The 53,158-nt window shown below is 70.6% G+C and carries 61 protein-coding genes (2 of these 61 only partly in view); 36 read left to right on the top strand and 25 right to left on the bottom strand.

The window, feature by feature from the left end; genetic code table 11:
* From KHU32_RS08905 to KHU32_RS08945, 9 genes are all read left to right on the top strand, one after another.
* Positions 1-2,593 carry the 3' portion of an AAA family ATPase gene (locus KHU32_RS08905; RefSeq protein ID WP_249680909.1) on the top strand. Its footprint begins 1,424 nt before the window's first position, so only the last 2,593 of its 4,017 coding nucleotides appear in the window; the start codon falls outside the window, past its left edge; its stop codon occupies positions 2,591-2,593.
* Positions 2,594-2,785: 192 nt separating this feature from the next.
* Positions 2,786-3,082 (top strand): AtpZ/AtpI family protein, encoded by a 297-nt coding sequence (locus KHU32_RS08910; RefSeq protein ID WP_213669759.1) that lies wholly within the window; start codon positions 2,786-2,788, stop codon positions 3,080-3,082.
* 17 nt (positions 3,083-3,099) lie between these two features.
* Positions 3,100-3,855, top strand: a complete 756-nt coding sequence (locus tag KHU32_RS08915) for a F0F1 ATP synthase subunit A (protein ID WP_314072411.1) — start codon at positions 3,100-3,102, stop codon at positions 3,853-3,855.
* A gap of 48 nt (positions 3,856-3,903) precedes the next feature.
* Positions 3,904-4,128: an ATP synthase subunit C family protein gene (locus KHU32_RS08920; protein WP_131546781.1), complete on the top strand. Its 225-nt coding sequence runs from the start codon at positions 3,904-3,906 to the stop codon at positions 4,126-4,128.
* 63 nt (positions 4,129-4,191) lie between these two features.
* Positions 4,192-4,689 (top strand): F0F1 ATP synthase subunit B family protein, encoded by a 498-nt coding sequence (locus KHU32_RS08925; protein ID WP_213669761.1) that lies wholly within the window; start codon positions 4,192-4,194, stop codon positions 4,687-4,689.
* Entirely contained in the window at positions 4,689-5,198 is a 510-nt protein-coding gene (locus KHU32_RS08930; protein WP_213669762.1) for a F0F1 ATP synthase subunit B family protein, read from the top strand. The genes KHU32_RS08925 and KHU32_RS08930 overlap by 1 nt, the downstream gene beginning before the upstream one ends.
* 154 nt (positions 5,199-5,352) lie before the next feature.
* Positions 5,353-6,927 (top strand): ABC transporter substrate-binding protein, encoded by a 1,575-nt coding sequence (locus KHU32_RS08935; RefSeq protein ID WP_213669763.1) that lies wholly within the window; start codon positions 5,353-5,355, stop codon positions 6,925-6,927.
* 223 nt (positions 6,928-7,150) lie between these two features.
* On the top strand, positions 7,151-7,618 hold the full coding sequence (locus KHU32_RS08940) for a DUF2269 family protein (RefSeq protein ID WP_249680911.1): 468 nt from the start codon (positions 7,151-7,153) through the stop codon (positions 7,616-7,618).
* Entirely contained in the window at positions 7,615-8,946 is a 1,332-nt protein-coding gene (locus KHU32_RS08945; RefSeq protein ID WP_213669765.1) for an SDR family oxidoreductase, read from the top strand. Before KHU32_RS08940 ends, KHU32_RS08945 begins: the two co-directional genes overlap by 4 nt.
* A 7-nt stretch (positions 8,947-8,953) precedes the next feature.
* Here the strand turns inward: KHU32_RS08945 and KHU32_RS08950 are convergent, their stop codons facing one another.
* Complete coding sequence (locus tag KHU32_RS08950; protein WP_213669766.1) at positions 8,954-10,297, bottom strand: glutamate--cysteine ligase; 1,344 nt, start codon at positions 10,295-10,297, stop codon at positions 8,954-8,956.
* A 25-nt stretch (positions 10,298-10,322) separates the two neighbouring features.
* Positions 10,323-11,042 carry an RsmE family RNA methyltransferase gene (locus tag KHU32_RS08955; RefSeq protein ID WP_213669767.1) on the bottom strand — a complete coding sequence of 240 codons (720 nt, stop codon included), beginning with the start codon at positions 11,040-11,042 and terminating at the stop codon, positions 10,323-10,325.
* On the opposite strand from KHU32_RS08955, the gene ubiA reads away from it, so the two are divergent.
* The 7 genes from ubiA to ribF all read left to right on the top strand — a co-directional run bounded on the left by ubiA (position 11,041) and on the right by ribF (position 15,359).
* Positions 11,041-11,988 carry a 4-hydroxybenzoate octaprenyltransferase gene (gene ubiA / locus KHU32_RS08960; RefSeq protein ID WP_213669768.1) on the top strand — a complete coding sequence of 316 codons (948 nt, stop codon included), beginning with the start codon at positions 11,041-11,043 and terminating at the stop codon, positions 11,986-11,988. The two genes, KHU32_RS08955 and ubiA, sit on opposite strands and share 2 nt — an antisense overlap.
* Entirely contained in the window at positions 11,985-12,632 is a 648-nt protein-coding gene (locus KHU32_RS08965) for a class I SAM-dependent methyltransferase (protein ID WP_213669769.1), read from the top strand. The genes ubiA and KHU32_RS08965 overlap by 4 nt, the downstream gene beginning before the upstream one ends.
* Positions 12,633-12,662: 30 nt before the next feature.
* Complete coding sequence (locus KHU32_RS08970; protein ID WP_213669770.1) at positions 12,663-12,854, top strand: hypothetical protein; 192 nt, start codon at positions 12,663-12,665, stop codon at positions 12,852-12,854.
* The gene (locus KHU32_RS08975) at positions 12,851-13,261 is read left to right on the top strand and encodes a type IV secretion protein Rhs (RefSeq protein ID WP_347265530.1); all 411 of its coding nucleotides are present in this window, start codon (positions 12,851-12,853) and stop codon (positions 13,259-13,261) included. The genes KHU32_RS08970 and KHU32_RS08975 overlap by 4 nt, the downstream gene beginning before the upstream one ends.
* Before the next feature lie 103 nt (positions 13,262-13,364).
* Positions 13,365-13,787: a MaoC family dehydratase gene (locus KHU32_RS08980; protein WP_213669771.1), complete on the top strand. Its 423-nt coding sequence runs from the start codon at positions 13,365-13,367 to the stop codon at positions 13,785-13,787.
* Positions 13,788-13,821: 34 nt separating this feature from the next.
* Positions 13,822-14,403, top strand: a complete 582-nt coding sequence (locus tag KHU32_RS08985) for an LOG family protein (protein WP_213670850.1) — start codon at positions 13,822-13,824, stop codon at positions 14,401-14,403.
* A complete protein-coding gene (gene ribF / locus KHU32_RS08990) occupies positions 14,400-15,359 on the top strand; it encodes a riboflavin biosynthesis protein RibF (protein WP_213669772.1) in 960 nt (319 codons plus the stop codon). Before KHU32_RS08985 ends, ribF begins: the two co-directional genes overlap by 4 nt.
* Before the next feature lie 33 nt (positions 15,360-15,392).
* On the opposite strand, the gene KHU32_RS08995 is transcribed toward ribF, so the two are convergent.
* On the bottom strand, positions 15,393-15,800 hold the full coding sequence (locus KHU32_RS08995; protein ID WP_213669773.1) for a DUF3597 family protein: 408 nt from the start codon (positions 15,798-15,800) through the stop codon (positions 15,393-15,395).
* A 515-nt stretch (positions 15,801-16,315) separates the two neighbouring features.
* On the opposite strand from KHU32_RS08995, the gene ileS reads away from it, so the two are divergent.
* The 8 genes from ileS to KHU32_RS09035 all read left to right on the top strand — a co-directional run bounded on the left by ileS (position 16,316) and on the right by KHU32_RS09035 (position 26,417).
* Positions 16,316-19,126, top strand: coding sequence for an isoleucine--tRNA ligase (gene ileS / locus KHU32_RS09000; RefSeq protein WP_213669774.1), 2,811 nt, complete (start codon positions 16,316-16,318; stop codon positions 19,124-19,126).
* Entirely contained in the window at positions 19,123-19,626 is a 504-nt protein-coding gene (gene lspA, locus KHU32_RS09005) for a signal peptidase II (protein ID WP_213669775.1), read from the top strand. The genes ileS and lspA overlap by 4 nt, the downstream gene beginning before the upstream one ends.
* Positions 19,623-20,180 carry a DUF3035 domain-containing protein gene (locus KHU32_RS09010; protein WP_249680913.1) on the top strand — a complete coding sequence of 186 codons (558 nt, stop codon included), beginning with the start codon at positions 19,623-19,625 and terminating at the stop codon, positions 20,178-20,180. The genes lspA and KHU32_RS09010 overlap by 4 nt, the downstream gene beginning before the upstream one ends.
* Positions 20,181-20,337: 157 nt before the next feature.
* Positions 20,338-21,306, top strand: coding sequence for a 2-hydroxyacid dehydrogenase (locus KHU32_RS09015; protein ID WP_213669776.1), 969 nt, complete (start codon positions 20,338-20,340; stop codon positions 21,304-21,306).
* A 76-nt stretch (positions 21,307-21,382) separates the two neighbouring features.
* A complete protein-coding gene (locus KHU32_RS09020; RefSeq protein ID WP_249680916.1) occupies positions 21,383-22,831 on the top strand; it encodes a M16 family metallopeptidase in 1,449 nt (482 codons plus the stop codon).
* Between the two features lie 46 nt (positions 22,832-22,877).
* The gene (locus KHU32_RS09025; RefSeq protein WP_213669777.1) at positions 22,878-24,158 is read left to right on the top strand and encodes a M16 family metallopeptidase; all 1,281 of its coding nucleotides are present in this window, start codon (positions 22,878-22,880) and stop codon (positions 24,156-24,158) included.
* 78 nt (positions 24,159-24,236) lie between these two features.
* Positions 24,237-25,859, top strand: coding sequence for a glucose-6-phosphate isomerase (pgi, locus tag KHU32_RS09030; protein WP_213669778.1), 1,623 nt, complete (start codon positions 24,237-24,239; stop codon positions 25,857-25,859).
* Positions 25,860-25,865: 6 nt separating this feature from the next.
* Positions 25,866-26,417 (top strand): sugar O-acetyltransferase, encoded by a 552-nt coding sequence (locus tag KHU32_RS09035; protein WP_213669779.1) that lies wholly within the window; start codon positions 25,866-25,868, stop codon positions 26,415-26,417.
* Here the strand turns inward: KHU32_RS09035 and KHU32_RS09040 are convergent.
* Complete coding sequence (locus tag KHU32_RS09040) at positions 26,407-26,952, bottom strand: DUF2239 family protein (protein WP_213669780.1); 546 nt, start codon at positions 26,950-26,952, stop codon at positions 26,407-26,409. The genes KHU32_RS09035 and KHU32_RS09040 overlap by 11 nt on opposite strands.
* Before the next feature lie 124 nt (positions 26,953-27,076).
* Here KHU32_RS09040 and mutL point away from each other — a divergent pair, with 124 nt between their 5' ends.
* Positions 27,077-28,831: a DNA mismatch repair endonuclease MutL gene (gene mutL, locus KHU32_RS09045; protein WP_213669781.1), complete on the top strand. Its 1,755-nt coding sequence runs from the start codon at positions 27,077-27,079 to the stop codon at positions 28,829-28,831.
* 9 nt (positions 28,832-28,840) lie between these two features.
* On the opposite strand, the gene KHU32_RS09050 is transcribed toward mutL, so the two are convergent.
* From KHU32_RS09050 to KHU32_RS09065, 4 genes are read right to left on the bottom strand one after another with little or no spacing between them, the layout of a single operon-like run.
* Positions 28,841-29,443 (bottom strand): hypothetical protein, encoded by a 603-nt coding sequence (locus KHU32_RS09050; protein WP_213669782.1) that lies wholly within the window; start codon positions 29,441-29,443, stop codon positions 28,841-28,843.
* A 26-nt stretch (positions 29,444-29,469) separates the two neighbouring features.
* Positions 29,470-30,018, bottom strand: a complete 549-nt coding sequence (gene rsmD / locus KHU32_RS09055) for a 16S rRNA (guanine(966)-N(2))-methyltransferase RsmD (protein ID WP_213669783.1) — start codon at positions 30,016-30,018, stop codon at positions 29,470-29,472.
* Positions 30,018-30,776, bottom strand: a complete 759-nt coding sequence (locus tag KHU32_RS09060; protein WP_213670853.1) for a pseudouridine synthase — start codon at positions 30,774-30,776, stop codon at positions 30,018-30,020. Before KHU32_RS09060 ends, rsmD begins: the two co-directional genes overlap by 1 nt.
* Before the next feature lie 32 nt (positions 30,777-30,808).
* Positions 30,809-31,519 carry a gamma-glutamyl-gamma-aminobutyrate hydrolase family protein gene (locus tag KHU32_RS09065; protein WP_213669784.1) on the bottom strand — a complete coding sequence of 237 codons (711 nt, stop codon included), beginning with the start codon at positions 31,517-31,519 and terminating at the stop codon, positions 30,809-30,811.
* Between the two features lie 79 nt (positions 31,520-31,598).
* On the opposite strand from KHU32_RS09065, the gene KHU32_RS09070 reads away from it, so the two are divergent.
* Both KHU32_RS09070 and KHU32_RS09075 read left to right on the top strand, forming a co-directional pair.
* On the top strand, positions 31,599-32,039 hold the full coding sequence (locus KHU32_RS09070; RefSeq protein WP_213669785.1) for a nucleoside deaminase: 441 nt from the start codon (positions 31,599-31,601) through the stop codon (positions 32,037-32,039).
* A 186-nt stretch (positions 32,040-32,225) separates the two neighbouring features.
* Complete coding sequence (locus KHU32_RS09075) at positions 32,226-32,507, top strand: hypothetical protein (protein WP_213669786.1); 282 nt, start codon at positions 32,226-32,228, stop codon at positions 32,505-32,507.
* A gap of 57 nt (positions 32,508-32,564) precedes the next feature.
* On the opposite strand, the gene KHU32_RS09080 is transcribed toward KHU32_RS09075, so the two are convergent.
* Positions 32,565-33,542 carry a Bug family tripartite tricarboxylate transporter substrate binding protein gene (locus KHU32_RS09080; protein ID WP_249680919.1) on the bottom strand — a complete coding sequence of 326 codons (978 nt, stop codon included), beginning with the start codon at positions 33,540-33,542 and terminating at the stop codon, positions 32,565-32,567.
* Between the two features lie 203 nt (positions 33,543-33,745).
* Between KHU32_RS09080 and KHU32_RS09085 the strand changes: the two genes are divergently transcribed.
* Positions 33,746-34,738 carry an MBL fold metallo-hydrolase gene (locus KHU32_RS09085; RefSeq protein ID WP_213669787.1) on the top strand — a complete coding sequence of 331 codons (993 nt, stop codon included), beginning with the start codon at positions 33,746-33,748 and terminating at the stop codon, positions 34,736-34,738.
* 21 nt (positions 34,739-34,759) lie between these two features.
* Here KHU32_RS09085 and KHU32_RS09090 read toward each other — a convergent pair whose 3' ends face one another.
* The 8 genes from KHU32_RS09090 to KHU32_RS09125 all read right to left on the bottom strand — a co-directional run bounded on the left by KHU32_RS09090 (position 34,760) and on the right by KHU32_RS09125 (position 40,669).
* Positions 34,760-35,641: a class I SAM-dependent methyltransferase gene (locus KHU32_RS09090; protein ID WP_213669788.1), complete on the bottom strand. Its 882-nt coding sequence runs from the start codon at positions 35,639-35,641 to the stop codon at positions 34,760-34,762.
* A complete protein-coding gene (locus KHU32_RS09095; protein WP_213669789.1) occupies positions 35,634-36,668 on the bottom strand; it encodes a glycosyltransferase family 4 protein in 1,035 nt (344 codons plus the stop codon). The genes KHU32_RS09090 and KHU32_RS09095 overlap by 8 nt, the downstream gene beginning before the upstream one ends.
* Complete coding sequence (locus tag KHU32_RS09100; protein ID WP_213669790.1) at positions 36,665-37,066, bottom strand: 6-pyruvoyl trahydropterin synthase family protein; 402 nt, start codon at positions 37,064-37,066, stop codon at positions 36,665-36,667. Before KHU32_RS09100 ends, KHU32_RS09095 begins: the two co-directional genes overlap by 4 nt.
* A gap of 75 nt (positions 37,067-37,141) precedes the next feature.
* Positions 37,142-38,137 (bottom strand): zinc-dependent alcohol dehydrogenase, encoded by a 996-nt coding sequence (locus KHU32_RS09105; protein ID WP_249680921.1) that lies wholly within the window; start codon positions 38,135-38,137, stop codon positions 37,142-37,144.
* On the bottom strand, positions 38,134-38,883 hold the full coding sequence (locus KHU32_RS09110; protein ID WP_213669791.1) for a RibD family protein: 750 nt from the start codon (positions 38,881-38,883) through the stop codon (positions 38,134-38,136). The genes KHU32_RS09105 and KHU32_RS09110 overlap by 4 nt, the downstream gene beginning before the upstream one ends.
* A gap of 33 nt (positions 38,884-38,916) precedes the next feature.
* Complete coding sequence (locus KHU32_RS09115) at positions 38,917-39,318, bottom strand: hypothetical protein (protein ID WP_213669792.1); 402 nt, start codon at positions 39,316-39,318, stop codon at positions 38,917-38,919.
* Positions 39,315-39,614 carry a rod-binding protein gene (locus KHU32_RS09120; RefSeq protein WP_213669793.1) on the bottom strand — a complete coding sequence of 100 codons (300 nt, stop codon included), beginning with the start codon at positions 39,612-39,614 and terminating at the stop codon, positions 39,315-39,317. The genes KHU32_RS09115 and KHU32_RS09120 overlap by 4 nt, the downstream gene beginning before the upstream one ends.
* On the bottom strand, positions 39,614-40,669 hold the full coding sequence (locus KHU32_RS09125; RefSeq protein ID WP_249681069.1) for a flagellar basal body P-ring protein FlgI: 1,056 nt from the start codon (positions 40,667-40,669) through the stop codon (positions 39,614-39,616). The genes KHU32_RS09120 and KHU32_RS09125 overlap by 1 nt, the downstream gene beginning before the upstream one ends.
* 245 nt (positions 40,670-40,914) lie before the next feature.
* On the opposite strand from KHU32_RS09125, the gene KHU32_RS09130 reads away from it, so the two are divergent.
* Together KHU32_RS09130 and dksA are read left to right on the top strand one after the other, a co-directional pair.
* Complete coding sequence (locus KHU32_RS09130) at positions 40,915-41,337, top strand: flagellar assembly protein FliX (RefSeq protein WP_213669795.1); 423 nt, start codon at positions 40,915-40,917, stop codon at positions 41,335-41,337.
* A 146-nt stretch (positions 41,338-41,483) separates the two neighbouring features.
* On the top strand, positions 41,484-41,900 hold the full coding sequence (gene dksA / locus KHU32_RS09135; protein ID WP_213669796.1) for an RNA polymerase-binding protein DksA: 417 nt from the start codon (positions 41,484-41,486) through the stop codon (positions 41,898-41,900).
* Between the two features lie 42 nt (positions 41,901-41,942).
* Here the strand turns inward: dksA and KHU32_RS09140 are convergent, their stop codons facing one another.
* Together KHU32_RS09140 and KHU32_RS09145 are read right to left on the bottom strand one after the other, a co-directional pair.
* A complete protein-coding gene (locus tag KHU32_RS09140; protein WP_213669797.1) occupies positions 41,943-42,674 on the bottom strand; it encodes an SOS response-associated peptidase in 732 nt (243 codons plus the stop codon).
* Positions 42,675-42,695: 21 nt separating this feature from the next.
* The gene (locus KHU32_RS09145) at positions 42,696-42,968 is read right to left on the bottom strand and encodes a hypothetical protein (protein ID WP_213669798.1); all 273 of its coding nucleotides are present in this window, start codon (positions 42,966-42,968) and stop codon (positions 42,696-42,698) included.
* 157 nt (positions 42,969-43,125) lie between these two features.
* Here KHU32_RS09145 and KHU32_RS09150 point away from each other — a divergent pair, with 157 nt between their 5' ends.
* Positions 43,126-44,442, top strand: a complete 1,317-nt coding sequence (locus KHU32_RS09150; RefSeq protein ID WP_213669799.1) for a hemolysin family protein — start codon at positions 43,126-43,128, stop codon at positions 44,440-44,442.
* Positions 44,443-44,466: 24 nt separating this feature from the next.
* On the opposite strand, the gene KHU32_RS09155 is transcribed toward KHU32_RS09150, so the two are convergent.
* The 3 genes from KHU32_RS09155 to KHU32_RS09165 all read right to left on the bottom strand — a co-directional run bounded on the left by KHU32_RS09155 (position 44,467) and on the right by KHU32_RS09165 (position 45,804).
* The gene (locus KHU32_RS09155) at positions 44,467-44,898 is read right to left on the bottom strand and encodes a DoxX family protein (RefSeq protein ID WP_347265531.1); all 432 of its coding nucleotides are present in this window, start codon (positions 44,896-44,898) and stop codon (positions 44,467-44,469) included.
* Between the two features lie 85 nt (positions 44,899-44,983).
* On the bottom strand, positions 44,984-45,463 hold the full coding sequence (gpt, locus tag KHU32_RS09160) for a xanthine phosphoribosyltransferase (protein ID WP_213669800.1): 480 nt from the start codon (positions 45,461-45,463) through the stop codon (positions 44,984-44,986).
* Positions 45,463-45,804, bottom strand: a complete 342-nt coding sequence (locus KHU32_RS09165) for a tRNA-binding protein (RefSeq protein ID WP_213670857.1) — start codon at positions 45,802-45,804, stop codon at positions 45,463-45,465. The genes gpt and KHU32_RS09165 overlap by 1 nt, the downstream gene beginning before the upstream one ends.
* Positions 45,805-45,954: 150 nt before the next feature.
* On the opposite strand from KHU32_RS09165, the gene KHU32_RS09170 reads away from it, so the two are divergent.
* From KHU32_RS09170 to KHU32_RS09180, 3 genes are all read left to right on the top strand, one after another.
* Positions 45,955-47,607 carry a gamma-glutamyltransferase family protein gene (locus KHU32_RS09170; protein ID WP_249680922.1) on the top strand — a complete coding sequence of 551 codons (1,653 nt, stop codon included), beginning with the start codon at positions 45,955-45,957 and terminating at the stop codon, positions 47,605-47,607.
* Positions 47,608-47,781: 174 nt separating this feature from the next.
* Complete coding sequence (locus KHU32_RS09175) at positions 47,782-48,231, top strand: EF-hand domain-containing protein (protein ID WP_213669801.1); 450 nt, start codon at positions 47,782-47,784, stop codon at positions 48,229-48,231.
* 69 nt (positions 48,232-48,300) lie between these two features.
* The gene (locus KHU32_RS09180) at positions 48,301-49,818 is read left to right on the top strand and encodes an amidase (protein WP_213669802.1); all 1,518 of its coding nucleotides are present in this window, start codon (positions 48,301-48,303) and stop codon (positions 49,816-49,818) included.
* On the opposite strand, the gene KHU32_RS09185 is transcribed toward KHU32_RS09180, so the two are convergent.
* From KHU32_RS09185 to KHU32_RS09195, 3 genes are all read right to left on the bottom strand, one after another.
* Positions 49,819-50,085 (bottom strand): hypothetical protein, encoded by a 267-nt coding sequence (locus KHU32_RS09185; protein WP_249680923.1) that lies wholly within the window; start codon positions 50,083-50,085, stop codon positions 49,819-49,821.
* Between the two features lie 256 nt (positions 50,086-50,341).
* Positions 50,342-50,581, bottom strand: coding sequence for a hypothetical protein (locus tag KHU32_RS09190; RefSeq protein ID WP_213669803.1), 240 nt, complete (start codon positions 50,579-50,581; stop codon positions 50,342-50,344).
* Between the two features lie 186 nt (positions 50,582-50,767).
* Positions 50,768-51,004: an Lrp/AsnC ligand binding domain-containing protein gene (locus KHU32_RS09195; protein ID WP_456315940.1), complete on the bottom strand. Its 237-nt coding sequence runs from the start codon at positions 51,002-51,004 to the stop codon at positions 50,768-50,770.
* 322 nt (positions 51,005-51,326) lie between these two features.
* Here KHU32_RS09195 and KHU32_RS09200 point away from each other — a divergent pair, with 322 nt between their 5' ends.
* Together KHU32_RS09200 and KHU32_RS09205 are read left to right on the top strand one after the other, a co-directional pair.
* Positions 51,327-53,027 carry a Na/Pi cotransporter family protein gene (locus KHU32_RS09200; RefSeq protein WP_213669804.1) on the top strand — a complete coding sequence of 567 codons (1,701 nt, stop codon included), beginning with the start codon at positions 51,327-51,329 and terminating at the stop codon, positions 53,025-53,027.
* A 103-nt stretch (positions 53,028-53,130) separates the two neighbouring features.
* A protein-coding gene (locus KHU32_RS09205) for an ABC transporter ATP-binding protein (RefSeq protein WP_213669805.1) crosses the window boundary here: on the top strand, positions 53,131-53,158 show its 5' portion. It continues 1,034 nt past the right edge of the window; the window shows 28 of its 1,062 coding nt (coding positions 1-28); it begins with the start codon at positions 53,131-53,133; its stop codon lies beyond the right edge, outside the window.

The raw sequence follows: 53,158 nt of genomic DNA on the forward strand, positions 1-53,158 counted from the left end.
CGCGACCGAGGCCAAGCGGCAGGAGCTGGAAGCCGCCGAGCGCCGCCGGGCCGAGGCCGCCAGCCGCGCCACCGCCGCGCGCGACGCCGCCCGGGCGGCCGAGATCGAGCGCGGTGCCGCCGAACGCGCCCGCGCCGCCGCCGCCCAGCGCCTTCAATCCGCCCGCCAGCGCGAGGAGGCGGCCCTTCGCGCTGCGCCCGCGGCCCCTGATGCCGGGGCGCTGACCGAGGCCCGCACCGCCGCCGAGACCGCGGCGGCCGCCCTGCGCGAGGCGGAGGCCGCCCTGGCTGCCGCCCGCCAATCCCGCGAATCCTCCCAGGAGCGCGCCACCGCGTCCCGGACGGCCGAGTCGGAAGCGCGCGCCGTCGAATCCCGCCTTCGGGCCGAGCTTCAGGGCCTCCGCGCCGCCGCCGGCGATTCGGCTGAGGCGGATCCCATCGCCCGCACGCTCACCATCCCCGAGGGGCTCGAGGCCGCGCTTGGCGCCGCGCTGGGCGAAGGGCTGGAGGGGGGCAGGGGCAGCGGCACCAACCGCTTCTGGCGCGCCCTGCCGCCGCTGGGCCAGGCGCCGGCCTTGCCGGAAGGGGCCACGGCCCTGGCCGGCCTCGTCGGCGCGCCCGAGGAGCTGGGGCGGGCGCTCTCCCAGATCGGCCTGGTCGCGGATGGCGCGCCGCTGCAGGCGGCCCTGCGCCCGGGCCAGGCCCTGGTCTCCCGCGAGGGCGCACTCTGGCGCTGGGACGGCTATGTGCAGGCGCCCGGCGCCGCCAAGGCCGGCGCGGCGCGGCTGCAGAACCTCGCCCGGCTGCGTCAGGCCGAGGCGAAGCTGGCGGAGGCCGCCCCGGCCGCGCGCACCGCCGAGGCTGCCCGCGCGGAAGCCGCCGCTGCCGAAGCCGCCGCCCAGACGGCCGAGGTCGCCGCCCGCCGCGCCCGTGACGCGGCCGAGCCCGAGACACGCCGCGCTGCCAGCAAGGCCGCCGAGCTGACCGCCCGCCATGAGGCCGCCGAACGGCGGCAGGCCGAATATCGCGCCCAGACCGCCCGCCTGGCCGAGGAGCGTGCCGAAGCGGAAGCCGCGCTGGCCGAGGCCGAGGCGCTGCTCGCCGCCACGCCTGCCATCGTCGCCTTCAAGGCCGAGGCCGAGGCCGCCGAGCGCGCCCAGACCGAGGAAGGATCGGCCCGCGAGGCGCGCCGGCGCGCAGAGGCGGAACTGACCGCCGCGCGCACCGAGCAGGCCTCGCTGCGCAGCCGCAGCGTCGCCGCGGTCGCACAGATCGCGGCCCTGACGCCGCAGCTGGACCGCGCCGGCGCCGAGGCTGCCGAGGCCGGCGAGGCGCTGGACCGTGCCCGCGCCGCCCGTGCCACCCTGCCGGACCTCGCCGTCGCGCGGGCCGAGGTGGATGAGGCGCGGCTGGCCCTGGCCGGCATCCGATCCCGTGCGGCTGAGGCGCGGGGGAAGGTGCTGGCCCTGCAGGGGGAACGCGAATCGCTGGCTTCCCGGCGCGAATCCGCCGTGGCCGAGCGGGCGGCCTGGGCGCAGCGACTGGCCGATGCCGCCACGCGCCTGACCGCCCTCGAAGCACGCCGCGCGGAGGCTACCTCCCGCCGCGACGAGGCGATGCGCCTGCCGGAGAAGGTGAGCGCCGCCCAGGCCGAGGCCACGCGCCGGCTGGAGGCCGCCGAAGCGGCGCATGAGGCCGCGCGCACGGCTCTGGATCTGGCCGATTCCCGGGCCCGGGAAAGGGACGAGGTCCGCCGGACAGCCGAGACCGCCTTCGCCGCCGCCCGCGAATCGGCCCTGCGGGCCGAGGCGGCCAGCGAATCGGCGCTCCAGGCCGGCGCCGCGCTCGCCGCCCGCATCACCGAGCGATTCGGCGAGGCGCCGGAGCTGCCCGAGCCCCCTGCGGAGCTCTCCGACGCGGCCGAGGATCGCGCCCGGCGCCGTGCCGAACGCCTCGCCCGCGAACGCGAGGAGATGGGCCCCGTGAACCTCCGCGCCGAGACGGAGCTGGAGGAGCTGGAGGCGCGCATCGAGCAGATCGGCAAGGATCGCGAGGAGGTCACCTCCGCCATCGCCAAGCTGCGCGGCTCGATCGGCCATCTGAACCGCGAGGCCCGCGAGCGCCTGCGCGCCACCTTCGACCAGGTGGACCGCGAGTTCCGCCAGCTCTTCAGCAAGCTTTTCGGCGGTGGACGGGCCCATCTGGCCATGGTGGGCAGCGAGGATCCGCTGGAGGCCGGCCTCGAGATCTATGCCGAGCCGCCGGGCAAGAAGCTCTCGGCCCTGTCGCTGCTCTCGGGCGGCGAGCAGGCGCTGACGGCGCTTTCGCTGGTCTTCGCGGTCTTCCGCTGCCATCCGGCGCCCGTCTGCGTGCTGGACGAGGTGGATGCGCCGCTGGACGACGCCAATGTGGAGCGCCTCTGTGACCTTTTGGACACGATGTCCGGCACCGGCACGCGCTTCCTGGTCGTCACCCACCACGCCCTGACCATGGCGCGGATGAACCGGCTCTTCGGCGTCACCATGCAGGAGCGTGGCGTGTCGCGACTCCTGTCGGTGGATCTGGGCGAGGCCGTGGCCATGGCGGAAGGCTAGGGAAGGGCCTTAGGCCGCCGAAGCGGGGGTCGTTGCCGACCCACCCTCCGACGTCCGCGAAACGATCCCGCCATTCGCCCGTTTCTCCCATTCAAGCTCACGTTTCAGCGGGTTCATGAGCTTGACAGTCATGCACCGCCGCCATAGAGGCAGCCTCGCCTTCCGGCGGAAACTTGAGCAGGGAAGGAGCCTATGGTGGACGAGCGCAAAACCTTCGAGACGCGCCTCCGGGCGGCACGGGACCGGCAAGGTCTCGACAAGTCCGAGGCTCCGAAGGGGGCGCTTCCCTCCACCTGGGGGTTTGGTCTTCGAGCTGGCGTGGAGGTCGTCTCCGCGCTGATCGTCGGAGTGGGGCTCGGCCTCATGCTCGACAGATGGCTCGGAACCTGGCCCTGGCTCTTCCTCTTGATGTTCTGCCTGGGGGCCGCCGCCGGGGTGATGAATGTCTACCGACTGTTCACTCCCCGATCCGGTGCGCGCAAGGACTAGGTTCGAAGAGGTGCCGAGTGGCCGTTGAGGGGAATTCGATCGACGCGCTCAGCCAGTTCGAGCTGGGCACCGTCGGTGGCGCGATCGGCGCATCTGTCGGCTTCACGCAGTCCAATCTGCATATGCTCATCGCCGGCGCGCTGATCGTTGCGATGATGGTTCTGGGCATGCGCCCGCGGGCCATCGTGCCGGGCCGCTTCCAGAGCCTGGCCGAGAGCGCTTATGGCTTTATCGACGATATGGTGGTGGCGCAGGTCGGCCCTGAGGGTCGCCGCTTCTTCCCGTTCGTCTTCACGCTCTTCATGTTCATCCTGTTCGGAAACATGCTGGGCCTGTTCCCCTACGCCTTCACCTACACCAGCCACATCAGCATGACCTTCACCCTCGCGGCGATCGTCTTCGTGCTGATCACGGTGGTGGCGATCGTGCTGCACGGGACGCATTTCTTCGGCTACTTCTTCCCGCAGGGCGCTCCGCTCTGGCTGGCGCCGATCATCATCCCGGTCGAGATCGTGTCCTACATCTCGCGCCCCATCAGCCTCAGCATCCGTCTCTTCGCGAACATGGTCGCCGGTCACGTGATGCTGAAGGTCTTCGCCACCTTCGTGGTGATGCTGGCGGGCCTGGGTGCGGTCGGTCCGTTCCTTTCCATCATGCCCCTCACGATCAACGTCGTGCTGGTTGGCTTCGAAGTGCTGGTCGCGTTCCTGCAGGCTTATGTGTTCGCGATCCTCACCTGCATCTACCTCCACGACGCCGTGCACCTGCACTAGCGCTCGACGGAACACACCAGCTTTCAGCTCAACGGAAGGACTAAGACCATGGAAGTTGCTGCCGCCAAGGCCCTCGGAGCCGGTATCGCTGTCATCGCCCTCTTCGGCGTCGGCCTCGGCATCGGGAACATCTTCTCCTCGCTGATCACCAGCGTGGCGCGCAACCCGGCCGCTCGTGACGCCGTGTTCCCGATCGGCATTCTGGGCTTCGCCCTCACGGAAGCCGTCGCGCTCTTCGCGCTGCTGATCGCGTTCCTCATCCTCTTCGCCTGAAGCCATCCGGCCGGGGCGCGTGGCGCTCCGGCCGCATAGCTTTTCAGTCCAAGGGGTTCCGCCATGCCGCAGCTCGATTTCGCCAATCCGCTGATGATGAGCAAGCTGGTTTGGCTGCTCATCATTTTCGGACTTCTCTACTTTCTGCTGAAGACCATCGCGCTTCCGCGGGTGGCTTCCGTGCTCGACGAGCGGGCTGCGCGCATTGCGGCCGACCTGAACGCGGCGCGTGACGCGCAGGCGGCAGGCGAGGCCGCGCTGGCCGAGCTCCGCGCTTCGACCGCCGCCGCGCGGGCCGAGGCTCAGGCCGCCATCTCCGCCGCGATGGTCGATGCCCAGGCCGCTGCCGCCAAGCAGGCCGCCGAGATCAACGAGCGCCTTAACGCGCAGGTCGCCCAGGCCGAGGCCCAGGTGCGTGCCGCGCGCGATCAGGCGATGGGTGCGCTGCGCCAGGTTGCCGGCGAGACCGCGACCGCCATGCTGGCGCGTCTCTCCGTCTCCGCGCCGGCCAATGACGTCACCGCCGCCGTGGACCGTGCCGCCAGCCAGGGAGCGGTCTGATGCATCACCATTACGAGCACTTCTACCTCGACCCGAAGTTCTGGGTCGCGGTCAGCTTCGTCATCTTCGTCCTGCTGTTCGGTAAGACGGCCTGGACGAAGGCGACGCAGATGCTCGATGCGCGCGGTGCCCGCATCAAGGCCGAGCTCGAGGAGGCCAGCCGCCTCCGCGCCGAAGCCGAGGCGATGATGGCTTCGGCCCGTCGCGAGCGGGAGCAGGCGACCAAGGACGCCGCCGCGATGCTGGAGCGCGCCAAGGCCGAGGCCGAGCGCGTTGCCGCCGCCGCGAAGGCGGAAGCCGAATCCTCTGCCCGCCGCCGTGAGCGGATGGCGATGGACCGCATCGCTGCCGCCGAGGCGAGCGCCGTGAACGAGGTCCGCCAGGCGGCGGCCGATATCGCGACCGCCGCGGTGCGCGACATCCTCGCCCATCGTCACGACGCCGCGAGCGACGCGCCGATGGTCGACGCTGCCATCAACAGCCTGCCGGCGGCCTTCAAGGCCGCCTGACCGCCCGGTTCCGGGTTGGATCGACAAAGGGGGCCTCGCGGCCCCCTTTTTTCGTTTGGGCGCTGCGCCAGGAAGCCGGCCCTTCAGTTGTTGCTCGACGCTCCCGGAACGGGCCGCTAGCCTCGCGGGACCATAAGGGGCTCGGGAGGCTTCGATGTTCAAAAACACTCTTGCAGCGGGGCTGCTTGCGGTCTGCCTCGCGCTGCCCGCTCAGGCCGCGACGTTCCGATGGGCGAATGACGGCGACGTCAATTCGATGGACCCCTACACGCGGTCCGAGACCTTTCTGCTCACCTTCAATGCCAATATCTACGAGCCGCTGATCCGGCGGAATCCGGAGCTGCGCCTCGAGGCCGCGCTGGCCGAGCGGTGGGAGCAGGTCGATCCGCTGACCTGGCGCTTCCATCTCCGCCGGGGCGTGAAATTCTCGGACGGGACGCCCTTCACGGCGGCCGACGTGGTCTTCTCCATCGGGCGCGCCCGCGGCCCCGGCTCGAACATCGCGGCCTACTTCGCCTCCGTGGCCGAGGTCGTCGCCGTCGACGAATTCACCGTGGATGTGAAGACGTCCCGGCCGAATCCGATCTTCCCCGAGGAGATCACCAGCTTCGGCATCATGAGCAAGGCCTGGCTCGAGCAGAACAACGCGCAGCGCGTGGCCGACCTCACCTCGCGCGAGGAGAATTTCGCCACCCGCAACGCCATGGGCACGGGGCCCTTCGTCCTCGTCTCCCGCGAGCCCGATCGCCGCACCGTCCTGGCGCGCAACCCCGGCTGGTGGGACACGCCGGCCCATAACCTCGACCGGGTCGAGTTCAACGTGATCGCCAATGACGCGACGCGCGTCGCCGCCCTGCTCTCGGGCGAGGTGGACATGATCTACACGGTTCCGCCCCAGGACATGGACCGCATCGGCCGCACCAACGGCCTGCGCGTCCTCCAGACGGCGGAGCTACGCACGATCTATCTGGGCATGGACCAGAACCGCGCGGAGCTCCTGAAGAGCGACGTCCGCGGGCGCAACCCGTTCCAGGATGTCCGCGTCCGGCGGGCGGTCTACCAGGCCATCGACATCCAGGCGATCCATACGCGGGTCATGCGCGGCCAGTCCCGGCCGACGGGCCAGATCTTCGGGCCGGGCGTGAATGGCTTCATCGAGGCCAATGACGGGCGCCTGGCGCTCGACCTCGAGGCCGCGCGGCGCCAGCTGGCGGAGGCCGGCTATCCGAACGGCTTCGGCGTGACGCTGGACTGCCCGAACGACCGCTACGTGAACGACGAGGGCATCTGCACCGCTGTTGTCGCCATGCTCGCGCGCATCGGCGTCCGTGTGACGCTGGCCGCGCAGACCCGCGTGCGCTTCTTCGCCGAGGTGAATGCGCCGCGCTTCGCGACGAGCTTCTACATGCTCGGCTGGACGCCCAATACCTATGACGCGCACAACGCGCTCTACAACCTCGCCGGCACGCGGGACGGGGTGCGCGGGATGTTCAACAACGGCGGCTTCTCGAACCCGACCCTCGACGACCTGATCGACCGCATCGCCGTCGAGACCAACCCGACGGCGCGGCAGGAGATGATCACCCGCACCTCCAATATCATCCGGGACGAGGCGCTCTACATCCCGCTGCACCAGCAGCAGGTGGTCTGGGCGGCGCGCTCCACGGTGCAGCTCCGGCAGCAGGCGGATAACGGCTTCCCGCTGCGCCTGGTGCGCGTCGGCAATTAAGGCCGGCCTTTCTCCGGGCGCTTCGGACCAGGTCCAGGAGCGCCCGGCCGTCTGCTGAGCAGACGCCGAGGCTCTGCGGAAGCTGGGCCCCGGCGATTGCCGAACTCTTCCATGACGTGTGATGGATGGTGCCTGTCATCCCGGCCGATTCCACGAGGCGCTCGGCGGCCGGTCGACAGCGCCGGTTGCGCCCTGCCAACCGCTGCTCGGAGGAGATAGGCGCTTGGCTTTCCTGATCCTGAAGTACGTCCACGTGCTCGGCGCGATCGTGCTGCTCGGCACCGGCATGGGCATCGCCTTCTTCATGGTGATGGCCCATTTGACGCGGGATGCGGTCTTCATCGCGCGGACGGCCGGCGTCGTGGTCCTCGCGGACTTCCTCTTCACCGCCTCGGCGGTTGTCGTGCAGCCGGTGACGGGCTTCTTCCTGGCCCAGGAGATGGGGATCCGCCTCGACGAGGGCTGGCTGGTGGCTTCGCTCGCGCTCTATGTCGTGGCCGGCATTTTCTGGCTGCCGGTGGTGTGGATGCAGATGCGGCTCCGCGACCTGGCGCGCGAGGCCGCGGCGCAGGGCCTGCCCCTGCCGCCGGCCTATCATCGTCTTTTCCGCTGGTGGTTCGCCTTCGGTTTCCCGGGTTTCGGATCGGTGCTGGCGATCATCTGGCTCATGATCGCGAAGCCGCCGCTGTGAGCGAGGCTCCCTGGCCCGTGGTGGCCGTGCTTGGCGCGGGCGGCCTCATCGGGCAGGAGGTCGCGGCGCGCCTGCTGGAAGCGGGCCTTCTCGTCGTGCCCGTGGCCCGGCGCCTCTCCGCGGCGCAACAGGCGGCCTGGAGCGACAAGGCGGTCGTCACGCCCATTGTCGATCTCGATACTGCGGCGCTGGCCGACCTGCTGCGCGAGAGGCGCGTCGGCATCGTCGTGAACGCGCTCGGCCTCTTGCAGGATAGCGGCGCGGAGCGGGCGGACGAGGTCCATCGCGCCTTCGTCGGCCGGCTGCTGGAGGCCGTCGCGGCGCAGGCAGACCCGCCGCTGCTGGTCCACCTGTCCATCCCTGGCCGCGAGGCGGAGGACGGGACGGAGTTCAGCCGCACCAAGCGCGCCGCCGACCGGCTGATCCAGGCGGCTTCCATCCCCTACGCCATCCTGCGCCCGGGCTTCGTCGTGGCGCCCGCGGCCTATGGCGGCAGTGCGCTGATCCGTGCGCTGGCGGCGCTGCCCCTCGACCTGCCACGGCGCGAATCCGGCCGTCCTTTCGCGGCGACCGATGTCGGGGACATTGCCCGCACCGTGCGCGTCCTCGCCGAGCGGCGGCGGGAGGGTGAGCGGCACCGGGCGGCTGTCTGGGACGTGATGGAGCGCAAGCCCGGCACCGTCGGCAGCGTCGTCGCCGCCTTCCGTCGGCGCTTCGGCGGGCCCAGGCCGCGGCTGCGCCTGCCGGGCTGGCTCATGACGCTGGGCGCGGGGGCAGGGGACTGGGCCTCCTGCCTCGGCTGGCGGCCACCGATCCGCAGCACGGCGCTGCGCGAGATGAGTCGCGGCGTCGAGGGTGATCCCGGCTCCTGGATCGAGGCCACGGGGATCGAGCCCGCCTCGCTGGACCAGGCCTTGGCGCGCCTGCCCGCCACGGTGCAGGAGCGCTGGTTCGGCCGTCTCTACCTGGCCAAGGCCCTCATCCTGGGCACGCTCGCTGCCTTCTGGTGCGTCTCGGGCCTCGTCGCGCTCCTCTGGGCGTTCCGGCCGGCGATGGCCATTCTGACGGAGCACGGATTTCCGGAGACGCTGGCGTTCTGGACCACCCTCGTCACCGCCCTGGCCGATATCGCGGTCGGCGTGGCGATCGCGGTGCGGCGCACCTCCCGCCTCGGCCTGCTCGCCGGCCTCGTCGTCTCGCTCGGCTACTGGATCGGCGCGACCTTCGTGGCGCCTGGCCTCTGGCTGGATCCGCTGGGCCCGCTGGTGAAGACGGGCCCTGCGATGGTGCTGATGCTGGTCGCCCTCGCGCTCTCGGACGACCGCTGAGGAAGGGTCAGAGCTCCGTGAACTCGAAGGCCCGTGTCGCGTCGCCCTTCCAGGCGCCCTCGTAGAGCTGGAGGATGCGGTCGGCCTGCGTCATGCCGCTGGCCACGATCTCCTGCAGAGGCGCGAGATAGGCTTCCTCGCCCAGGCCCCGCGCCTTCAGCCCGCCTTCGGCGATGGCCAGCACGTCGCGCGCCACGTCGCGCAGCTTCCGGCCGGCCACGGTCGCGTCGAGCGCCAGCTTCGGGGCTTCGGCGCGGAGCGCGTGCATCTCCGCGACGCTCCAGCCCTTGGTCAGCGCACGGGCGGCCTTCTGCGCCGCGTCGTCATAGATGAGCCCGACCCAGAGCGCCGGTTCGGCCAGCAGCATGGCCTCGCTGCCCGAATCCGAGCCGCGCATCTCCAGGAACTTCTTGAGCCGGACCTCGGTGAAGACGGTGGTCACGTGGTCGGCCACGTCGCCCATCGTGGCCTCGATACCTTCGAGCCCATCGAGGCCCTTCTTCATGAAGGTGCGGAAGCTCTGGCCCGCCACGTCATGCAGCTTCCCGTCGCGGGCGACGAAGTACATCGGCACGTCCAGCGCGTATTCGGCGAAGCGCTCGAAGCCGAAGCCCTCCTCGAAGACGAGGCCGGGAATGCCCGTGCGGTCCGGATCGGTGTCCGACCACACATGCCCGCGCAGCGACTTGTAGCCGGAGGGCTTGCCCTCCCGCAGCGGCGAGCTGGCGAAGAGCGCGGTGGCCAGCGGCTGCAACGCCAGGGAGACCCGCAGCTTCTCGACCATGTCGGCCTCGTCGCCGAAGTCGAGGTTTACCTGCACGGTCGCCGTGCGCAGCATCATGTCGAGGCCGAGATTGCCCTTGAGGGGCATGTAGCGCCGCATGATTGAATAGCGGCTCTTGGGCATCCAGGGCATGTCCTCGCGGCGCGCCACGGGATTGAAGCCGATGCCCGCGAAGCCGAGGCCGAGCGGCCCCGCCACCTCATGCACGTCCCGCAGGTGGGAGGCGGTTTCGAGCCGCGTCGCGTGCAGATCCTCCACCGGGCCGCCGGAGAGTTCGAACTGCCCGCCCGGCTCGAGGCTGACCGAGCAGCCGTTGCGCGTGAGACCGATGACGTTGTCGCCGTCGCGGATGGGATCCCAGCCCTTAGCCATGATGCCTTCGAGCAGGGCGCCGATGCCCTGGTGCTCGTAGCTGGGGGGCGAGAAGTCCGCGCGGCGGAAGCCGATCTTCTCGTGCTCCGTGCCGATCCGCCAGTCCGCACGGGGCTTGGAGCCCGAAGCGAACCATTCGGCGAGCTGGCGAGCGGAGGTGATCGGCGTGGGGTCCGCCTGGCCGGGATTGGACATAAGCTCGCTCTCTATTCCTGAAACGTCACCGATGCGCGTCGAGCGAGAAGGAGATCGCCCCGAGCCCCGCGACCAGCGCCGTCTCCGCGCGAAGAATGCGCGGCCCGAGCGTGGCCAGCGTAACAAAGGGACGCCGGGCGAGGTCGTCAAGCTCGGCCCTGTCGAAGCCGCCCTCAGGGCCGACCAGAAAGCCACAGGGGGCATGCGTTCCCGAGAGCAGGGCGTGGAGCGGCGGCGCATCACGCCGCTCCGCCGCGACCAGGAGGGGCGCGCCGTCCCAGGCATCGAGCACGGCGTGCAGCGGCCGCGATTCTCCGATCACCGGGACGGAAAGCCGCTCGCACTGCTCGGCCGCGGCACGGGCGATGCCGGCCAGGCGCTGGGTGTTGCTGCGGTCGGCCACGCAGCGGCGGGTGAGCACCGGCTGGATGAGCGTGGCGCCGAGCTCGGTGGCCTTCTCGACGGCCCAGTCCATGGCCTCCCGCTTGAGGGCCGCGACCAGGGCGCGCAGCTCGGGCTCGGGGGAGGGCGCGCGCAGCTGGGCGCCGAGGCGCATGGCGCCGCGATCCTTGCGCAGCGCGGTCAGCTCGGCGGCGAACTCACCGTCCACGGCGTTGAAGGCGCGCAGCTCGGCGCCGGGCGCGCGGCGCATCACGGTGCCGATATGGTGCGCCTGCGCCGGGGTGAGCGCGATCTCGGCGCCTTCGGCAAGCGGACCGTCGGCATGAAGGCGAGGGATGGACATGGCCCGATGTGCCGTGCTGCATGCCGACGTGCAAGAGAACCCGCCACTCGACGGCTATACCGATATCAGGACCGGCGGCTGGATCGCCCGCCTTCCGGCCTCCTGGCGGCCTTATGCGCTGCTCATGCGGGCGGACCGGCCGATCGGCACCTGGCTTCTCTTCCTGCCGGGCCTCTGGGGAATCGCGCTCTGGGCGCCGGGCTGGGGCACGGGCATCTGGCTGACGTTGCTGTTCTTCGTCGGCGCCTTCGTGATGCGCGGCGCGGGCTGCGTCGTGAACGATCTCTGGGACCGTGACATCGACGGGCGCGTGGAGCGGACGCGCGGGCGGCCGCTGGCCTCGGGCGCGGTGACGCCGCGGCAGGCCGTGGCCTTCCTGGCTGCGCTCTGCCTCACGGGCCTGCTGATCCTGCTGCAGCTCAACACGGCCTCCATCTGGCTCGGCGTGATTTCCCTGGTGCCGGTGGTGCTCTACCCGCTGGCCAAGCGGGTGACCGATTATCCGCAGGCCGTGCTGGGGCTGACCTTCGGCTGGGGCGCGCTGATGGGGCCGGTTGCGGCGGGCGCGCCACTCGGCTGGCCGGTAGCGCTGCTCTACCTGGGCACGATCTGCTGGGTCTTCGCCTACGACACCATCTATGCGCATCAGGATCGCGAGGACGATGCCATGCTCGGCATCGGCTCCACCGCGCTGACCTTCGGCGACAACACGCGGCCGATGCTCGCGGTCTGCTACTCCGTGACGGTCGGCCTGGTCGCCGTCGTGGGATGGCAGGTCGGGCTTTCGGCCTGGTTCTTCGCGGGCCTCGCGCTGCCGGCGGCGCTGCTGCTGCGGCAGGTGGTCACCCTCGACATCGACGACCCGGGACATTGCCTCGTGCTCTTCAAGTCCAACCGCGAGGTCGGCCTCGCCCTCGCGCTCGTCATCCTGCTGGGCCGGCTTTGACCGGCGATCCCGCCGGTTTCGTCCGGGCCCAGACCGCCATCGCCGAGCCGCCGCTGCTGCCGGGCGTGGCGCTTCACCTCGCCACCGAGATCACGCCCATCTGGCAGGCCAGCGAGGCCTTCCTGGAGCAGCACGGGATCGAGCCGCCCTTCTGGGCCTTCGCCTGGCCGGGCAGCGTGGCGCTGTCGCTCGCGATCCGGGCCGAGCCGGCGCTGGTGGCCGGCAAGCGCGTGCTGGACTTCGCCTCGGGCTGTGGCCTCGCGGCCATCGTCGCCGCACAGGCCGGCGCGGCCATGGTGGAAGCGGCCGAGATCGACCACCTGGCCATCGCGGCGATCGGGCTCAACGCGCGGTTGAACGGCGTCGAGGTCACGCCCTTCGACGGCGATGTCGTGGGCAGCGCCTGCCGCTGGGACGTCATCCTGGCCGGCGACGTCTGCTACGAGGCGCCCATGACGGCCCATATCATGCCCTGGCTCCGCGCCATGGCGGGGGAGGCGACCGTCCTGCTCGCGGATCCCGGCCGGGCCTATCTCCCGCGCGAGGGAATGGCCGAACATTCGCGACACACCATCCCGACGACGCTGGAACTTGAAGATCGTCGGGAAAGAAAGGTTGTCATCGCCCGATTACTGCCTTTTTGAAGACACGGATGACCGGAAAGCTCCGCTCTCATGTGGCCCGCCTTCCTCGCAGCTCTGCTGCTCTCCCTGCCTCCGGCACCCGCCAATGGGCGTGACGCCGGCTCCCGCAGCGCTGTCGACCGCGCCCATCTGGGCGAGGACGCGCCGCAGTCCCAGGAGCGCGTCGCCAAGGAGGTCGCTCGCGAGGAAGACGAGGACGAATCCGACGGAGATACCGAGTGAACCGTGCCTTCCTGCTGATCGCCGGCCTGTTGCTGGCCCTGCCTGCTTCTGCCCAGACCAAACGTGAATACGACGCCCACGGCCGTTCGACCGGCCGCGCCGAGGTGAGCGGCCAGACCGAGCGCCGCTACGACTCCTCGGGCCGGAGCACCGGCCGCAGCGAGCGCAGCGGAAGCACCCAGCGGGACTACGATTCGTCGGGCCGCAGCACCGGGCGCAGCGAATACAGCGGCGATACGATCCGGCGCTACGACGCGCAGGGGCGCTCGACCGGGCGCTCCGAAGTCTCGGGCAACACCACCCGCCACTACGACGCGCAGGGCCGCTCGACGGGGCGTTCCGAAATCTCGGGCGGCACGATCCGGCACTACGATGCGCAAGGGCGCTCGACCGGCACCACCCGCTGAGGCGATTCTGCCGGAGACCGAAGCAACGGGGCGGTTCAGGCGCGCGTTGGCCCTGCCAGCGCTTTGCGCTAGAAACGAACCGAACCCGGAGGGTCTGCCGAGCATGAATGCGCAGTATTTCGAGGATCTCGCGATCGGCCAGTCGGCCAGCTTCGCCAAGACGGTGACGGAAGCCGATATCCTGATGTTCTCCGCCGTTTCCGGCGACACCAATCCTGTCCATATCGACGCCGAGTTCGCCGCCACCACGCTCTTCAAGGAGCGGGTGGCGCATGGGATGCTCTCGGCCGGGCTGATCTCGACGGTGCTGGGCACGCGGCTGCCCGGGCCGGGCAGCATCTATCTCAGCCAGAGCCTGCGCTTCCGCGCCCCGGTTCGGATCGGCGCCACCGTCCGGGCGACGGTGACGATCACCGCGCTCGATCCCGAGAAGAAGCACGTCACCCTCGCCACCGTCTGCACCGTCGCCGGCAAGAAGGTGATCGACGGCGAGGCGGTGGTGCTGGTGCAGGGGCGGCCCGCATGAGGCTGCGGCATTCGGTGAGGCCGGCGTGTCGGCCATGAAGCGGGTCTGCGTTTTCTGCGGGGCCCAGCCGGGGCATGACCAGGAGCATGCCCGCCTCGCCGCGGAGCTGGGCACGGCCATCGCCGCGCGCGGCCTCGGCCTGGTCTATGGCGGCGGCAAGGTCGGCCTGATGGGCGTGGTGGCCGATGCGGCGCTGCGCGGCGGCGCCGAGGTGGTCGGCGTCATCCCCGAGGCGCTGATGGACCGCGAGCTCGGCCATGGCGGCGTTACGGAGCTGCGCGTCGTGTCCTCGATGCATGTCCGCAAGCAGGTGATGAACGACCTCTCCGACGGCTTCGTGGTGCTGCCCGGCGGCATCGGCACGCTGGAGGAGGCAGTGGAGATCCAGTCCTGGGCGCAGCTCGGCATCCACGGCAAGGGCCTCGTCTTCCTCGATACCCATGACTACTGGGCGCCCTATTTCGCGCTGCTCGAGCGCATGGGCAGCGAGGGCTTCGTCCGTCCTCAGCATGCGGGCCTCGCGCTCCGCGCCCGCTCGCCCGACGTGGCGCTGGACCTGCTGGCTAATTGGGAGCCTCCCAAGGTCACGCGCTGGATGACGCAGACCGAGGCATGACGGCGTCCGATGGTCGAAGCGCCGACACGCGCGCGCGGGTTCATACCGACTGGCGGGGGCTGCCCGAGGCGGCGCGGGGCGCCACCCTGGCGCTTGGCAATCTCGATGGCGTGCATCTGGGCCATCTCGCGGTGCTGGCCGCCGCCCATCAGGGCCGGCCGGACCTCACCCTGGGTGCGCTGACCTTCGAGCCGCATCCGCGCGAGCATTTCCGTCCCGATGATCCGCCTTTCCGGCTGACACTGCTGCCCGCGAAGGCCGCCATCCTGGGCGCCCATGGCGCGCGGCATATCATCGCGCTGCCCTTCGGCGCCGAGCTCGCGGCCATGTCGGCCGAGGATTTCTGCCGGACCGTTTTGGTCGAGGCGCTGGGCGTGAAGCACCTGGCTTGCGGTCCGGATTTCGCCTTTGGCCATCGCCGCGGCGGCGATGTTCATCTCCTCGGGCAATTCGCCGAGGCGCATGGCATCGGCCTCTCCATCGTGCCGCATGTGAAGGACGGGGAGGGGCCGATCAGCTCCACCCGCATCCGCCGCCTGCTGCAGGATGGCTATCCGGAGCGTGCGGCAGCCCTGCTCGGGCGGGAATTCGCCATCGTCGGCCCCGTCACCCATGGCGATGCGCGGGGCCGCACCATCGGCTTCCCCACGGCCAATGTTCCGCTCGGCCGCCATTTGGAGGCGGCGCGCGGCGTCTATGCCGTGCGCGCTACTCTGCCGGACGGGCGTGTCGTCGACGGCGTCGCCAATCTGGGCCGCCGGCCGACGCTGGGCGGCGATCCGATCTCCCGCCTCGAAGCGCATCTCTTCGACTTTGCCGAGGACCTCTACGGCCAGGAGCTGAGCGTGGCCCTGGTCCATTTCATCCGCGAGGAGCGGCGCTTCGCCAGCTTCGACGAGCTCCGGTCGCAGATCGTGGCCGACGCCGCCGAGGCGCGGCGCGTCCTGGGCGGGTAGGGCAGGCGGCGCGAACCGCCCGCCCCGGGGTTATTAATCGCGCAGGCTGGCCGGGACCTGGCCGCCATTCTGGGCCAGCTGCTGCCAGACCGCCTTGGAGAGCGCGATATTCTGCTCGGCCGAGCCGTGCTCGCCGGCATGGACGTTCAGTTCCTCGGCCAGCGCCTTGCGGGCGTTGAGGCTCGAATCGAGGTCCAGCAGCTTCAGGAGGTCGACGATGGAGGTCCTCCAATTGCCGCCGCCGCCCTTCTTGCCGGCCATCTCGGTCAGGATGGCCTCCACGTCCTTGCGCTCCATGGCGGGGCTGCCCGGAGTGGCCCCAGGGGCGGCGCCCGGCGCGGGAGCGGCGCCAGGCGTGGTGCCGGCAGGGGCCGCGCCGGCCGGGCCGGCGGCCTCCGCGCGGTGGAAGATCTTGTTCATGATCGAGGAGAAGAGGCTCATGGATCGGTCCTTCGCTGGAAGCGGCGTGCCAGGGCCCCCATGGATCCCGGATCGCGCGACGATGCCAGAACCGGCGGCACCACCGAAGGGTTTCCTTCGCGCCCTCTCATTTGCCGGAACGGGAAGCCCCGGCGGCGAGCTGCGCCCCGCAAGCCGGGCAAAGGGCCGCCAGCAGGGGCCCCTCCGGCGAATCCATCACTAGCATCCGGCTGGTCTGGCCCAGCCTGAGGTCGTCGAAGGTCCCAATGCGGGCCTTCCCCGCTGCGATCCGGGCCCGCAGACCCTCGCAGGGAGTCAGATCCGTGCCGAAGCTCAGATTTACCCTGACGCGGCAGCTGCCCCCCGGTTGCTGCGCTTGACCATCCACCCCCGTCATCCGCATATCTCCGCCATGTGCGCGAACCGGACGTTCCGAATTCTCGGCCCGGCCTTCCCCTGAAGGCCGGGATCCCTTCGCACGTCCCTCCCTTTCCGGGCCCCATCCGCCGAGCCGCGGGCACGAACGAGAACCTTCGATGAACGACGCACCCGAGACCACCACGCGCGACTACCGCAAGACCGTCTTCCTGCCCGCCACCGCCTTCCCCATGAAGGCGGACCTGCCGAAGCGCGAGCCCGCGCTGCTGGCGAAGTGGGCCGAGGCCGACAGCTGGAAGAAGCTGCGGGAACATTCCAAGGGCAAGCCGCCCTTCGTCCTGCATGATGGCCCTCCCTACGCCAATGGGCCTCTGCATATCGGCCACGCCCTGAACAAGATCCTCAAGGACGTCATCAACCGCGCCGCGCAGATGTCCGGCAGGGACGCCAACTACGTACCGGGCTGGGACTGCCACGGCCTTCCCATCGAGTGGAAGGTCGAGGAGGAGTACCGGAACCCCAAGGGCAAGTACCAGGGCGGCCGCAAGAAGGACGACGTGCCGGTGCTGGAGTTCCGCGCCGAATGCCGCACCTATGCCGCGCATTGGCTGGGCGTGCAGCGCGAGGAGTTCGAGCGTCTCGGCGTCGCCGGCGACTGGCCCGACCGCTATGCCACCATGGACTTCCCCTCCGAGGCGGTGATCGCGGGCGAGATCGGCAAGTTCCTGATGAACGGCTCGCTCTATCGTGGCCTCAGGCCCGTGATGTGGAGCCCGGTCGAGAAGACGGCCCTGGCCGAGGCCGAGATCGAATACCACGACCATGTGAGCCCGACGCTCTGGGCCCGCTTCCCGCTCGTGAAGGGACCCTTCGTCGGCGCCTCCGTCGTCATCTGGACGACGACGCCCTGGACCATCCCGGGCAACCGCGCCGTCGCCTACGGTCCCGAGATCGACTACGCGATCGTGCATGTCGGCGGCGTGCATGAGGGCAGCCACCTCAAGGTCGGCGAGAAGGTGATCGTGGCGCTCGGCCTTCTGCCGAAGTTCTCGGAGGATGCGGGCCTCGCGGCGCATGTCGTGGAGCAGGTCGTGAAGGGTACGACGCTGGAGGGCTCGGTCGCCGCCCATCCGCTGCGCGGCCATGGCTATGACTTCGAAGTCCCCGTCCTGCCCGGCGACTTCGTCACCACCGAGGCCGGCACCGGCTTCGTCCACATCGCCCCGGGCCATGGCGAGGACGACTTCAATCTCGGCCGCACGCATGGCCTGCCCGTCCCCGAGACGGTGAATGACGACGGCACCTTCACCCACCACGCGCCGGGCTTCGAGGGGCTGCACGTCTTCAAGGCGCATGACGCCGTCTACGCGGCCGTCGAGGCGGCGGGGAACCTCGTCGCCAAGTCGAAGATGACGCACAGCTATCCGCATAGCTGGCGCTCGAAGAAGCCCGTCATCTTCCGGGCGACGCCGCAGTGGTTCATCGCCATGGATGACGCCAACGCGATCCGCCAGAAGGCGCTCGCGGCCATCGACGCCACGCATTTCGTGCCCGATGCCGGCCGCAACCGCATCGGCAGCATGGTCGCTGGCCGGCCGGACTGGTGCATCTCGCGCCAGCGCGCCTGGGGCGTGCCGATCGCCGTCTTCGTCGACAAGAAGACGGGCGAGGTGCTGCGCGACCAATGCGTGATGGACGGCATCGTGGAGGCCTTCCGCACCGAGGGCGCCGACGCCTGGTACCAGCCTGGCGCGGCCCAGCGCTTCCTCGGCAACGACCGCAATGCCGATGACTACGAGCAGGTGATGGACATCGTGGACGTGTGGTTCGAGAGCGGCTCGACCCACGCCTTCGTCCTGCCGCCGCGCAACCTGCCTTTCCCGGCCGACCTCTACCTGGAAGGCTCGGACCAGCATCGCGGTTGGTTCCAGTCCTCGCTGCTGGAGGCCGTGGGCAGCCGGGGCGTGGCGCCCTTCAAGGCCATCCTCACCCACGGCTTCGTGCTCGACGAGAGCGGCCGGAAGATGTCGAAGTCGCTCGGCAACGTCACCGCGCCGCAGGAGGTCATCGCCAAGTACGGCGCCGACATCCTGCGCCTCTGGGTGATGAATTCCGACACGGCCGAAGACCTGCGCATCGGCAAGAACATCCTGGAGCAGCAGGCCGAGCTCTACCGCCGCATGCGCAACACGCTGCGCTGGCTGTTGGGCAATATCGCCGGCTTCGAGGAGGCCGAGCGTGTGCCCGTCGCGGAAATGCCCGAGCTGGAGCGCTGGGTGCTGCACCGCCTGACGGAGCTCGATGCCCGCATCCGCAAGGCCGTCGCCGACTACGACTGGAGCGGCGTGCTGCCCGAGATCCACGCCTTCTGCTCGACGGATCTCAGCGCCTTCTACTTCGACATCCGCAAGGACAGCCTCTATTGCGACGCGGCTTCCTCGCCGCGCCGCCGCGCCGCGCGCACGGTGATCGACCAGCTGCACCGCTGCCTCTGCGCCTGGCTCGCGCCGGTGCTGTGCTTCACGGCCGAGGAAGCCTGGCTGTCCCGCTTCGGCGAGGGTGCGGAGAGCATCCACTTCCAGGAATTCCCGATGCTTCCCGCCGAATGGCGCGACGACGCGCTGGCCGCGCGCTGGAACGACATCCGCCGCACCCGTCGCCTCGTGACCGCGAGCCTCGAGGAGCAGCGCCGGGACGGCACCATCGGCTCCTCCCTGCAGGCGAGCGTGGCGCTGACCGTGCCCGAGGGAGACGCGGCCGCGACGCTGTCCGGCGAGGACTGGGCGGAGATCCTCATCGTGTCCCGCGCCGCTGTCGCGACGGGGCCGGAGGTCGCCCTTGAGGTGGCGGCGGCGTCGGGGCTCAAATGCGAGCGCTGCTGGCGCGTGCTGGAGGAGGTCGGCACTTCCGCCGCCCATCCGAAGCTGTGCCTGCGGTGCGAATCGGTGGTGGAGAGCTTGCCGGCATGACCCCCGCGCTCCGGAAGGGCTTGATCTTCGCGCTGCTGCTCCTGGTCATCGATCAGGCCAGCAAGTGGTGGATCCTGGACGTGCTGCGCCTTCCGGAACTGCGCAACGTTCCGGTCCTTGAGCTCGGGCCGGTGGGGCTGGACCTCACCATGGTGTGGAACCGGGGCGTGACCTTCGGCCTCTTCTCCGGCGACGGGGCCTGGAACCACCTGATCCTGGCGGCCTTGGCGCTGGTGGTGGCGGGCTTCCTGCTCCGCTGGCTGGCGCGTGCCGAAAACCGCATCGTGACCTATGCCCTCGGCGCCGTCATCGGCGGCGCCGTCGCGAATGTGATCGACCGCGTGCGTTTCGGCGCTGTGGTCGACTTCGTGGACGTTCACGCCTGGGGCTGGCACTGGTATGTCTTCAACCTCGCCGACGCTGCCATCGTCTGCGGCGTCCTCGCCCTGGTGGCAGACGCCTTGATCCGGCCCGAAACCCAGCGCAAAGAGGCGCCATGATGAAGTCCCTGGTTCCCTTGCTCGCCGCTGGCGTGCTCCTTGCGGGCTGCGGCGGCGATACCGCGCGCAACTTCGGCCTCACGCGTGACGCGCCGGACGAGTTCCAGGTGACGACCCGTGCGCCGCTCTCCATGCCGCCGAGCCTCGGCAACCTGCCGACGCCGCGTCCCGGCGCCGTGCGCCCGCAGGAGATGAGCACCCAGCAGCAGGCCGAATCGGCCCTGGTGCCGGGGGCGGTGACCGCCGCGCCGCGTACCGGCACGCCGAGCTCCGGTGAGCGGGCGCTGCTGTCCCAGGGTGGCCCCAGCGTCCCCGACAGCATCCGCGACCGCGTGGACGAGGAAAGCCTCCGCCTGGAGCGCACCGACCGCAACGTCGTGGATCGCGTGCTGTTCTGGCGCGAGCAGCCGCCGCCGGGCACGCCGGTGGATGCCGCGCGCGAATCGCAGCGCCTGCGTGAGAATGCGGCCCTCGGCCGACCGGTGTCGGACGGGCAGACGCCGGTCATCCAGCCGCAGCGCCGCGGCCTCTTCACCGGCTGGAGCCTCTGGTAGCCGCCGCGGGGGGCGCTGCCCCTCGCATCTTCGGATCGTTTGCTAGGTCCAGGGCCGAGAGCCCTGGCCGGGGAGGGGTGCAGCTCCTCGCCCTTCGCTTGCCGGAATGAAGAGGGGGGCTATCCTCCCTCCCAGCAATTCCGGGAAGAACATCCGCATGGCGCCCAAGATTCTGTTGATGGACAGCCCGCTGTCCGACATTGCCACGGCGCGGGAGATTGCCCCGGCCGGGATGGATCTGATTGTCGAGCCCCTGGGCAGCGATGCCTTCAAGGCGGCGCTCGGTGAGGCGGATTTCCTGGTGGGCTTCGGCAACCGGACCATCGATGCGGCGCTCTACGCCACGGCGCCGAAGCTGAAGCTCTTCCAGCTGCTTTCCGCCGGCTACGACACGGTGGATATCGAGGCCGCGCGCGGTGCGGGCATCCCCGTCTGCAACAATGGCGGGGCCAATTCCACGGCGGTCTCCGAGCATGCGGTCATGCTCATGATGGCGGTGTGCCGCCGCCTGGTCTGGCAGCATGAGAGCGTGGTCAGCGGCCGCTGGCGCGGCAACGATCCTGGCTCGACGAAGCTGTTCGAGCTGCGCGACAAGGTGCTCGGCCTGGTCGGGCTTGGCGCGATCGGCAAGAAGGTGGCGCGGCTGGCCAATGCCTTTGGCATGCGGGTCCAGTATTACGATATCCGCCGCGTCTCCGAGGCGGAGGAGGACGCGCTGCATGTCCGCTTCCGCCTGCTCAACGAGATTCTGCGCAGCTCCGACCTCGTCTCGCTGCACGTGCCGCTGACAGCCGCCTCGAAGCACATGATCGGCGCGGAGGAGCTCGCGCTCATGAAGCCGACCGCCTATCTGGTGAACACCTCCCGCGGTCCGGTCATCGACGAGAAGGCGCTGATCGCCGCGCTGGAGGGCGGGGTGATCGCCGGCGCCGGGCTCGACGTCTTCGATCAGGAGCCACCGCCGGCCGACAATCCGCTCTTCCGGCTGAAGAATGTGGTGCTGACCCCGCATTACGCCGGGCCGACCTGGGACAACCAGCAGGCCCGCTTCCGCAACGCCTTCGACAATTGCCAGCGGGTCGCACGGGGCGAGAAGCCGCTTTGGGTCATCCCGGAGCTGCAATAGCGGCGCGGGGGCTAGTTACGCCGGCGGCTGTCATCCCTTCCTCTGGGGCAAGGATGACAACCGACCGGGCGACATGATGACGCGTTCATCAGAAACGCGCGCCACGCTGGCGCCGGGCATCGTCCCGGCGCATGTTGCGGGCATGCAGCCCGTCTCACGCCGCGGCGCCCTGAAGGGCGCTGCCGCAACCCTCGCCGCGCCGGCGCTCCCCGCCCTCGCGCAGACTCCCACCGCCTCGCCGCCGCCGCGCCGCCTGGACCAGCCGCTCTTCGGCGCGGTGTCCTGGACGCTGGGCAATGGCCTTCGGGTCGTGCTGGCCGAGAATCGCCGCGCCCCCGTCGCCGCCCATTACCTCTTCGCCTCGGCCGGCGCCGGCGAGGACCCGGCCGGCAAGTCGGGCGTGGCGCATTTCCTCGAGCACATGATGTTCAAGGGCAGCCCGAACATCCCCTCGGGCGCCTTCAGCCACACGGTCGCGCGCGAGGGTGGGCAGGACAACGCCTTCACCAGCCGGGACGTGACGGCCTACTACCAGATCGTCGAGGCCTCGCGCCTGCCGCTTATGATGCGGATGGAATCCGATCGTCTGCGCACGCCCCTGATCCCTGCCGACGAGCTCGAATCCGAGCGCGGCGTGGTGCTCGAGGAGCGCCGCTCCCGCACCGACGCGGTTCCCCGCGGCCGCTTCCGCGAGGCCTTCGACGCCGCCATGTGGGGGCGCGAGCATTGGCGCGGCCGCCCGCTGATCGGCTGGGAGGACGAGATCCGCGCGATCACCCGGCAGGACCTGGTGGACTTCCACAACCTGCACTACGCGCCGGCCAATTGCGTGCTGGTCGTGGCGGGCGACGTCCGCGAGGCCGATCTGCGCCGCTGGGCCGACGAGTTCTACGCCCCCATCCCGACCCGGCCCGCGCCGCCGCGTAACCGCGCGCCGCTTGCCAGCTCGGCACCGGAATCCCGGATCGAGAGCCGTGATCCGGCCGTTCGGGAATCCAGCTTCCTCAAGACCTTTGCCGCCCCTTCTGCCACATGGGGTGAGAAGAGCTCGGTCGATCCGCTCGAGGTCGTGGCCCATCTGCTCGGCGGCGGCACGGGCTCGCGCCTGCACAAGGCGCTGGTTGAGACCGGCCTCGCGGTCGGTGCGGGCGCCGGATATGACGGCGACACGGTCGGTGTTGGCACCTTCGGCGTCTATGCGACCCCGCGCCAGGGCGTGGAAACCGCCCGGATCGAGCAGGCGATCGAGGCCGTGCTGACGGACCTCGTGCAGCAGGGCGCCTCGGAAGAGGAGGTGCGCCGCGGCATCCGGCAGCAGACGGCGGGCTCGCTGCTCGCGCTGGACGGGCTGGGCGCCGCGCCGCGCCTGCTGGGCGGCGCGCTGGCGATCGGCCTGCCCCTCGACTTCGTGGAGCATTGGCCGAAGCGGATGGCCGAGGTGACGCGCGACCAGGTGAACGCCGCCGCGCGCGCCGTCCTGGCCGATCCGAAGATCGCCACCGCCGGCTGGCTGCTGCCGGCATGATGATTTCCGCGCTCACGACGTCCTTTTGCCCCGGATGGATCCTGCGATGACCGACACCCTTTTCGGCGTCGAGCTGCCGCCGCGCCGTGGCTTTTCCGTGCCCATCCAGGTCGTGGAGCAGGGCGGCATCACCGCCTGGCTGGTCGAGGACCATTCGGTGCCGGTGGTCTCGCTCGCCTGGGCCTGGCCGCAGGGTGCGGCCGCCGATCCGGTCGGGAAGGAGGGGCTGGCCAGCATCTCCGCCGCCATGCTCAGCGAGGGCGCCGGCGACCTCGACAATGTCGGCTTCGCCGATGCGCTGCGCGACGAGGGCATTGACCTCTCCTTCAGCGGCGGGCGCGACAGCTTCGAGGGCAGCTTCCGCACGCTCACCGACGCGCTGCCCGAGGCCGTGCGTCTCGCGCAGCTGGCCATGACGCGGCCCCGCCTGGATGCCGAGGCGCTCGGCCGCGTCCGGGCCCGCGCGCTGCTGGCCTCCCGTCAGTCGCTGGAGACGCCGGCCGGGCTGGCCCGCCGGGCCTTCTGGGAGGCCGGCTTCCCCGGCTTCAGCGCCGGCCGCCTCTCCACGCCGGACAGCATCAACGCGATCACGCAGGAGGACATCCGCGCCTGCCTCGCCGCCCAGGTGACGCGCGGCAGGCTGCTCGTCGCGGCCTCGGGCGCCATCGATGCGGCGGGGCTGCGCCGCCTGCTGGGCGAGCTTTTCGGCGCGCTGCCGGAGGGCACGCTGGCGGCCACCCCGCCGCTGCCCGCCCTGGCGAGCTTCGGGATTACGCAGCGGCCCAAGGCCGCCCCGCAATCCACGCTGGTCTTCGGCCAGGACGGGCTGCTGCCGATCGATCCGGGCTGGGAGTCCTTCCAGGTGGCGCTGCGCATCCTGGCGGGCGGCGGCTTCACGAGCCGGCTGATGAAGTCGGTGCGCGAGGAGCGCGGCCTTACCTACGGCATCGGCGCCGGGCTCGACCTCCTCTTCGGGCGCGCCATCGTGGTGGGCCAGGTGCAGACGGCCAATGCCAGCGTCGGCGAGGTCTGGAACCTGATCCGGGCCGCCTGGCGCGAGATGGCGGCCAATGGGCCGACCGAGGCCGAGGTGGCCGATGCGCTGGCCTTTCTCGGAGGTTCGCTGCCGCTGCAGTTCACCGACAGCCGGCGCACCGCGAACCTGCTGCTCAACCTGCGGCAGACCGGCCGTGCGCCGGAATGGCTCGCCGGCCGCCCGGCGCGACTGGCGGCGATCGACCGGACGAAGGTCGCCGAGGCGGCAGCGCGGGTGCTGAAGCCCGACGGGCTGGTGCTGGCCGTGGCCGGGGAGCCGGTCGGCCTGTAAAGACCGCTGAATCAAAGCGGATTTCACGGCTCGGCGATCGGCTGTTAACGTTGCCCGATGACGTTTGATGGATCGGGCATGAGCGATTCGAAATTGGAAGCCGCCTGGGCTCGGATTGAGAGCCTGGCGGCCGCCCCGGAAGCGAAGACGATCCGGGCCCTCTTCAAGGCGGATCCGGATCGCTTCGCCAATTTCTCGCAACGCGGTGCGGGCCTGCTGCTCGACCGCTCCAAGACTTCCGTCTCGCCCGAAGTGCAGGCGGCGCTGCTCGACCTCGCGGTCGCCGCCGATGTCGAGGGCAAGCGGGCGCTGATGGCCTCGGGCGGCATCGCCAACCCGACCGAGCGCCGCGCCGTGCTGCACATGGCGCTGCGCAGCCAGCTTCCCGAGGCGCCGGAGGCCTGTGCCGAGGCGCGCGCCACGCTGGAGCGCATGCGCGAATTCACGGAAGCCGTGCATCGCGGCGAGCTTCGCGGCGCGACCAACCAGCGCTTCGACACCGTGCTGAACATCGGCATCGGTGGCTCCGATCTGGGGCCCGTCATGGTCGGCCGCGCCCTCTGGCGCGCGGGTGATCCGATGCGGCCCATCCATCTGGGCAATGTGGACGGCCATGGCTGGGAGACGGTGCTCCCGATGCTGGATCCACGGCGCACCCTGGTCCTGGTCAGCTCAAAGACCTTCACTACCCAGGAGACCATGGCCAATGCCCACCTGGTGAAGCGGTGGATGGAGGCGAGCGTAGGGCCGGCGGGGGCGCTGCAGCATTTCGTCGCTCTCTCCACCAACCTGAAGGCCACGGCGGCCTTCGGTATCGCGGATGATCATGTCTTCCCCTTCCACGACTGGGTGGGGGGGCGTTTCTCGCTCTGGTCGGCGATCGGGCTCTCGCTCGCGCTCTCGCTGGGCTGGGACCGCTTCCAGGCGCTGCTCGACGGCGCGGCGGCGATGGACAGCCACTTCCTCGAAACGCCGATGGATCAGAACCTGCCGATCCTGCTGGCGCTGACCGAGGTCTGGCACGTGAACGGGCTGGGCCTGAACCGGCGGGCGGTGCTGCCCTATGACGAGCGCCTGCGGCGGCTGCCGGCCCATCTGCAGCAGCTGGAGATGGAGAGCCTCGGCAAGCGGGTGACGGTGGCGGGGGCGCCCGTGCGGCGCGCCACCGGCCCCGTGGTCTTCGGCGAGCCCGGCACCTCGGCGCAGCACAGCTTCATGCAGCTGGTCCATCAGGGGCCGAAGCCGGTGCCGGTCGATTTCATCCTGATCGCCCGTCCCGACCATCGGCATATCGAGAACCACCGCATCCTGCTCGCCAACGGCCTCGCGCAGTCCGAGGCGCTGCTGACCGGCCGTAATGCGGAGGAGGTCGTCGCCGACATGCGGGCGGCCGGTGCCGACGAGGAGACCATCGCGCGGCTGGTGCCGCACAAGATCTTCCCGGGCGACCGGCCCTCGGTGACGATCCTGATGCCGCATCTCGACCCCTTCACGCTGGGGGCGCTGATCGCGCTCTACGAGCACAAGGTCTTCACGCTCGGCGCGCTCTGGAACATCAACCCCTTCGACCAATGGGGAGTGGAGCTGGGCAAAGTGCTGGCGACGCCGCTGGTGCGCGAGCTGGAGGCCGGCGTGCCGGGCGCGGATCACGACGGCTCGACGGCCGGCCTGCTGGCCGAGCTCCTGCGGCTGCAGGGCTGATCGCGCATGGCCCCGACCGAGCGCGAGAAGATGCTGGCGGGGGAGCTCTACAACGCCGCCGATCCGGAGCTGCAGGTCGAGCTCCGGGCCAATGAGGCCTGGCTCGTGCGCTACAACGCCGCGGCGGCCGGCACCTCCGCGCTCCGCCTCGCCTTATTGCGGGAGCGGCTGGGCGAGGTGGGGGAGGGTGCCGCCATCCGTCCGCCCTTTTATTGCGATTACGGCTGGAACATCCGCCTCGGCGCCGGGGTCTTTCTCAACTTTAACTGCGTGATCCTGGATGTGGTGCCGGTCACGATCGGGGCGCGGACCCTGATCGGACCCGGTGTGCAGCTGCTGGCGGCCGACCATCCGCGCGACGCGGCGACGCGCGCGACCGGGCTGGAATCCGGCCGGCCGATCCATATCGGCGCCGATGTCTGGATCGGCGGCGGCGCGCTGATCCTGCCGGGCGTGACCATCGGCGACGGGGCCGTCATCGGCGCGGGCGCCGTGGTGACGCGCGACGTGCCCGCGGGCGCTACCGCCGTCGGCAACCCCGCCCGCCTCAGGGGCTGACTGGCGGGAAGGCCAGCCGCGTGACGTAGTCGCGGATATCGGCGGGCCAGCCCTCGACCTCCGCCCCGAAGCGCCCGGCCTCGTCGGCATAGAGGGCGCGCAGGGCCTCCTCGAAGCCCGGCAGATCGCCGGCCAGTGCCGTCATCGCGCGATAGGCGACCTCCTGTGCGCCGCGCCGGCTGTTCGCGCCCTTCAGGCGGGCCTCCTCCACCAGGCGGCGCAGCGTCACCGAGGGGCCGCCCGGCTGGGCCGCCAGCCATTCCCAATGCCGGGGTAGCAGCGTGACCTCACGCCCCGTGACGCCGAGCCTGGGGCGTCCCCGCTCGCGGGGCGGAGGGGCGAGCCGCGCGGTGAGCTCGGCCGGCGTGCCGCGCAGGTCGAGGTCGATGGCCCGGCCGGTCCGGTCATCGAGCACGAGGACCGTGCCCTGCGGTTCGGCCGCGGCCTGCAGGCGCAGCGCCACCTCGAGGAGCGGGCCGGCGGCGACGAGGCGGGCGCCGGCAAAGGCGGCGCAGGTGACGGGGCTATCGTCCATGATCTGGATTCCAAAATGCGGGATATTTATACCACGGTAAAATTAACGGTCAATTTTGCCTTGGTATAAATTGCACCGGCGCACCTTCATGGTTTTCGCACCGTCCCGGCCCTAGAATGCCGCCGTGACCATCCGACTCCTGTCCCCCACTACCGCCAACCGCATCGCCGCCGGCGAGGTGGTCGAGCGCCCCGCCGCCGTCGTGAAGGAACTGGTCGAGAACGCCCTCGACGCCGGGGCCCGCCACATCCGCGTGGCCCTGGAGGAGGGCGGCATCGGCCGCGTCCTGGTCGAGGATGACGGCCAGGGCATCCCCGAGGCGGAGCTGGCGCTGGCCGTCGAGCGGCATGCCACCTCCAAGCTGCCGGAGGAGGCGATGCTCTTCGCCATCGGCACGCTGGGCTTCCGGGGGGAGGCGCTGCCCTCCATCGGCGCGGTGGCGCGGCTTTCCGTGACCTCCCGCGTGCCGGGGGGCGAGGCGCATGTCGTGACCGTCGAGGGCGGGCGGAAATCCGCGGTGCGGCCGGCCTCCGGCGCGCCGGGCACGCGGGTCGAGGTGCTGGACCTCTTCTTCGCCACGCCCGCGCGGCGCAAGTTCCTGCGGACGCCGCGTGCGGAGGCCGATGCCGCGCTCGACGCGCTGCGCCGCCTGGCGCTGGCCTGGCCGGAGGTGGGCTTCGAGGCGACGCTGGACGGCCGCGCCGTGCTGAACCTGGCGCCGGCCAAGCGCGAGACGCGCCTGCGGGATCTGCTGGGCACCGACTTCGCCGCGGCGTCCCTGCCGGTGGAAGGGGGCGGGGCTGATTCGCTCGTCATCGCCGGGCTTGCCGGCGGGCCGGCCTTCACCAAGGCGACGGCGACGGACCAGCATTTCGTGGTGAACCGCCGGCCGGTCCGTGACCCGCTGCTGCGCACCGCGCTGCGCGTCGCCTATCGGGAGGTGATGACGCCGGGCCGCCACCCCGTGGCCGCGCTCTTCCTGGAGCTGCCGCCCGACGAGGTGGATGTGAACGTGCATCCGATGAAGACGGAGCTGCGCTTCCGCGACGGCAATATGGTGCGCGGCGCCGTGATCTCCGCGCTGCGGCGCGCCCTGGGCCAGGGCATCGGCCAGGCCAACGGCTTCGGCCAGGCGATGGGCGACGCGCCGGCAAGGGGCATGGGCTATGCCGGTCCCGCGCGGCTTTCCTTCCCGACGTCCGCGCCCTACCGGCCCCGCGGTTTCGCGGAAGCCCCGCTGCCGCTGGCCTTCGCGCCGCCGCCGCCCCGCGAACCGCCGCCGCCCACGCCCGTACCGGAGGACCACCCGCTGGGGCGTGCCCTGGCGCAGGTGCTGGAGACCTACATCCTGGCCGAGGCGCCGGACGGCGCGCTCATCCTCGTCGACCAGCATGCGGCGCATGAGCGGCTGACGCATGAGCGCCTGTCCGAGGAGATGCATGCCGGAGGCATCCGCGCCCAGCCGCTGCTGCTGCCCGCCGTGGTGGAGCTGCCCCAGGCGCACCGGCTGACGGAAGCCGCGCCGGAGCTGGCGAAGCTCGGCCTGGAGCTGGAGGGTTTCGGCCCCGGAGCGGTGCTGGTCCGGTCCATGCCGGCCGTCCTCGGCGCGCCCGATCCCGCGCCGTTGCTGCGCGACCTAGCCGAGGAGCTGACCGAAAGCGGGGAAGGGGTGTCGCTGGCCTTGCGGCTGGATGCCGCCATTGCTCGGCTGGCCTGCCATGGCAGCATCCGCGCCGGCCGCCGCCTCACGCCGGCTGAGATGGACGCCCTGCTGCGCGCCATGGAACGCACGCCGCGCGCCGCCACCTGCAGCCATGGCCGGCCGACCTTCCTGAAGCTCGGCCAGACGGAATTCGCCCGGCTCTTCGGACGAAGCTGAGGGAAGCGCCTATCGTCCCGGCAGGCGCGCCGTGACGACGGCCTCGTAGGTCCTGTTCAAGGGGGCCCCGTCGAGGGTGATGTTCAGGCTGTAGGTGACGACGAAGCGGCGGGTCGACGCGGAGGATACAGGAACGGCCTCGCCGTCGAGGCGGCGGCGGTTCAGCATGGCATCCTCGATCACATCCTGGTGCCGGGACCAGCTTCGCAGGCTCAGGCTTTCGCCAGGGGCCAGGGTGACCGCCCGCCTCTCGACCTCCGCGGGCGCGATCGGCGGCGGCAGCAGCACCGATCCGGCGCCCGCGCCTTCCTCCCGGACCGCGCTGGAGCGGAAGGCCAGGAAGGCGATGCCACCCGTGGCGTGGGTGACCTGGACAGGCGCGCCGCCAGCATTGGTCAGGCGGACCTCGCCGACGAAGGCGCCGTGATCGGCCTGCCGATCCGGATCGATGCAGCCCTCGGGCGGCGACAGCAGCACGATGTCGAGCGCGCCGGCGCGCTCGCGTGCCTGCTCGACGAGGCGCATCTCGCAGGCGGCGGCCGGCGACGTCCCCTCTGTGGCCATGCAGGCGGAGAGGCCGATCGCCGCGAGGAGGACGAGGCGGCGGGACAAGCCGGCCTCAGCCCGCCGTGGCGGCGTCAGCCGCGCAGGATAAGCAGCCGTGCCTTGCCATGCGTCCGGTCCTCGATCGTCTCGAAGCGCGTTTCGGGAACGGCTTCCTTCGCCGCCAGCTCGGTGCAAAGAAGCGCGCCGGGGGCGAACCAGCCGGCGGCGTCCAGGGCTTCGATCGCGACCGTCAGCAGGCCCGAGCCATAGGGCGGGTCGAGGAAGACGAGGCTGGCCGCCTGCAGGGGGCGCGAGGGCTTCGTCGCGTCGCCGGCGATGACCTGCGCCTCGGTCGCTCCGCAATTGGCGATATTGGCGCGCAGCGCAGCCAGGGCGGCGCGGTCCTTCTCGAGGAAGGCGGCACGCGCCGCGCCGCGCGAAAGCGCCTCCAGCCCCAGCGCGCCGGTGCCGGCGAAGGCATCGAGCACCATCGCGCCGTCGACCAGCTCGCGGCCCGCCCAGGGGGCGTGCCAGAGCATGTCGAAGAGCGCCTGGCGCGCGCGGTCGGAGGTGGGGCGCGTCGCCTCGCCGGGCGGGGCGACCAGCCGCTTGCCCTTCCAGCGGCCCGAGATGATCCGCATCAGCGCTTCCGGACCGGCGCGGCGAGGCCGAGCTGGTCGCGCAGCACCTTGGGGTTCACCTCGTCCACCGTGCCGCGCTCGAGCTGGCCGAGCTGGAAGGGGCCGTAGGCGATGCGCAGCAGGCGCGAGACCTCGAGGCCCAGATACGCCATCACGCGGCGCACCTCGCGGTTCTTGCCCTCGTGCAGCGAGAGGGTCAGCCAGGCATTGTCGCCCTTGCGGCTGTCGAGGCCGGCATCGATGCCGCCGTAGCGCACGCCCTGGATGGTGACGCCGTTCTTCAGCTCCGCGAGGACGGCGGGGTCGACATGGCCGAAGACGCGCACGCGATAGCGGCGGACCCAGGCATTGCTCGGCAGCTCCAGGCGGCGCGCCAGGGCGCCGTCATTGGTCAGCAGCAGCAGGCCTTCGCTGTTGAGATCGAGCCGGCCGACGGAGATGAGACGCGGCAGCCCCTCGGGCAGCTTCTCGAAGACGGTGGGGCGGCCTTCGGGGTCGCGATGGGTGGTGACGAGGCCGGCCGGCTTGTGGAAGCGGAAGAGGCGCGTGCGCTCCGGCTCGTTCACGGGCTTGCCGTCGACCATCACCACGTCGTCGGGCTGGACAAAGGTGGCGGGCTGGGTGACGAGCTTGCCCGAGAGCTTCACCCGGCCCTCGGCGATGATCTTCTCCGCGTCGCGGCGGCTGGCGACGCCGGCGCGGGCCAGCCATTTGGCGATGCGCTCGCCGCGCTCCGCGCCATCTTCGGCGGCGTCCATCTCGGTCGTCTTCCGGTTGTCGGTGGGGGCGTTCATGCGCAGGCTTCCACGAAGGCGCGGAGGATGAGCGGGTCGGCCGGATCCACCGCGTATTCCGGATGCCATTGGACGCCGAGCGCGAAGCGATGGCCCGTCGCCTCGATGCCCTCGATGAGGCCGTCCGGCGCCGTGGCATTCACCGCGAGGCCGGGCCCCACCGCCTTGACCGCCTGGTGATGCGCGGAATTCACCGCCATCCGCGTGCGGCCCGTGACGCGTGCCAGCAGCGTGCCGGGGGCGATGTTCACCTCATGCCCCGGCTCGGTGCGCGGATTGGGCTGCTCATGCGGGATGTCGCTCGGCAGCTCGTCGGGGATGTGCTGGATGAGCGTCGCGCCCAGCGCCACCGCCAGCAGCTGCTGGCCGCCGCAGATGCCCAGGATGGGCGCGTCGCGCTCCAGCGCGCGGCGCGTGACGGCGAGCTCGAAATCCGTGCGGCCGGGCTTGAGCGTGACCTTGGGATGCGGCTTCTCGTTGCCCCAGAGGGCCGGGTCGACGTCGAAGGCGCCGCCCGTCACCAGCAGGCCGTCGATCATGTCGAGATACTCGGCGGCGAGCTCGGGCGCGTGGGGAAGGGCGACGGGCAGGCCGCCCGCCGCGACGATCGCGGAGAAGTAGTTCTGGCGCAGCGCGTACCAGGGCAGCTTCGACCAGCCCCCGGCGGGCTCGGCGTCGAGGGTCAATCCGATGACGGGACGTTTCATGCGCCGTGTGAAGCAGCGTGGCGCTTCCTCGGCAAGATGAAGTTTGCGCGAAGCCGCTCCGCTCGCCAAAAGAGCGCCGATGACCCCCATGGAAATCGCGCTGGAGGAGGCGCGCGCCGCCGCGCGGCGCGACGAGGTGCCGATTGGCGCGGCCGTGACCGATTCCAACGGGCGGGTGCTGGCGCGCGACGGCAACCGCGTCGAAGCGCTGCGCGACCCCTCGGCCCATGCAGAGATGCTGGCGCTGCGGGCGGCGGCGCTGGCCGTCGGCGACAAGCACCTGGCCGGGGCCACCCTCTGGGTGACGCTGGAGCCCTGCGCGATGTGCGCGCAGGCCGCGAGCCTGTTCCGCGTGGCCCGCGTGGTCTTCGGCGCCTATGACCCCAAGGGCGGCGGCACGGAGCACGGGGCACGGGTGTTCCGCCATCCCCAGTGCAACCACGCGCCGGAGGTGGTGGGCGGCGTGCGCGAGAGCGAGGCCGGCGCCCTGCTGCGGGACTTCTTCGCCGGGCTGCGCTGATCCGGCCCGCTCCGCGGCGGCCACCTTGACCCTGTCGGAATCTCCGAAACGCAACCGCCATCGTCATCATTCTGTCGAATGTCGGACATGCGGCATGCGAAGTGGCGAAACGCGGGGGGAAGCACAAGTTGCACTTACACGAGACGGCCACTTCCGACCGCCCCGTTTCAGACGGGAATCATTCAAATGATCCGCACGACCCTCCTGGCTACCGCCGTGGCCTCCATCTTCTCGCTCTCCGCCTTCGCCCAGACGGGCCCGCGGCTCGTGGGCGAGGGCGATAACCCCCACGTGGTCTATGACGTGCCCTCGAACAACATCGTGGGCTCGGCCGATGCGACGGTGACCGGCCCCTCCGACCAGGCGGAATACGTGACGCGCCGCGTCTTCCAGACCCAGCGGCCGACGCCGAACTATCAGTTCGGGGTGAACCAGCCTTGGCAGCTCGAGACCAGCAGCCACGGCTGAACCAGCCAGTTGACTTTCGAAGGCCGGCGGAGCGATCCGCCGGCCTTTTTCGTGACCTCAGCCGCCCAGCCGCAGCCCCAGGTCGCGCACCGTCTCGATCTCCTGCGCGTGCATGAGCTGCGCGTCGTCGGCATAGGCCTCGGGATCGAGGTAGCGCACCGGCATGTCGAAGCGCGCCAGCACGGCAAGGTGCTGCGGGTCATTCACCGCCAGCTTGAAGGCGTCGTGGATGATCATGACGATCTCAGGCGGCGTGCCACGGGGGGCCGCGATGCCGTAGCTGCTCTCGGCGACATAGTCGTAGCCGAGCTCGCGGAAGGTCGGCACCTCCGGAAAGCGCGGCGCGCGGGATGAGGTCCAGACGGCGAGGGGACGCACGCGGCCCTCCAGCGCCATGTCGGCCCAGGCCGAGGTCTCGGCGGAGAACTGGATCTGATTGGCGAGCAGCGCCTGCAGATTGGGCGCCGCGCCGCGGAAGGCCACGGGGGTCCAGTCGAGCCCGGCCTGACGCGCCACGCGGCGGGGCACGATATCCGTCGTATTGGCGCCCGGCGTCCCGTAGAAGACCTCGCCGGGCCGGCCGCGGGCATATTCGATGAGCTCCTGCATGTTCCGCCAGGGCGCATCGGGGCGCACGACCACGCCGCCCATGTAGCCGACCAGGCGGATGATCCAGGTGAAGTCGGTCAGCGGATCGAAGGGCGGCGTCATGCCGGAGGCGCGCATGAGCGCGGGCATGCGGAAGGTGCCGAGCGGCATCTGGCTGAGCGTGTAGCCGTCCGGCCGGGCCTCGCGCGCTATCGCCTGCGGGCCGAGCGTGCCGGAGGCGCCGGGCTTGTTCTCGACCACGACCGCCTGGCCGAGATGGCGCGAGGCAATCTCGCAGATCATGCGCATCTGGATGTCGGTGGCGCCGCCGGGCGTCCAGGGCACGTAGACGCGCAGCGGGCGGTCGGGAAAGCGGCCCTGGGCCAGTGCGAGCGAGGGCGTGGAAAGGGCCGTCGCCAGAACGGCGCGGCGTGAGGTTCTTGTCATTATATCCTCCCTGAACGCCAAGTCTCGGATGAGGGGACGCGCTTCCGCAACGAGCCGCTTCGCAGCTGCGAGACAGCGCCGCCGGCGCGGGCGGAAATCTCAATAGCTCTTCATGTATTGATGGCTCCGCCGCCAAAGGCCGGCCTATGCTCCGCGCGACGCCGCCGCGCGCAGACGCGGCGCGTCCAAGGAGGAGATCAACAATGAATGTCCCCCGTCGCGCCCTGCTGGGCGCGGGCGCCGCCCTTGCCGCCGCCCCTCTCTGGCCTTCCGCGGCCGAGGCCGCCGCGCCCTTCCGCAACGACCTGCCCCCGGCCTGGTACCGTTTCCGCATCGGCGAATTCGAGGCGACGGTGATCTCGGATGGCCGTCTCCCTCTTGGCGAGCCCGGGCCGGCCTTCCCGGCCTCGCCGCCCGCGGAGATCACGGCGCTGATGCAGTCCAACTTCCTGCCCGTAAACTCGGCCAACCTCGAGCAGAACGCGCTGATCGTGAACACGGGGCGCCACCTCGTGCTCTTCGACACCGGCATGGGCGACAGCATGGGGCCGGCCAGCCAGATGTTCGGCCCGACGACCGGCCGCCTGCTCCGCAACATGCGCGCCGCCGGCATCGAGCCCGCGCAGATCGACATGGTCATCCTGACGCATGCCCATTGCGACCATTGCTGGGCGCTGGTCGATGCCCAGGGCAACCGCAACTTCCCCAATGCCCAGGTGGCGCTGTCGGAGACCGATCTGCGCTACTGGACCGATCCCGCGAACAAGACCGGGCCGGCCTTCATGACCGCCTTCATCGACGGCGCGACGAAGAACCTCAACGCCTATCGCGACCGGCTGGTGATGGTGCGCGACGGCGCCGAGGTGGTGCCGGGCATCCAGGCGATCTCGGCGCCCGGCCACACGCTGGGGCACACGATGTACGCCGTCACCTCCGGCAACCGCACCGTGGTGAACACGGGCGACCTCGCGCATCACCAGGTGCTGCTGCTGCGCCGGCCGCTCTGGGAATTCTCCTTCGACACCGATCCCAGGATGTCGGCGCAGACGCGGGCGAGGGCGCTGGAGCGCTTCGCCGGCGAGCGGACGCAGCTGCTTTCCTACCACTTCTCCTGGCCGGGCCTCGGCCATGTCGCGAAGGAGCAGGAAGGCTACGCCTGGATCCCGACGGCGATGGACCTCACCGCGCTGGAGTGAGGTTCCTGGCCGCGCCGCCGGTCAGCCTGCCGGCGGTAGGCAGAGCAGGTCCTGGTGCTCGATGCGCACGGCGAGGCGCCCGTCATCGGCCTGGGCGGCGCGGATATCCGCCCAGTCGCGGATCTGCGCCGTGCTGCGCTTCTCATGGCGCAGCGCCGCTTCCGCATGGCCGAGGGCGAGCTCATGCGCCATGTCGCGTGCCTGGCGCGGCACGATCCAGGGGCTGGGCGCGCGCCTCACCTCGTAGCCCTGCGCCGCGAAGACACGGGCGATGACGGCCGGCGCGTCGGGGCCGAGGGCGATGCCGCCGAAGCCCTTGTCGCGCCGCTGGTCGCGCAGGAAGCCGCGGGCGACCAGCGCATCGCCGGCCAGCGGCGGCGAGAAGCGCTCGCGACCCGAGACGTTGAGCGCCGCGTAGAAGGGCAGCCGGCGCCGGGCCAGCGCCGCCGCCATCCGCACCAGCCAGGCCTCCGAGACGAGGTCGCAGAGCGCCGAGCAGGTGACCACGTCCACGCGGTCGAGCGGCAGGCCCTCGGGCGCATCCGCCAGATTGGTCAGGATGCCCTCGATGCGCCAGGCGCCTTCCGGCGAATGCAGCAGCAGCGCCTTCTTCTGCGGCCAGGTGGCCTTCCAGCCCATCTCCTCGGCCGCATCCATCAGCGTGTCGAAGGCGCGGGACATCAGCTCCGCATCGGCATCGGCCAGGATCCAGCTATGCGGCCGCGCGACGAAATGGCCGAGCCAGCGCGTGAGGCTGCCGGTGCCGGCGCCAAGGTCGAGCAGGCGCGGACGCGCCTTCTCGTCCAGGTGCTGCATCAGGATCTCGACCAGATCCGTGTCGCGCGCGTCCGCGTCGAAGGGCTCGCGCAGGTCGAGCCAGTCGCCCGAGAATTCCTCAGCCATGCCCGGCGGCCTCCAGCTGGGCGACGAAGCGGCTGGCGCGGTCCTCCCAGCGGGGCAGGGCCTGGCCGGCGGTCCAGCTGGCTTCTGCCATCTGCGCGCGCAGCTGCGCGTCGTAGAGCGGGCGGCGCATGCCGCGCGACAGGCTGTTGGCGTCGCCCGGAATCGCGAGGATGGCGGCGCCCGGCCCAACGAGGTCGGCGATGGCGCCGCCCGTGCAGAGCGCGAGCGGCAGGCCACGTGCCTGCGCCTCGGCCGCGGCCATGCCGAAGCCCTCGAAATGCGTGGCGAGCGCGAAAAGATCGGCCGCCGCATACTCCGCCGCCAACGCCTCCGCATCGACGGCGCCCAGGAAGGTGACCCGCTTGCCGAGGCCCAGCTCCTCCGCCAGGGCGACCAGGCTCTCGGCATGGACCGGATCGGCCGGAGGGCCGGCGATGCGGAGGGACCAGTCGAGATCGGTGAGGCGGCCGAGCGCGCGCAGCAGCACGTCATGCCCCTTGCGCGGGATGAGCGAGCCGACCGAGAGGATCCGCGTGCCAGGGCCGCCCGAGCCCGTGGCGCGCGGCGCCGGGTCCGTGCCCGGCTCCACGATGCCGATCCGGGTCGGATCGGCGCCGAGCTGGGGAAGGCCCCTCGCGGTATAGCCGGAGGTCACGACCAGCCTGCCGCAGGCAGCGAAGAGCGCGCGCTCACGGGCGGCCAGCGCCTCCTGGTCGGGGCCGGGCTCGATCGAGGTCGGGTGGTGGATGAGGCCGACGGCGTGGCGATCGGCCAGCTCCTGCTCGAGGCCGGCGAAGGCGGGCAGGGCGAGCCCGTCGATCAGCGCGACCTCCTCGCCGTCGAGGCCCTGGAAAGCCGCGCGGGCGGCGGCTTCCGTCGCCGCGTCCGGCATGGGGAAGCGGCCCGCGAGCTCCACGACGCGTACGTCATGGCCCAGGGCGCGAAGCCCTTCGACCAACCGGCGGTCATAGAGATAGCCGCCGGAGACGGTCTCGAAGGGGGCCGGAACGAAGAGCGCGATCTTCATTCGACAGGGCCTTCGAAGGCGGCCCAGGCCACGTGGCTCTCGCGCAGCAGCACCTTGAGGCCGGTCACGCCATGGCCGCCGGGCCCCATCCGCCCGTCGCGGCAGGCTGCGGCCAGCAGGCCGTGGATGTGCAGGCAGAGGAACTCGGTCGTCGTGTTCTTGCCGGCGAAGGCGGGTTCCTCATCGAGGTTCCGGTAGTCCAGCGCGGCCAGGATCTTCCGCAGCTCGTCCTTCGCGAGGCCGATGTCGATCAGCAGATGCAGGTCATCCAGCTTCGGCGCGCGGAATTCCGCCTCCACCACGAAGGTCGCGCCGTGCAGCCGCTGGGCCGGGCCGAACTCCGCACCGCGGAAGGAATGCGCGACCATGATGTGATCGACGACCGTCAGGCTGAACATGAGGGAAGGGTCCTTGCTTTTGGGTGGCCGAATCAGACCTGCACGCCTCCGGCGCTTCGGTCATCAGTGCCTGGGCTAGTCGTAGAGGATGATGGGGCAGAGCGGCTGCGGCGCGCCAGCCGGCGGGTCCAGCAACCCGGGCATGGAAGATGGCAGCTCCGAGAATGGCACGGCGGGGCCGACCAGCCCGTCCAGCCGCTGATCGTCCAGCAGCGAGAGGGCAAGGGCCAAGCGGTCGGCATAGGCGCGGCGGCCGCGCATCGCGGGGGCGACGCTGCCGACCTGGGTGGAGATCAGCTGCAGCCGCTTCTGGTGAAAGGCCGCGCCGAGGGGCAGGGAAGGCTCGGCATCGCCGAACCAGCTCGCCTCCAGGATACGCGCCTCGAAGCCCGCGCGCTCGAGCGCCAGGCGCAGCCCGGCCTCGCTGGCGCTGGCATGGATAATGAGCTCCTGCTCGCCGGGTGCCGCGTCGGGCGTGAAGAACTCCGCGCCGAGCGAGCGCGCCAGGGCGGCGCGGGCCGGGTCGCGATCCACGACGGAGACCGTGACGCCGGGGATGCGCGCGAGCAGATAGGTGCAGAGCAGGCCCACCACGCCGGCACCGACCACCATCGCACGCTCGCCCAGGCGCGGCACCGCGTCCCACATGGCGTTCAGCGCCGTTTCCATATTGGCGGCGAGCACGGCGCGGCGGTCCGGAATCGCGTCGGGAATGGGCGCGCAAAGCCCGATGGGCGCGAGGAAGCGCGACTGGTGGGGATGCAGCACGAAGACGCGCCGCCCGATCCAATCGGCCGGCCCTTCCTCCACCACGCCGACCGACTGGTATCCGTATTTCAGCGGGAAGGAGAACTCCCCGGACTGCAGCGGGCAGCGCATGACCGCGTGCTGGGAGGGCGGCACCCGCCCGTGATGCACCAGCCGCTCCGTGCCGCGCGAGATGCCGGAGGCCAGCGAGCGGACCAGCAGCTCGTCCTTACCGGGTAGCGGCAGGCGCTCCTCGCGCAGCTCGCAGCTGCCGGGGGCGATGTGCCAGAGCGCCCTGGCCATGCTGGCGCGGCGGTCGGTCATGCGGCGCGGCGATCGATGGCGATGTCGAAAAGCATGTCGGGCTCGATGGGATGGCAGGTCCAGGAGAAGCGCATCCCCTCGGAGATGCGGGCGACTTCGGGCAGGTCGAAGGCCGGCCGGCCGGAGCCGAGGATCATGGGCGCGACCGTGACGTGCAGGCGGTCCAGGCAGCCGGCGACGAGGAAGCGCGAGACGGTCTGCCCGCCGCCCTCCACGAAGATCTTTCTCAGCCCGCGGGCGGCGAGGGCGCGGAGCAGGGAGGCGAGGTCCAGTTCGCCTGCGGCATCGTGCCCGATGCGGAGCGTGTCGGCGGTCCCATGCGTCGCCGGCCCGTCGCAGGCGGTGACCAGCAGGGTCGGCGGCCCTTCGCGGAAGAGGCTGTAATCCACGCCCAGGCGCCGCCGCGGATCGATCACCACGCGCACGGGCGAGGGCCCTTCCACCAGCCGCGTCGTGAGGCGGGGATCGTCGGCGCGCACCGTGCCGGCGCCCACCACCACGGCATCGCAGAGCGCGCGCAGCCGATGCGTGTGCCGCAGGTCACCGGGCCCGCCGATCCATTGGCTATGGCCGAGATGGGTCGCGATCCGCCCGTCCAGCGTCTGCGCGAGGCGACCGATCACGAGGCAGCCATCCGGCGTGGCGGGCGGGGTCAGGAAGGGCGAGAACAGCGTGGCCAGCGCGCCCGCGCCCTCCCGGCACCCCGTGAGGAGCGCCTGCCATTCGGTGTCCTGCGCGCCATGCATTCGCGGCGGTTATGCCGCAAGCGCGGCCCGATGTCAGGCCCGTGTCGCGGTGGCGAGCGCGGGCGGCCGGTGGGGCGGACGGCGCGCGCCGCTTCGCCCGTAGCCGGGGGGCGCGGAAAGCGGCCTGGCCGCGCCGGCGATGGTCTCGATCACGCGCGACTGGAGGTCGATGGCGGTTTCCAGCAGCCGGCGGTTCTCCCGGCCGAGATCGGCCAGCGCCAGGGCGATCCGCTCAGCCAGGGCACGGGTCTCGCCCCCGGCACGGGAGCCGGCGCTCCGGGCCGCGACGGTTGCCGCGGCGAGCGCGTCGGTCGCCTGCATCTTATGCGTGGCCAGGGCGGCCGCGCGGGAGAGGTCGAGGGCGGCGAGCGCCTCGTTCTCCGCGCGGAGCGCCTCGGCGAGGCGTTCTCCGGCGGCGATGACGGCGTCCATCATGGGCGGTTCTCCTGGTTGGAAGAGGACAGTTCCTGAAGGCGGATCATGTGCCGCAGCACCATGTTCTGCAGGCCGATGCCGCGCCCGGCGCGCGCGGCCGCGGCGGCGAAGCCTTCGACGAGCATCGGCCGCCATTGCGCCTCCGCCGCGCCGCCGCCGAAGCCGCCCTGGCCCAGGCTCTCGAAGGCGGGCTGGAGGAGCTGCGCGAAGACCTGGGCCTCGAAGCGCTGCGCGGCCTCCCGCATGCGCTCGGGCGTTGGCGCCGTGGCGTGGGCCTGGGCGAGGGGGGCGAGCATCAGCGCACCTCCAGCTCGGCCTGGAGCGAGCCCGCCGCGCGGATGCCCTGGAGGATGGCGATGAGGTCGCGCGGCCCGACGCCGAGGCTGTTCAGCCCTCGCACCAGCTCCGACAGCGTGATGCCGCCGCGCAGGATGCCCATCCGGCGCTCGTTCTGGTCTTCCACCTCGATCTGGGTGCGGGGTACCACCACCGTATCGCCGCCGGCCAGCGGGTTGGGCTGGCTCACCTGCGGTGTCTCGGTGATGCGGATGGTGAGGTTGCCCTGGGCGATGGCCACCATCGAGACGCGGACATTGGCGCCCATGACGATGGTGCCCGAGGCTTCCTCGATGACCACGCGGGCGACCTGGTCGGGCTCGACGCGCAGCTGCTCGATGCCGGCGATGAAGGACATGGCGTCGCGCCCGCCCAGCGTGAGCAGGACGGTCCGCGGATCGGTCGCGCGCGCCACCCCGCCATTGCCGCGGTTGATGGCGGCGGCGACGCGCCGGGCGGTGGTGAAATCCGGGTTGCGCAGCGCCAGCCGCACGTGGTCCCGGCCGGCGAGGGTATAAGGAATGGCGCGCTCGACGATGCCGCCCGCCGCGATGCGGGCCGAGGTCGGCACGCCGCGCGCGACCGAAGAGGCGGCGCCGCGCACGGCGATGGCGCCCGTCGCGACCGCGCCCTGGGCCACGGCATAGACCGCGCCATCGGCGCCCAGCAGCGGCGTCACCAGCAGCGTTCCGCCGGTGAGGTTCTGCGCATCGCCCAGCGAGGAGACCGCGACATCGATGCGGCTGCCGGGCTGCGCGAAGGCGGGGAGGTTCGCCGTCACCATCACGGCGGCGACGTTGCGCGTGTCGAGCCGGGCCTCGTTGTCGCGGGTGTTGACGCCCAGGCGCTCCAGCATGCCGACGAGGGATTGCCGGGTGAAGATCGTGGTGCGCAGCCGGTCGCCGGTGCCGGGCAAGCCCACGACGAGGCCGTAGCCCACGAGCTGATTGTCCCGCACCCCTTCGACGTCGGCGATGTCCTTGATGCGCACCGGCTGGGCCCCGGCGGTCTGCATGGGAGCCGTATTGGCAACCAGCACCAGGGCCGCGGCGAATGTCTTCAGGAGCCGGAAAGGAATTTTTCTCACTCTCGCCGCACTCCGTGATGACCGGCCGCTCGCGACGACCCCGGAAGGGACAGGGCAAGCGGCATGCCAGGCTGAAGGGCCACGGAATGGGCAGATCATGCCGGGAAGGGGGCGGGATTGCCGCCCAGCGGGGCGGGGGCGGCAGAAGCCGCCGCGCCCAAGGAGGATGAAGGATGCTGACGCCGATACGCGGACGCGGGGCTATTCAGGGCGGAGTCTCGGTCCCTCGTCCGACCGGGCGTTTCGTCCTGCCCGACGCCGATGCGTCGGGCGAGACAGCCCCGGCCAACGGCGTGGGCGGGCTGTCCGGCCTGATCGGGCTGCAGCAGGTGATGTCCGACCCTGAGCGAGACGAGGCGGCGCGCGGCCGGGGCAAGGCGCTGCTGGCGGAGCTCCAGGGGCTCCAGCTCGCCCTGCTGGCAGGCCGCGTCGATTCGGGGCGGCTGTCCCGGCTTGCGGCCCTGGCCGAGGGCGAATCCGGGACGGATCCGGCGCTCAGGGACATCCTGCGGGCCCTATCGCTTCGGGCGAGGATCGAATTGGGCCGTCTGCCCGGCGATGCGGGCCGATTCCACCCCGCGCGGGGGCCTTGTTGACGTCGATTGCATGAAATCACTGGCGCGCCATGTACTTGGCGTGAAATCGGCTCTTGGCGTGGAGAGGACACTTGAATATGGTCCGGCCGCCCCGGGGATCGCGGCGGCGCCGGGCCGACCGCACCGCGAGGGGAGGGCAAAAGCTCATGGTTGTCACTCTTCCGCCCGACTATCGTCCTTCGGACGACGAAGAGTTCATGAATGCCCTCCAGCAAGAGTACTTCCGCCAGAAGCTTATAAGGTGGCGAGCAGATCTGCTTCGCGAGGCGGATGTCACCCTCAACTCCCTTTCCGCCGGCGGCATCTCCGAGGCGGACCTCACCGACCGCGCCAGCGTCGAGACCGACCGGGCGCTTGAGCTTCGCACGCGGGACCGGGCCCGCAAGCTCATCAGCAAGATCGACCAGGCGCTCGAGCGCATCGCCAACGGCTCCTACGGCTTCTGTGAAGAGACCTTCGAGCCGATCGGCCTGCGCCGCCTGGAAGCCCGCCCCATCGCCACCCTCTCGATCGAGGCGCAGGAGCGGCACGAGAAGATGGAAAAGGTCCATCGCGACGATTGAAGGCGCGGCGCTCCACTTCCTCGCGCCGCCCCCCGCCGACGATCATCCCACCCAATCGGGGGGCTGATCGCTCAGGCCTCCCAGTTCCTCCGGCAATTCGACCTCCGCCGACGCCAGCAGGCCTGCGTCATTCTCCGCGACGCGCCCCACGCGCGGCCCGACCGGCCAGAAGGCGAGGAGCGCATCCTCCGCCGGCCGCATCAGCCCCAACAGCTCCCCGGCCTCTGCCGGCTCGTCGCCCAGCCAGCGCCCCCAGGCCTCGGCCGGCAGGATCACCGGCATGCGCGCGTGCATCAGTGCCTGGCGCCCGGCCGAGGCGGTGGTGATGACCGAATATGTGCGCAGCCAGTTCCCGTCGGGCTGCTTCCAGCCCTCCCACAGCCCCGCCACGGACATGGGCGCGCCGCTACGTAGCGCGGCGGCGAAGGGCTGCTTCTTCTTTCCCTCGCCCTGCCATTCGTAGAAGCCGTCCATCGGGACGAGGCAGCGGCGTTTCGCGAAGGCGTCGGCGAAGCTGCGCTTCTCGGTCATGGTCTCGGAGCGGGCATTGATCAGCCGTGCCCCGCCGGCCGCGTCCGGCGCCCAATGCGGCACGAGGCCCCAGCGCAGGATATCGAGGTGCCGGGCGCCGGTCTGCGGATGGCGTCGCACCACTAGGCCGTCCTGGGTCGGCGCGAGGTTCCAGGAGGCGGCGAAATTGGGCGTGGGCGCGCTGGTCTTGTAGTAGGCGGCGAGCTTCGCTGGATCGCGCTGGAGGATGTACCTGCCGCACATGACGGTCTTCCTGCGGCGGCGTCAGTACGCGCTTTCGACCCATCGTTCGGCGGTCGCCTCGAGGCGGCGGGCCGAGGATTGCGCAGCGCGCAGGTCGCGCGCGGTGTCGTCGAGGGCGCCGCGATAATCGTGCAGGCTGGCCTTCAGCCCAGAGACGGCGCCGCCCAGGGCGGAGAGGTTCGCCCGGAAGTCGGCGAAGGCCTCCTTCTGCGCGGCCAGGGCCATGTCGAGGCCGCGGAGGGCGGCGCGGAGGCGTTCCTCCGGCGTCTGGGGAAAGGGCAGGATCTGGGCCAAGGCCTTCGCTCCGATCGGGTCTCGAGCGTGTAACTCTTACCAAAATGCTAACATGTCTCAAATTTTTTCACAATAATTATTAATTGATCGGAACTTGGGCAACTGCCCCTAACGCCGCCAATTCATTCGGCCCCGTATTTGCGCTATGCAGCAAGGTATGGACATCGGTCTCCAAATTCTCTTCGTGCTGCTTCTCACATTGCTGAATGGCGTTTTCGCCATGAGCGAGCTCGCGGTGGTTTCCTCCCGGAAGGGGCGCCTCCTCGCCATGGAGAAGGCGGGGAGCCTGGGGGCCTCGGCGGCGCTGGACCTGCAGGAGAACCCGCACCGCTTCCTGCCCACCGTCCAGGTCGGTATCACGCTCGTCGGCATCCTGGCCGGCGTCTTCGGCGGTGCGGCCATTGCGGGACCGGTCGGCGAGGTGCTGAACCAGATCCCGTTCCTGACCGGCTTCGGACACGAGGTCGCCTTCGCCCTGGTCGTGCTCGCCATCACCTATGTGAACCTGATCCTGGGCGAGCTGGTGCCCAAGCAGCTGGCCCTGCGGAACCCGGAGAAAGTGGCCTCGATGCTGGCGCGGCCGCTGACGGCGCTGGCCCGGATCACCTCGCCCTTCATCTGGTTCATGTCGCAATCCTCGGCGCTCATCCTGCGGCTCTTCGGCGCCCATGTGCCGACCGACCAGAGCGTCACCGAGGAAGAGGTGAAGGCCGTCGTCGCGGAGGGCGTGCATGCCGGCGCGCTGGACCACAGCGAGCGCCAGATGATCGAGCGCGTCCTGCGCCTCGCGGACCGGCCGGTGCGCGCCCTCATGACGCCGCGGCCCGAGGTCGCCTGGCTCGACCGCAACGCGGCCCCGCAGGACATCGCCGCGGCGCTGCGGGCGGAATCGGTCACGCGCTTCATCGTCTCCGACGGGCGCGTGGACAATGTCCTCGGCGTGGTCGCGGCCAAGGACCTGCTGGACCAGATGCTGGAAGGCGCGCCGCTCGATATCGGGAGCGTCCTGCGTCAGCCCGTCGCGATGCCGGACGGGCTTTCCGCCCTGGCCGCGCTGGAGCGGCTGCGGGCCGATCCGCTGGGGCTCGCGCTGGTGCTGGACGAGTACGGCAGCTTCGAAGGCGTGCTGACCGCCTCCGACCTGCTGGAGGCGATCGTCGGCGAGCTCGGCCCCGCCCCGCAGTCCGAGAAGCCCTCGGCCGTGGAGCGCTTCGACGGCTCGATGCTCCTCGACGGCATGATGGCGATGGACGAGCTGAACGACCGCCTGCTCGGCTTCGAGCCGCCGCCCAAGTCCAGCGCCTACCACACCGTGGCGGGGCTGATGCTGGCGCTGCTGGAGCGCGTGCCGAAGGAGGGCGACCGGATCGTGCATTCCGGCTGGCGCTTCGAGATCGTCGATATGGACGGCCGCCGCGTGGACAAGGTGCTGGCCACGCGCGAGGAGCCGACGCCCCCGACCCTGGCTCCCTGACGCAGCCCTTACCGGCGCGCCCGCCTAGGAGGCCCGCCGGTGGCAGAGGATCGCGGCCAGCATCAGGCCGCCGATCATCCCGATATGTTCGAGCGCGAAGAACATCGCCAGCATCCCCCGCTCGCCCTCCTGCGCCCAGAAGTTGTGGACGAGGGGGATCGTCAGCGCGGTGAAGAGGCCGAGGGCGCCCGCGCCGAGCCAGGCGTGCCGCCCCTGGATCACCAGGGCGGAGCCGCCCAGCTGGACGAGGATGGTTGCGATCGCGAAGACCGCGGGCGGGTTCAGGCCGAAATGCGCCATCTCCGCGGTCGTGCCGCCGAAATCGGCGAGCTTGGCGAGGCCGCTCGTCCAGAAGGGCACCGTCAGCAGCATGCGCGCGACCACGCGCAGCGCGCTCGATTCCAGCAGGCCGGCCACCGGCCGGGGCGCGGCGGAGGGAAGGGGATCGGCGCTCACGACAGGCTCTCCATCAGAAAGGGAAGCTGCGCGTTAGGAGCAGGGATGGCCCAGGGCAACCGACGCTTTGTCGCGTCAGTCGCGGTCAGCGCGGCGCGGACTTGGCGATGGGCGCCACGAACTGCACCTCGGTGTCCCAGGGGAAGAGGATCCAGGTGTCCTGGCTGACCTCGGTCACGAAGGTGTCCACCAGCGGCTTGCCGGCGGGCTTGGCGTAGATCGTCGCGAAATGCGCGCCCGGGAGCACGCCGCGCACCAGCCGCGCCGTCGTGCCCGTGTCCACCAGGTCGTCCACCAGCAGCCAGCCGGTGCCGTCGCCGGCCGCGACGGGGGCCTTCACCATCTTGGGCTCGCCGCGGTCCTCCTCGTCATAGGTAATGACGCTGACCGTCTCGATCATGCGGCATTCGAGCTCGCGCGCGACGATCGCCGCCGGGATGAGGCCGCCGCGGGTGATCGCGACCACGCCCTTCCAGGGGCCGCGCTCGAGCAGCCGCCAGGCGAGCGCCTTGCTGTCGCGATGGAGCTGGTCCCAGGTGACCGTGAAATAATGCGGCGCGGCCATCAGAGGAGCCGCCCGCCATCGGGCACCGCGAAGTCGGGCCGGACCAGCACGATGCCTCCGGTCTCGTCCGGCAGGCCCAGCACCAGGACCTCGCTGCGGAAGGGGCCGATCTGGCGGGGCGGGAAATTGACCACGGCCGTGACCTGGCGCCCGATCAGCTTGTCAGGCGCATAATGCGCGGTGATCTGGGCCGAGCTGGTCTTCACGCCCAGCGCCTCGCCGAAATCCACCCAGAGCTGGATGGCGGGCTTGCGGGCTTCGGGGAAGGGCTTCGCGTCGACGATGGTGCCGACGCGGATCTCCACGCGCTCGAAATCTTCATAGGTGATGGTGTCCGCCATGGCCGGGGCATAGCGGATGGCACCGGGTGGCGCCAAGCCTTTCAGGGCGCGAGGCAGGGCCTCGAGGGCAGGGCGGGGGCCACCGATTGCCCGGGCGGCGATCTCCGCTATCCTGGCGCCTCGCCAGCGTGTTGGTGGGGAGTACGTCTCATGAATGTCATTTCGTCCCTGGCGAGCCGCCCGGGCTTCCTCCAGGACTATCGCACCCGCGATTTCCACACCCCCGGCCGCAGCCCCGTCGTGTCGATGCGCGGCATGGCCGCGACCTCCATGCCGGCGGCCACGCTGGCGGCGCTCGACATCCTGCGCTCCGGCGGCAACGCCATGGACGCCGCCATCGCGGCCGTCGCGGTGCTGGGCGTCATCGAGCCGCAGAGCACGGGCATCGGCGGCGACTGCTTCTGCCTCTATGCCCCCGCCGGCACCGGCAAGGTCTATGCGATGAACGGCTCCGGCCGGGCCGCCGCGGGCTCGACGCCCGAGAAGCTGCGCAGCCTCGGCGTGAACCAACTCGTCGACACCAGCGCCCATGTCGTCACCATCCCCGGCGCGATCTCGGCCTGGGAGGCGTTGAACGCCGCGCATGGCCGCAAGGGCCTGGACGCGCTGCTGCAGCCCGCCATCAAGTTCGCGGAAGAAGGCTTCGTCGTCGCGCCGCGCGTGGCGGCGGACTGGGCGGATGCCGCCTCCAAGCTCGCCGCCAACGAGGCTGCTGCCCGCCACTACCTGAAGGATGGCGCGGCCCCGCAGGTCGGCGACGTGATGCGCTTCCCCGCGCTCGGCCGCACCCTGCGCGCGATCGCCGCCAAGGGCGCCCGCGGCTTCTATGAGGGCGAGGTCGCGGCCGACATCGTGAAGACGCTGCGCGCGCTGGGCGGCGTCCATACCGAGGAGGATTTCGCCAACGCGCTGCGCGGGGCCGAGTTCGTCGAGCCCATCAAGCGCGCCTGGAAGGGCCTCGAGATCTACGAGTGCCCGCCGAACGGCTCGGGCATCGTGACGCTCATGATGCTCGGCATGCTGGAGACCTTCCAGACGCCGGGCGAGCCCATCTCGGCCGAGCGCTTCCACCGCCACATCGAGGCGGCGCGCCTGGCCTATCGCGACCGCGACGCCTTCATCGCCGATCCGAATGTCGTGGACGTGCCGACCGAGACGCTGCTCTCCGACGAATACCTGCACGGCATGGCCAAGCAGATCCTCGACGCGCATGCGATGGTCGTGCCGCCGGCGCCGGACACGCTGCTGCCCAAGCACAAGGACACCGTCTACCTCTGCGTGGTGGACGAGGACGGCAACGCCTGCTCCTTCATCAACTCGCTGTTCAAGAGCTACGGCTCGGGCATCCTGGCCGAGGGCTCGGGCGTGATGCTGCAGAACCGCGGCTTCGGCTTCCGCCTGCAGGAAGGCCACCCGAACTGCATCGCGCCGGGCAAGCGGCCGATGCACACCATCATCCCCGGCATGGCGCTGAAGGACGGCAAGGCGGTCATGCCCTTCGGCGTGATGGGCGGCCATTTCCAGCCGATGGGCCAGTCGCTGCTGCTGTCTAACATGTTCGAGTACGGCATGGATCCGCAGGCCGCGCTCGACGCGCCGCGCGTCTTCCCCGAGGACGGCAAGGTCCAGGTCGAGACGAGCGTCCCCCGCGAGGTCGTGGCGAAGCTGGACGCGCTGGGCCACAGCTGCGTGCCGATCTCCAAGCCGCATGGCGGCGGCCAGGCGATCTACATCGACCATTCGCGCGGCGTGCTCATCGGCGGCAGCGACCCGCGCAAGGATGGCTGCGCGCTGGGCTACTGAGCCCTTCCGCCTTGACGTCGAAGACGCCCCGTACGGCAACGTGCGGGGCGTTTTTCGTCAAGGCCCGTCACAGTTCCTCACCACGCGATACCTGCCCCGTCATGCCAGGGTAACGCGCGGCCCACAGTCTGGCCGCATCGGAACGGCACTCCGCCGCCCTTGAGGGAGACGAGCATGACGCTGATGCGGGCGATGGCTTTCGGGGCACTGCTTCTCGCCGGCGGGCTGCTCGGGGCGCCCGAGGCCCGGGCCGGCAACCCGGCTTCTTCCGATCTCCTGCTCGGCATGCGGGACCTCGACCAGGATGGCGACGTCACCTTCGAGGAAGCCTGGCTCTTCGCGCTCGCGGATTTCCACGCGGCCGATTCGGACCGGAGCGGCGGCCTGACGCCGCGGGAATTCGAGTCGCTCCTCACGGTCGATGTGGCGGCGGCGCTGGGCCTGCTCGGTATGGAGGACCGCCCCGGCGGCATCCTCCTCGTGGGCGGCCGGACGCTTCCCCCAGGCGCAATGGGCGCCACTTTCCGCAGCTTCGACACCAATGGCGACGGCGTCGTCAGCCTCGAGGAGCTGTACCCCTTCGTCGCCGCGGAGTTCATGGTCCTGGAGGTCGAAGGCAGCTGAATCGCCGGCACGACGGGTTGCACGCTCTCCGGAAGCGGGGATGATCCTCCCAACGCTGGAGATTCCGAGATGACCGAGCCCTGTGACCTGACCGCCGTCGAGGCCCGCCGCCTCATCGGCTCGAAGAAGCTCTCCGCCACCGAGCTGCTGGAATCCTGCCTCGGCCGGATCGGCGCGGTGAACCATGCGGTGAACGCGATGACCGCCATGGACGAAGAGGCCGCGCGCGCCACCGCCAAGGCGGCCGATGCCGCCACCATGAAGGGCGATCCGCTGCCGCTGCTGCACGGCCTGCCGCTGGGCATCAAGGATCTCGAGGAGACCAAGGGCCTGCGCACCACCTGGGGCAGCCCGATCTTCGCGAACCACGTGCCCGAGAAGGACGAGCACATGGTCGCCAACCTGCGCGCGCAGGGCGGCGTCATCGTCGGCAAGACCAATGTTCCGGAATTCGGCCTGGGCGCGAACAGCCGCAACCTCGTCTGGGGTGCCACGGGCAACGCCTTCAATCCCGAATTCAACGCGGCCGGCTCGTCGGGCGGCTCGGCCGTGGCGCTGGCGACCAACATGGTCCCGCTGGCCTCGGGCAGCGACACCGGCGGCTCGCTCCGCAACCCGGCGGCCTTCAACGGCATCATCGGCTACCGCCCTTCCTCGGGCCTGGTGCCTAGCTCGCGGCGGCCGCATGGCTGGTCGCCGCTGCCGATGCTTGGGCCAATGGCGCGCACCACGGCCGACCTCGCGCTCATGATGTCGGCGATGGCGAGCGACGATGCGGTGGATCCGCTCTCCTACACCTTCCATGGCCGCAAGATGCGCGAGCGGCCGGAATTCTATCACCCGATCGCGCCCGCCGATCTGGGCTCGCTCACGCTCGCCTTCACCGAGGATTTCGGCCAGGCGCCGACCGAGTCCATTGTCCGCCGCGCCTTCCGCAAGGTGGTGGCGGCGCTGGCGCCGATGTTCGCCCGCGCCGAGGAAGCCCATCCCGACGTCACGGGCGGCGATGAGGCCTTTGAGGTCCTGCGCTCGACCGGCGTGCTCACCGCCCATGTCGAGAAGGTGAAGAACCGGCCGCAGGATTGCGGGCCGAACCTGCATGCGAATGTCGAGGAAGCGCTGGGCTACTCGCTGCAGGACCAGGCCAATGCGCTGGTCCGCCAGACGCAGATCTATCGCGGCTTCCAGACCTTTTTCGAGAAGCACTCGATCCTCGTCAGCCCGGCGATCTGCACGAGCCCGCGCCCCTGGCTGGAGCTCTACCCCGCGGTGATCGACGGCGAGCCGGTGCGGACCTACTTCCACTGGCTGAGCCTGTCCTACTACGTGACTCTCACGGGCCACCCGGCGATGAGCTTCCCGGTCGGCGTGGACGAGAAGGGCTTCCCCTTCGGCCTGCAGATCGTGGGGCCGCGCGGCGGCGACGTGCTGCTGCTCCAGGTGGCGGCGGCGATCGAGGCGGCCTTCGCGGGCGATGCCGAATTCGCGCGCCCGCTGCCGGATCTCGCGGCGCTCGAGAAGGCGCCGGCCATCTCGTCGCGCCCGGGCTTCAAGACCTGGGACCAGGTGCCCTACACGCAGAGCTGATCACCAGCCGCCGTGGCGATGCCAACCGCCGCCGCCGTAACCATAGGCGGGACGCCCCCAGCCATAGGCCGGACGTCCCCAGCCGTAGCCGTAGTAGCGCGGCGGCGGGGGCGGCGGAGGCGGGGCGTAGACATAGGCCGGCGGGCTGCCCCAGCCATAGGCGGGGGGAGGCGCGTAGCCGTAACCATAGCCGTAGCCATGGGCATTGGCGGTTGTGGCGAGCCCCGCGAGGCCGACCAGGGCGAGAACGGGCAGAAGCTTGCGCATGTCACGGCTCCCTTCAGGAGCAGGCGGTGCGGCGCTTTCAGGACCGCATCGGAGGGGTTCCTTTCCCTCTGATTGACAATCTGCCCCCCGACCATGGCGCCAGAAGGGTCTCTTCGAGGCGCCTGCCGGCGGAATTGCGCCGGCCGCGGCGGAATGAAGGCGGAAGGGCGGCGGGCCGGATGACGGCTTGCTGACGCAGCGAGGGCCCGGACGGGATGCCGTCCGGGCCCTCGGTCGTTTCATGGGGTGTCGGCAGCTACCAGCCGCGGCGGCCGTATCCGTAGCCGTAGGAGGGGCGGCCATAGCCATAGCCGGAGGCATAGCGCGGCCCGTGGTAGCGGGGCTGCGAGGCGGAGGCGATGGCGAGGCCCGCCGCCGCGCCGATGCCGGCACCCAGCAGGCCGGTCGCCAGCGGATCGGGGCGGCCGTAAGGGTCGGTGCAGGCGGCGAAGCCCAGGAGGCTGGAGAGAGCGAGGACAGGGAGAAGCTTGCGCATCGGTCGGGCTCCTTCGGGAGCATCGGCCCGGCGTTTCCGGCGCCGGACCTGCGAGGGGGTTTCTTGCATCCTCTGGGAGCAATCTGCCCCCCGCCGATGGCAGGGAAAGGGTGTCTTGAAGGCGCGTGCGGGCGGAATTGTGCCGGCCGCGGCGGCGCCATGACGGAATTGCGGCGCGGTTCCGCGTCAGCCGCGCCCGCCGCCGAAGGCATTGAAGGTCTGCAGCGTGTAGGTGTCCTTCACGCCGGCCACGCTCTGCACCTTCTCCACGACGAAGAGGCCGATATCCTGGTCGGGCTCGAGGTAGAACTTCCCGAGCAGGTCGTACTGACCGGAGGTGGAGTGCATCTCCGAAAGCTCCTCGATCGTATCGGCCATTTCGCGCGCGACGCCGTAGGCCCGGCCCATTTCGCATTTGATCATGACGAATATGGCTCGCATCATTCCCTCGTTATGTCAGTCGGTTGTGAGCCCGGCTGCCCAATCCTGACAGCCGGTTACCGCCCTCGTATCGCATTGGCGCTGTCAGCGGCGCTGCGCTTCGCGCCAACTTTTCCGACAGCCGCCTTCGCCGGTGTTCTAGGCTCGGCGCCCACGGCGCTGCAAGCGGCCGTGCCGACCAAGGCCTGACGGACCGCCAGCACTTTCAATTGGGTTGATATCGAAACGGTTCGAGCCCGAAAGAACTGGAAAATCCGCGCTACCGGCCTCACATTATGACAGAATTGTTTCAGTGAGACTGCGCATGGGCTCCGAAATTCTCCTGTTGCTGCTGGGAAGCGTGGCTCTTCTCCTCTGGGGCGTCCGGATGGTGCGCACGGGCGTACTGCGCGCGCACGGGACGTTGCTGCGTCGCGCGCTGGGCTCCGCCGCGCGGCACCGGATGAATGCTTTCGGCGGCGGCATCGCGGGCGCCTTCGCCCTGCAATCCTCGACGGCGGTGGCCGTGATCATCGGTGCCTTCGCGGGGCAGGGGCTGGTCTCCACCTCGGCGGCGCTGGCGGTGATGCTGGGCGCCGATCTGGGCACCAGCTTCGCCGCGCAGCTGCTGGCGCTCGATGTGAAGTGGCTCTGGTCGGTGCTGCTGGCCGTCGGCGTGCCGCTCTTCCTCACGGCCCATACCGATCGCCGGAAGGGCACGGCGCGGCTGGCGATCGGCCTCGGGTTGATCCTGCTGGCGCTCACGCAGATGGACCATGCCATCGCGTTGCTGCGCGACTCCCCGGTCATGGCGATGATCCTGCACACGCTGGCGGCCGAGAAGCTGCTGGGCTTCCTGCTGGGTGCCGTCCTGACGGTGATGCTGCATTCCAGCCTGGCCTTCGTGATGCTGACCCTTTCGCTCGCCGGTTCTGGGTTGGTGGGCCCGGAACTGGCGGTGGCGCTGGTGCTCGGCGCCAATGCCGGTGGTGCGATCGCGCCCGTGCTGTCGCTCGCGCATTCCAATGCGGCCGCCCGGCGTGCGGCCTGGGGCCATCTCCTCATCCGCGGCGGCACGGCGGCGATGCTGATCCCCTTCGCGCATCCGATCGGCGAGGCGCTGAGCACCGTCTTCCCCAATCCTGCGACGCTGGTCGCCATGGCGCATACCGGCTTCAACTTTTGCGGCTCGGTGGTCGGCCTGCCGCTCATCAATGTCATCGTGCGCCTGCTGGAGCGCTGGATTCCGGATGCCGAGCTGAGCGCCGATGCCGGCGCGCCGCGCCACCTGGACCCCTCGGTGCTCGACAATCCGGCCGAGGCGCTGGCCTGCGCCACGCGTGAGGCGATCAGCCTGGGCGAGCGTGTGAGCAGCATGCTCGGCGATTCCTGGCATGCGATCGAGACCGGCGATCCGCTGCGCATCAAGGCCGTCGAGCAGGCGGACGATGCGGTGGACCGGCTGCACGAGGCCATCAAGCTCTACATCGTGCAGACCTCGCGCGCCGAGCTGAGCGAGGAGGAGAGCGGCCGCGCCGTCGAGATCCTCGGCTTCATCATGAACCTCGAGCATGTGGGCGACATCCTCGACAAGAATCTGATGGAACTGGCCGAGAAGCGCGGGCGCCTCGGCCTGTCCTTCTCGGCGGATGGCCTCGCCGAGCTGCACGCCTTCCATGCGCGGATCATGGAGACCATGCGCCTTTCGCTGAACGTCTTCACCACGCGGGACATCGGCCTGGCGCGACGGCTCTTCGCCGACAAGTCCGGGCTGCGCGCGGCCGAGCGCGATGCGGCGCAGCAGCACTTCGCCCGCCTGCGCGAGGGTGTGGCGGAATCGCTGGAGACCTCGGCCATCCATCTCGACATGATCCGGGACCTCAAGCGCATCCACGGCCATCTCACCTCCGTGGCCTATCCGATCCTGGAAGCGGCCGGAGAGCTGGCCGAAAGCCGGCTGCGCCAGCGCGATCCCACGCCGCGCCCGTCGGGCCGCGACCATGGAGTGACGCCCGCGCGGGCTTGAGGCGCCGAAGCCTGCCCAGGAAGCCGGCAGCAGGTCGTTGCCGGAGCGATTCAGCTCGCAAATCCCGATGCGGCTTCGCGAAAGCTCAGGCTATCCTGCCTGCATGGAGACGATCGAAGACAGCGGACGAA

The sequence above is a fragment of the Roseococcus pinisoli genome (assembly GCF_018413645.1).
GTDB classification, from domain to species: Bacteria; Pseudomonadota; Alphaproteobacteria; order Acetobacterales; family Acetobacteraceae; genus Roseococcus; species Roseococcus pinisoli.

What these genes read in the sequence shown, in the direction of transcription:
- KHU32_RS08910 (WP_213669759.1), top strand. Translation starts at nt 2,786, where the DNA reads ATGGTGGACGAGCGCAAAACCTTCGAGACGCGCCTCCGGGCGGCACGG.
- KHU32_RS08920 (WP_131546781.1), top strand. Translation starts at nt 3,904, where the DNA reads ATGGAAGTTGCTGCCGCCAAGGCCCTCGGAGCCGGTATCGCTGTCATC.
- KHU32_RS08925 (WP_213669761.1), top strand. Translation starts at nt 4,192, where the DNA reads ATGCCGCAGCTCGATTTCGCCAATCCGCTGATGATGAGCAAGCTGGTT.
- KHU32_RS08930 (WP_213669762.1), top strand. Translation starts at nt 4,689, where the DNA reads ATGCATCACCATTACGAGCACTTCTACCTCGACCCGAAGTTCTGGGTC.
- KHU32_RS08935 (WP_213669763.1), top strand. Translation starts at nt 5,353, where the DNA reads ATGTTCAAAAACACTCTTGCAGCGGGGCTGCTTGCGGTCTGCCTCGCG.
- KHU32_RS08950 (WP_213669766.1), bottom strand. Translation starts at nt 10,297, where the DNA reads ATGTCCAATCCCGGCCAGGCGGACCCCACGCCGATCACCTCCGCTCGC.
- ubiA (WP_213669768.1), top strand. Translation starts at nt 11,041, where the DNA reads ATGGCCCGATGTGCCGTGCTGCATGCCGACGTGCAAGAGAACCCGCCA.
- KHU32_RS08955 (WP_213669767.1), bottom strand. Translation starts at nt 11,042, where the DNA reads ATGTCCATCCCTCGCCTTCATGCCGACGGTCCGCTTGCCGAAGGCGCC.
- KHU32_RS08970 (WP_213669770.1), top strand. Translation starts at nt 12,663, where the DNA reads ATGTGGCCCGCCTTCCTCGCAGCTCTGCTGCTCTCCCTGCCTCCGGCA.
- KHU32_RS08980 (WP_213669771.1), top strand. Translation starts at nt 13,365, where the DNA reads ATGAATGCGCAGTATTTCGAGGATCTCGCGATCGGCCAGTCGGCCAGC.
- KHU32_RS08985 (WP_213670850.1), top strand. Translation starts at nt 13,822, where the DNA reads ATGAAGCGGGTCTGCGTTTTCTGCGGGGCCCAGCCGGGGCATGACCAG.
- ribF (WP_213669772.1), top strand. Translation starts at nt 14,400, where the DNA reads ATGACGGCGTCCGATGGTCGAAGCGCCGACACGCGCGCGCGGGTTCAT.
- KHU32_RS08995 (WP_213669773.1), bottom strand. Translation starts at nt 15,800, where the DNA reads ATGAGCCTCTTCTCCTCGATCATGAACAAGATCTTCCACCGCGCGGAG.
- ileS (WP_213669774.1), top strand. Translation starts at nt 16,316, where the DNA reads ATGAACGACGCACCCGAGACCACCACGCGCGACTACCGCAAGACCGTC.
- lspA (WP_213669775.1), top strand. Translation starts at nt 19,123, where the DNA reads ATGACCCCCGCGCTCCGGAAGGGCTTGATCTTCGCGCTGCTGCTCCTG.
- KHU32_RS09010 (WP_249680913.1), top strand. Translation starts at nt 19,623, where the DNA reads ATGATGAAGTCCCTGGTTCCCTTGCTCGCCGCTGGCGTGCTCCTTGCG.
- KHU32_RS09015 (WP_213669776.1), top strand. Translation starts at nt 20,338, where the DNA reads ATGGCGCCCAAGATTCTGTTGATGGACAGCCCGCTGTCCGACATTGCC.
- KHU32_RS09020 (WP_249680916.1), top strand. Translation starts at nt 21,383, where the DNA reads ATGACGCGTTCATCAGAAACGCGCGCCACGCTGGCGCCGGGCATCGTC.
- KHU32_RS09025 (WP_213669777.1), top strand. Translation starts at nt 22,878, where the DNA reads ATGACCGACACCCTTTTCGGCGTCGAGCTGCCGCCGCGCCGTGGCTTT.
- pgi (WP_213669778.1), top strand. Translation starts at nt 24,237, where the DNA reads ATGAGCGATTCGAAATTGGAAGCCGCCTGGGCTCGGATTGAGAGCCTG.
- KHU32_RS09035 (WP_213669779.1), top strand. Translation starts at nt 25,866, where the DNA reads ATGGCCCCGACCGAGCGCGAGAAGATGCTGGCGGGGGAGCTCTACAAC.
- KHU32_RS09040 (WP_213669780.1), bottom strand. Translation starts at nt 26,952, where the DNA reads ATGGACGATAGCCCCGTCACCTGCGCCGCCTTTGCCGGCGCCCGCCTC.
- rsmD (WP_213669783.1), bottom strand. Translation starts at nt 30,018, where the DNA reads ATGCGGATCATCTCGGGCCGCTGGAAGGGCAAGCGGCTGGTCGCCCCG.
- KHU32_RS09060 (WP_213670853.1), bottom strand. Translation starts at nt 30,776, where the DNA reads ATGGACGCCGCCGAAGATGGCGCGGAGCGCGGCGAGCGCATCGCCAAA.
- KHU32_RS09065 (WP_213669784.1), bottom strand. Translation starts at nt 31,519, where the DNA reads ATGAAACGTCCCGTCATCGGATTGACCCTCGACGCCGAGCCCGCCGGG.
- KHU32_RS09070 (WP_213669785.1), top strand. Translation starts at nt 31,599, where the DNA reads ATGACCCCCATGGAAATCGCGCTGGAGGAGGCGCGCGCCGCCGCGCGG.
- KHU32_RS09075 (WP_213669786.1), top strand. Translation starts at nt 32,226, where the DNA reads ATGATCCGCACGACCCTCCTGGCTACCGCCGTGGCCTCCATCTTCTCG.
- KHU32_RS09080 (WP_249680919.1), bottom strand. Translation starts at nt 33,542, where the DNA reads ATGACAAGAACCTCACGCCGCGCCGTTCTGGCGACGGCCCTTTCCACG.
- KHU32_RS09085 (WP_213669787.1), top strand. Translation starts at nt 33,746, where the DNA reads ATGAATGTCCCCCGTCGCGCCCTGCTGGGCGCGGGCGCCGCCCTTGCC.
- KHU32_RS09090 (WP_213669788.1), bottom strand. Translation starts at nt 35,641, where the DNA reads ATGGCTGAGGAATTCTCGGGCGACTGGCTCGACCTGCGCGAGCCCTTC.
- KHU32_RS09095 (WP_213669789.1), bottom strand. Translation starts at nt 36,668, where the DNA reads ATGAAGATCGCGCTCTTCGTTCCGGCCCCCTTCGAGACCGTCTCCGGC.
- KHU32_RS09100 (WP_213669790.1), bottom strand. Translation starts at nt 37,066, where the DNA reads ATGTTCAGCCTGACGGTCGTCGATCACATCATGGTCGCGCATTCCTTC.
- KHU32_RS09105 (WP_249680921.1), bottom strand. Translation starts at nt 38,137, where the DNA reads ATGACCGACCGCCGCGCCAGCATGGCCAGGGCGCTCTGGCACATCGCC.
- KHU32_RS09110 (WP_213669791.1), bottom strand. Translation starts at nt 38,883, where the DNA reads ATGCATGGCGCGCAGGACACCGAATGGCAGGCGCTCCTCACGGGGTGC.
- KHU32_RS09115 (WP_213669792.1), bottom strand. Translation starts at nt 39,318, where the DNA reads ATGATGGACGCCGTCATCGCCGCCGGAGAACGCCTCGCCGAGGCGCTC.
- KHU32_RS09120 (WP_213669793.1), bottom strand. Translation starts at nt 39,614, where the DNA reads ATGCTCGCCCCCCTCGCCCAGGCCCACGCCACGGCGCCAACGCCCGAG.
- KHU32_RS09125 (WP_249681069.1), bottom strand. Translation starts at nt 40,669, where the DNA reads ATGCAGACCGCCGGGGCCCAGCCGGTGCGCATCAAGGACATCGCCGAC.
- KHU32_RS09130 (WP_213669795.1), top strand. Translation starts at nt 40,915, where the DNA reads ATGCTGACGCCGATACGCGGACGCGGGGCTATTCAGGGCGGAGTCTCG.
- dksA (WP_213669796.1), top strand. Translation starts at nt 41,484, where the DNA reads ATGGTTGTCACTCTTCCGCCCGACTATCGTCCTTCGGACGACGAAGAG.
- KHU32_RS09140 (WP_213669797.1), bottom strand. Translation starts at nt 42,674, where the DNA reads ATGTGCGGCAGGTACATCCTCCAGCGCGATCCAGCGAAGCTCGCCGCC.
- KHU32_RS09150 (WP_213669799.1), top strand. Translation starts at nt 43,126, where the DNA reads ATGGACATCGGTCTCCAAATTCTCTTCGTGCTGCTTCTCACATTGCTG.
- gpt (WP_213669800.1), bottom strand. Translation starts at nt 45,463, where the DNA reads ATGGCCGCGCCGCATTATTTCACGGTCACCTGGGACCAGCTCCATCGC.
- KHU32_RS09165 (WP_213670857.1), bottom strand. Translation starts at nt 45,804, where the DNA reads ATGGCGGACACCATCACCTATGAAGATTTCGAGCGCGTGGAGATCCGC.
- KHU32_RS09170 (WP_249680922.1), top strand. Translation starts at nt 45,955, where the DNA reads ATGAATGTCATTTCGTCCCTGGCGAGCCGCCCGGGCTTCCTCCAGGAC.
- KHU32_RS09175 (WP_213669801.1), top strand. Translation starts at nt 47,782, where the DNA reads ATGACGCTGATGCGGGCGATGGCTTTCGGGGCACTGCTTCTCGCCGGC.
- KHU32_RS09180 (WP_213669802.1), top strand. Translation starts at nt 48,301, where the DNA reads ATGACCGAGCCCTGTGACCTGACCGCCGTCGAGGCCCGCCGCCTCATC.
- KHU32_RS09185 (WP_249680923.1), bottom strand. Translation starts at nt 50,085, where the DNA reads ATGCGCAAGCTTCTGCCCGTTCTCGCCCTGGTCGGCCTCGCGGGGCTC.
- KHU32_RS09190 (WP_213669803.1), bottom strand. Translation starts at nt 50,581, where the DNA reads ATGCGCAAGCTTCTCCCTGTCCTCGCTCTCTCCAGCCTCCTGGGCTTC.
- KHU32_RS09195 (WP_456315940.1), bottom strand. Translation starts at nt 51,004, where the DNA reads ATGATCAAATGCGAAATGGGCCGGGCCTACGGCGTCGCGCGCGAAATG.
- KHU32_RS09200 (WP_213669804.1), top strand. Translation starts at nt 51,327, where the DNA reads ATGGGCTCCGAAATTCTCCTGTTGCTGCTGGGAAGCGTGGCTCTTCTC.